Origin of the sequence: Synechococcus sp. 65AY6A5 (assembly GCF_002760415.1) — a bacterium.
Classification (GTDB): domain Bacteria; phylum Cyanobacteriota; class Cyanobacteriia; order Thermostichales; family Thermostichaceae; genus Thermostichus.
Genome location: NZ_AXUW01000001.1, coordinates 347,437 through 392,291 on the forward strand (window position 1 = coordinate 347,437; position 44,855 = coordinate 392,291).

39 protein-coding genes and 1 tRNA gene are annotated in these 44,855 nt (G+C 62.7%); 16 read left to right on the plus strand and 24 right to left on the minus strand.

The window, feature by feature from the left end:
• On the minus strand, positions 1-181 hold a 181-nt coding region (locus tag SYN65AY6A5_RS01605; protein ID WP_143597122.1), incomplete at its 3' end, for a helix-turn-helix domain-containing protein.
• A gap of 112 nt (positions 182-293) precedes the next feature.
• On the opposite strand from SYN65AY6A5_RS01605, the gene SYN65AY6A5_RS01610 reads away from it, so the two are divergent.
• Together SYN65AY6A5_RS01610 and SYN65AY6A5_RS01615 are read left to right on the plus strand one after the other, a co-directional pair.
• The gene (locus SYN65AY6A5_RS01610) at positions 294-830 is read left to right on the plus strand and encodes a hypothetical protein (protein WP_240530960.1); all 537 of its coding nucleotides are present in this window, start codon (positions 294-296) and stop codon (positions 828-830) included.
• A gap of 134 nt (positions 831-964) precedes the next feature.
• On the plus strand, positions 965-2,455 hold the full coding sequence (locus tag SYN65AY6A5_RS01615; RefSeq protein WP_011430817.1) for an Ig-like domain-containing protein: 1,491 nt from the start codon (positions 965-967) through the stop codon (positions 2,453-2,455).
• Positions 2,456-2,522: 67 nt separating this feature from the next.
• On the opposite strand, the gene SYN65AY6A5_RS01620 is transcribed toward SYN65AY6A5_RS01615, so the two are convergent.
• The 7 genes from SYN65AY6A5_RS01620 to SYN65AY6A5_RS01645 all read right to left on the minus strand — a co-directional run bounded on the left by SYN65AY6A5_RS01620 (position 2,523) and on the right by SYN65AY6A5_RS01645 (position 6,227).
• The gene (locus SYN65AY6A5_RS01620) at positions 2,523-2,783 is read right to left on the minus strand and encodes a SemiSWEET transporter (RefSeq protein ID WP_041438445.1); all 261 of its coding nucleotides are present in this window, start codon (positions 2,781-2,783) and stop codon (positions 2,523-2,525) included.
• Positions 2,780-3,955, minus strand: coding sequence for an SAM-dependent methyltransferase (locus tag SYN65AY6A5_RS01625; protein WP_049749829.1), 1,176 nt, complete (start codon positions 3,953-3,955; stop codon positions 2,780-2,782). Before SYN65AY6A5_RS01625 ends, SYN65AY6A5_RS01620 begins: the two co-directional genes overlap by 4 nt.
• A 62-nt stretch (positions 3,956-4,017) precedes the next feature.
• On the minus strand, positions 4,018-4,191 hold the full coding sequence (locus tag SYN65AY6A5_RS13930; RefSeq protein WP_011430814.1) for a hypothetical protein: 174 nt from the start codon (positions 4,189-4,191) through the stop codon (positions 4,018-4,020).
• A gap of 47 nt (positions 4,192-4,238) precedes the next feature.
• Positions 4,239-4,784, minus strand: coding sequence for an NAD(P)H-quinone oxidoreductase subunit J (locus tag SYN65AY6A5_RS01630; RefSeq protein WP_011430813.1), 546 nt, complete (start codon positions 4,782-4,784; stop codon positions 4,239-4,241).
• Between the two features lies 1 nt (position 4,785).
• Positions 4,786-5,520 (minus strand): NADH dehydrogenase subunit K, encoded by a 735-nt coding sequence (locus SYN65AY6A5_RS01635; protein ID WP_011430812.1) that lies wholly within the window; start codon positions 5,518-5,520, stop codon positions 4,786-4,788.
• Positions 5,517-5,879, minus strand: coding sequence for a photosynthetic/respiratory NAD(P)H-quinone oxidoreductase subunit C (gene ndhC, locus SYN65AY6A5_RS01640; RefSeq protein ID WP_011430811.1), 363 nt, complete (start codon positions 5,877-5,879; stop codon positions 5,517-5,519). Before ndhC ends, SYN65AY6A5_RS01635 begins: the two co-directional genes overlap by 4 nt.
• A gap of 84 nt (positions 5,880-5,963) precedes the next feature.
• Positions 5,964-6,227: a hypothetical protein gene (locus tag SYN65AY6A5_RS01645; protein ID WP_041438440.1), complete on the minus strand. Its 264-nt coding sequence runs from the start codon at positions 6,225-6,227 to the stop codon at positions 5,964-5,966.
• 159 nt (positions 6,228-6,386) lie between these two features.
• On the opposite strand from SYN65AY6A5_RS01645, the gene SYN65AY6A5_RS01650 reads away from it, so the two are divergent.
• The 3 genes from SYN65AY6A5_RS01650 (at position 6,387) to SYN65AY6A5_RS01660 (ending at position 8,612) form a co-directional block, all read left to right on the plus strand.
• Entirely contained in the window at positions 6,387-7,043 is a 657-nt protein-coding gene (locus tag SYN65AY6A5_RS01650) for a helix-turn-helix transcriptional regulator (protein ID WP_011430809.1), read from the plus strand.
• Positions 7,044-7,194: 151 nt separating this feature from the next.
• Positions 7,195-8,007: an OmpA family protein gene (locus SYN65AY6A5_RS01655; RefSeq protein ID WP_228375265.1), complete on the plus strand. Its 813-nt coding sequence runs from the start codon at positions 7,195-7,197 to the stop codon at positions 8,005-8,007.
• 119 nt (positions 8,008-8,126) lie between these two features.
• The gene (locus tag SYN65AY6A5_RS01660) at positions 8,127-8,612 is read left to right on the plus strand and encodes an anti-sigma regulatory factor (protein ID WP_011430807.1); all 486 of its coding nucleotides are present in this window, start codon (positions 8,127-8,129) and stop codon (positions 8,610-8,612) included.
• Here the strand turns inward: SYN65AY6A5_RS01660 and SYN65AY6A5_RS01665 are convergent.
• Complete coding sequence (locus SYN65AY6A5_RS01665; protein ID WP_011430806.1) at positions 8,609-9,739, minus strand: geranylgeranyl reductase family protein; 1,131 nt, start codon at positions 9,737-9,739, stop codon at positions 8,609-8,611. The two genes, SYN65AY6A5_RS01660 and SYN65AY6A5_RS01665, sit on opposite strands and share 4 nt — an antisense overlap.
• A 121-nt stretch (positions 9,740-9,860) precedes the next feature.
• Positions 9,861-11,213 (minus strand): UDP-N-acetylglucosamine 1-carboxyvinyltransferase, encoded by a 1,353-nt coding sequence (gene murA / locus SYN65AY6A5_RS01670; protein ID WP_240527895.1) that lies wholly within the window; start codon positions 11,211-11,213, stop codon positions 9,861-9,863.
• 436 nt (positions 11,214-11,649) lie between these two features.
• Between murA and SYN65AY6A5_RS01675 the strand changes: the two genes are divergently transcribed.
• From SYN65AY6A5_RS01675 to SYN65AY6A5_RS01690, 4 genes are all read left to right on the plus strand, one after another.
• Complete coding sequence (locus tag SYN65AY6A5_RS01675) at positions 11,650-12,303, plus strand: DUF3386 domain-containing protein (protein WP_011430804.1); 654 nt, start codon at positions 11,650-11,652, stop codon at positions 12,301-12,303.
• Between the two features lie 119 nt (positions 12,304-12,422).
• The gene (locus SYN65AY6A5_RS01680; protein ID WP_099813028.1) at positions 12,423-13,685 is read left to right on the plus strand and encodes a GNAT family N-acetyltransferase; all 1,263 of its coding nucleotides are present in this window, start codon (positions 12,423-12,425) and stop codon (positions 13,683-13,685) included.
• A gap of 27 nt (positions 13,686-13,712) precedes the next feature.
• Positions 13,713-14,330 carry an Npun_F5749 family FMN-dependent PPOX-type flavoprotein gene (locus SYN65AY6A5_RS01685; RefSeq protein ID WP_011430802.1) on the plus strand — a complete coding sequence of 206 codons (618 nt, stop codon included), beginning with the start codon at positions 13,713-13,715 and terminating at the stop codon, positions 14,328-14,330.
• A gap of 231 nt (positions 14,331-14,561) precedes the next feature.
• Positions 14,562-15,125, plus strand: coding sequence for a hypothetical protein (locus SYN65AY6A5_RS01690; RefSeq protein ID WP_099813029.1), 564 nt, complete (start codon positions 14,562-14,564; stop codon positions 15,123-15,125).
• Between the two features lie 214 nt (positions 15,126-15,339).
• On the opposite strand, the gene mraY is transcribed toward SYN65AY6A5_RS01690, so the two are convergent.
• The 5 genes from mraY to SYN65AY6A5_RS01715 all read right to left on the minus strand — a co-directional run bounded on the left by mraY (position 15,340) and on the right by SYN65AY6A5_RS01715 (position 21,767).
• Positions 15,340-16,428 carry a phospho-N-acetylmuramoyl-pentapeptide-transferase gene (mraY, locus tag SYN65AY6A5_RS01695; protein WP_228375263.1) on the minus strand — a complete coding sequence of 363 codons (1,089 nt, stop codon included), beginning with the start codon at positions 16,426-16,428 and terminating at the stop codon, positions 15,340-15,342.
• A 120-nt stretch (positions 16,429-16,548) separates the two neighbouring features.
• Entirely contained in the window at positions 16,549-18,924 is a 2,376-nt protein-coding gene (locus SYN65AY6A5_RS01700) for a phosphoketolase family protein (protein ID WP_099813030.1), read from the minus strand.
• A gap of 99 nt (positions 18,925-19,023) precedes the next feature.
• Complete coding sequence (locus SYN65AY6A5_RS01705) at positions 19,024-20,139, minus strand: pentapeptide repeat-containing protein (RefSeq protein ID WP_099883765.1); 1,116 nt, start codon at positions 20,137-20,139, stop codon at positions 19,024-19,026.
• Between the two features lie 22 nt (positions 20,140-20,161).
• Positions 20,162-20,536: a DUF1257 domain-containing protein gene (locus tag SYN65AY6A5_RS01710; protein WP_099883767.1), complete on the minus strand. Its 375-nt coding sequence runs from the start codon at positions 20,534-20,536 to the stop codon at positions 20,162-20,164.
• An 88-nt stretch (positions 20,537-20,624) separates the two neighbouring features.
• Positions 20,625-21,767, minus strand: coding sequence for an AI-2E family transporter (locus SYN65AY6A5_RS01715; RefSeq protein ID WP_240530961.1), 1,143 nt, complete (start codon positions 21,765-21,767; stop codon positions 20,625-20,627).
• Between the two features lie 76 nt (positions 21,768-21,843).
• Here SYN65AY6A5_RS01715 and xseA point away from each other — a divergent pair, with 76 nt between their 5' ends.
• The 4 genes from xseA (at position 21,844) to SYN65AY6A5_RS01735 (ending at position 27,255) form a co-directional block, all read left to right on the plus strand.
• A complete protein-coding gene (xseA, locus tag SYN65AY6A5_RS01720) occupies positions 21,844-23,130 on the plus strand; it encodes an exodeoxyribonuclease VII large subunit (RefSeq protein WP_346426057.1) in 1,287 nt (428 codons plus the stop codon).
• Positions 23,111-23,347: an exodeoxyribonuclease VII small subunit gene (xseB, locus tag SYN65AY6A5_RS01725; RefSeq protein ID WP_011430793.1), complete on the plus strand. Its 237-nt coding sequence runs from the start codon at positions 23,111-23,113 to the stop codon at positions 23,345-23,347. The genes xseA and xseB overlap by 20 nt, the downstream gene beginning before the upstream one ends.
• 101 nt (positions 23,348-23,448) lie before the next feature.
• Complete coding sequence (folD, locus tag SYN65AY6A5_RS01730; RefSeq protein ID WP_011430792.1) at positions 23,449-24,318, plus strand: bifunctional methylenetetrahydrofolate dehydrogenase/methenyltetrahydrofolate cyclohydrolase FolD; 870 nt, start codon at positions 23,449-23,451, stop codon at positions 24,316-24,318.
• 330 nt (positions 24,319-24,648) lie between these two features.
• A complete protein-coding gene (locus tag SYN65AY6A5_RS01735) occupies positions 24,649-27,255 on the plus strand; it encodes a DUF3536 domain-containing protein (RefSeq protein WP_099813033.1) in 2,607 nt (868 codons plus the stop codon).
• A 99-nt stretch (positions 27,256-27,354) separates the two neighbouring features.
• Here SYN65AY6A5_RS01735 and SYN65AY6A5_RS01740 read toward each other — a convergent pair.
• Positions 27,355-27,428 (minus strand) — tRNA-Pro (locus tag SYN65AY6A5_RS01740).
• A 115-nt stretch (positions 27,429-27,543) separates the two neighbouring features.
• Here SYN65AY6A5_RS01740 and SYN65AY6A5_RS01745 point away from each other — a divergent pair.
• A complete protein-coding gene (locus SYN65AY6A5_RS01745; RefSeq protein WP_011430790.1) occupies positions 27,544-28,005 on the plus strand; it encodes an HHL1-like protein in 462 nt (153 codons plus the stop codon).
• On the opposite strand, the gene SYN65AY6A5_RS01750 is transcribed toward SYN65AY6A5_RS01745, so the two are convergent.
• The 6 genes from SYN65AY6A5_RS01750 to SYN65AY6A5_RS01775 form a co-directional block, all read right to left on the minus strand.
• Entirely contained in the window at positions 28,002-28,889 is an 888-nt protein-coding gene (locus tag SYN65AY6A5_RS01750; RefSeq protein WP_168173373.1) for an alpha/beta fold hydrolase, read from the minus strand. The genes SYN65AY6A5_RS01745 and SYN65AY6A5_RS01750 overlap by 4 nt on opposite strands.
• A gap of 160 nt (positions 28,890-29,049) precedes the next feature.
• On the minus strand, positions 29,050-30,681 hold the full coding sequence (locus SYN65AY6A5_RS01755) for an alpha-D-glucose phosphate-specific phosphoglucomutase (protein WP_099883769.1): 1,632 nt from the start codon (positions 30,679-30,681) through the stop codon (positions 29,050-29,052).
• Between the two features lie 77 nt (positions 30,682-30,758).
• The gene (locus SYN65AY6A5_RS01760) at positions 30,759-35,492 is read right to left on the minus strand and encodes an MG2 domain-containing protein (protein WP_099883771.1); all 4,734 of its coding nucleotides are present in this window, start codon (positions 35,490-35,492) and stop codon (positions 30,759-30,761) included.
• A gap of 51 nt (positions 35,493-35,543) precedes the next feature.
• Positions 35,544-36,770, minus strand: coding sequence for a type II secretion system F family protein (locus tag SYN65AY6A5_RS01765; RefSeq protein ID WP_011430786.1), 1,227 nt, complete (start codon positions 36,768-36,770; stop codon positions 35,544-35,546).
• A 160-nt stretch (positions 36,771-36,930) separates the two neighbouring features.
• Positions 36,931-38,073, minus strand: a complete 1,143-nt coding sequence (locus tag SYN65AY6A5_RS01770) for a type IV pilus twitching motility protein PilT (protein ID WP_099834829.1) — start codon at positions 38,071-38,073, stop codon at positions 36,931-36,933.
• 160 nt (positions 38,074-38,233) lie between these two features.
• Entirely contained in the window at positions 38,234-40,297 is a 2,064-nt protein-coding gene (locus SYN65AY6A5_RS01775) for a GspE/PulE family protein (protein ID WP_206336842.1), read from the minus strand.
• Between the two features lie 427 nt (positions 40,298-40,724).
• On the opposite strand from SYN65AY6A5_RS01775, the gene SYN65AY6A5_RS01780 reads away from it, so the two are divergent.
• Positions 40,725-41,804: a dipeptide epimerase gene (locus tag SYN65AY6A5_RS01780; protein WP_240530539.1), complete on the plus strand. Its 1,080-nt coding sequence runs from the start codon at positions 40,725-40,727 to the stop codon at positions 41,802-41,804.
• A gap of 4 nt (positions 41,805-41,808) precedes the next feature.
• Positions 41,809-42,870 (plus strand): DUF1611 domain-containing protein, encoded by a 1,062-nt coding sequence (locus SYN65AY6A5_RS01785; protein WP_099883774.1) that lies wholly within the window; start codon positions 41,809-41,811, stop codon positions 42,868-42,870.
• A 2-nt stretch (positions 42,871-42,872) separates the two neighbouring features.
• Here SYN65AY6A5_RS01785 and lpxB read toward each other — a convergent pair whose 3' ends face one another.
• Both lpxB and lpxA read right to left on the minus strand, forming a co-directional pair.
• Positions 42,873-44,063, minus strand: a complete 1,191-nt coding sequence (gene lpxB / locus SYN65AY6A5_RS01790) for a lipid-A-disaccharide synthase (protein ID WP_011430780.1) — start codon at positions 44,061-44,063, stop codon at positions 42,873-42,875.
• Positions 44,060-44,855, minus strand: a 796-nt coding sequence (lpxA, locus tag SYN65AY6A5_RS01795; protein WP_099883776.1) for an acyl-ACP--UDP-N-acetylglucosamine O-acyltransferase, incomplete at its 5' end; no start/stop codon positions are given. The genes lpxB and lpxA, both read right to left, overlap by 4 nt.

Genomic DNA, 44,855 nt, shown 5'->3' on the forward strand with positions numbered 1-44,855 from the left:
ACAAAACGACTCGTTTGGCTTTCTTTGGCGTTCTGATGTAGCTGTCGAGGTCATACCTTCTTGCCCTACCAGATGGAGTACGTATTGCTTTGATCCAGCCTTTCTGTTCCCATCGCCTCAAGGTGTGGAGACACACCCCAAAATAATCCGCCGCTTCTCTCGGTTTTACATACCTAGCCATACCAAGCAGCCATACTGAACATACTGTACATTATTTTCAGTATAGTCCAGCATATCATTGACTAGAGTCATGCTCCAACGACAAGGGATTCACGATCCCCGAGGTGTTTGGCATGTTGCAGCAGGCGGGGTTGGGCTTTTTAAGCCTGGTGGATATGCCCGACTGGTCGCTGGAGTCTCTCTTTAAGCAAGTGCCGGAGTTTGTGCGGCAACGGCTGGAAACCCTCAGCGTCATGGAGCGGCTGCACCTCTACGAGCTGATCCGGCCTGCCCATCGCCTCATCGACTTTTGGGCCGAGCACGCCGGCTCTTCCCTGGTGCTACCTTGGACGGATGCAGATTGGTTGGCGGGATCCGTGCAATTCAACCCCCTGCTGATGGACAACGCTCGCTTCCACCAGGAGTACAACAAGGCCCTGCAAGAGAACTGCACCTACGAAATGCAGTGGACAGGGGCCACCCACGGGCGGATCCGCATCCCTGCCGAGAAGGTGAAATGGCTGGCCCCGCTGCTGCAGGGGCCAACTCCGGTGGCAAAGCTGATTCAGCGGGTCGTCGAGTTGGGATCCCTGACGGAAGAACAGGCAACTGACGAGGTGCTGACCTTCCTGACGGCGTTGGAAGACTTTCTATTCGTCATGCTGCAGTAGAGCCGTTTTCCCGTTCCCGACCAATCCCAACTCCCCTCTCCCTCTGGGAGAGGGGTTGGGGGTGAGGGCAGTGGCGCGGAGTGCCTGGGAAGTGTCTTAATCTGGTTTGAGAGGTCGAAAACTGTACGACTCGGATGTCTGCCTGGCCGGCACGTCGCTTCTATGCAGCTCTGCAGCGAGGGCTGACCCAGCCCCTGGATCGCTGGGTGGCCGGGATCACCCTCTGCAACTTGGCGGTTGGGGTGATCTTATTTTTGCTGGGCAACCACACGGCCCCCTATGTGCGGGACTTTAACTGGCAACAGCAGCGGGTGGGATCCCAGGAACTGCAGATGGTGCTGACCTTCAACCGCCCTATGGATGCGGACAGCGTTGCGGCCAACCTGGAGATCCAGCCGCCTCTGCCGGGCCGGATGCGCAAGCTGGGCCGCCGCTTTTTTTGGACGCTGACAGAGCCGGCCCCCTACGGCCAGACCTACCGGGTGCGCCTGCAGGCAGCCGTGGATGAGCGGGGCCAGCCCATGGCGCGGCCTTTTGAGGGCGAGTTTCGCACGCCGGATCGGCAGTTGTTGGGGATCGGCACGGAAGCAGACCAACGGGGGCGGCTGTTGCTCTTTAACCTGGAGACGGGATCCACCACTTTGCTGACGCCGGCGGGGCTGAAGGTTACCCAGATGCAGCCCAGCGCCGATGGCCGCTTCGTCTACTACTTTGCCACCGCCAGCACCATCCAGCAGCAGGATCTCTACCGCCTGGATCTGGAGGATCTGTCTTCCCGGTTGCTGCTGGACCACCAGGGCTACCAAAACCTGCGCTTCCAGGTCTCGCCGACGGGGGAGCTGGTGGTAGCGGAGCGGATCCCCCTGCAACGGGATCCCCTGGCTCCCGTCCAGACGGAACTGTGGATCCAGAAAAGGAGCCGGGATCCCTTTGAGCGGCTGGATCTGGATACGGCTTTGGGGGGAGACTTTTTCATCAGCCCTGATGAGAGCAGCCTGCTCATCTCCCAGGGGCAGGGGGTGGGGATTGTGCCCTTGCAGCCGCGGGCGGCAGCGGAGAGCTTTTTGGCCCAGTTCGGCCAAACCTTGGCCATCCGTCCCGATGGGGCTTTCGGGGCTTTGCTGCGCTTCAATCCCGACTACACCCGCAGCCTCTTTATCGTCAGCAATACCGGCACCAGCGAGGAGATTTGGGTTACCGAGGGATCCGTAACCAAAGGAGCTTTTTCGCCGAGGGCACCCGTCTTTTACGGCTTGGTCAGCGAGGCCGAGTTTGTTGGTGAGGGCGCGTTGGCATCTCTGGCCTACACCGAGTCCCCCCGCTTGCTGGCAGTGGTGTTCGGCAGCGGCGGCGCGGCCCCGGCGGGCAAGACCGTAGAGGTGGGGCGGGCCGACTATCCCTTTGAGCTGGACTTCAGCCTTTCCCCTGACGGCCGCCTGTTGGCCTACACGCTTTTGGAGCCCTTGCAAGAGGAGATCCCGGATCCCTGGGCCCCCTTTAGCCGCACTGGGCAAGCGATCCGCAGCGGGCAAGTGTGGCTGGTGGACTTGCAAGATGGGCTGCCGATCCCCAACAGCCGTCGCCGCCTGCCGCTGAGCAGCAGCGCACTGGCCTGGATCCCTTAGTCAGGAGGAGTTCTAGGCAAGCAAGGCCTAAAACCCAGGCCAGATGCAGAGCAACTCCCCTCTCCCCCTAGCGAGCCGAGGTTCTCAGTTTGGTTAGGATAATCACTCCCACCAGCGCCAGGGTTACCGTGTTGGCAAGCAGGATGACCGCATCTTGGCGCAACAGGCCGTACAGATCCCACATCAGGATCCCTGCCCCAAACAGCAGCAGGTAGCTCCAAGAAAAATCGTCCGCCTTTTGGCTATGCCAAGTTTTCCAGGCTTGCGGGAAGAAACTGGCAGTGGTCAGAGCAGCAGCCGATAGGCCCACCCAAAAGGTGAGGTTCATAAGTGTAGCTCCGGCTCGACAAAGCCCTGCAGCGGCTGGGCCGCTTCCGCCTCGCTCAAGCCCTTGGCCTGCAGCAACACCCCAAAGCTCCCCAACCCCAGCGGATCCAGCAGAGCGTGAAGGGCATGTCGCCGTTGCAACACCTGGCCCAGATCCCCCCCCTCGTCGCCAACTTGGCCGAGGGCGGCCAGCCTTTCCGCCAATCCCAGGTTCACCAAAAAGCAGCTCTGCTGGGTGAAGCCCAGGCACTTGAGCCCCAGAGACTCCCCCACCTGCTGCAAGGTGGTAAAGTCCACGTGGGCAGTGAGATCTTGGGATCCCACCCAGACATAGGGATCCGCGTAGGTGCCGTGTTGGCGGTAGGCCAGGAGCGTGCCCTGGAAGCGCTGGGGGCTGTAGTAGCGCTGGGCGGTGTGGCCGTAGTCAAGGGTGAGCACGTAGCCCCGCCGCAGCTTGCGGGCCAGAAGCTGGAGCCACTCTAGGGCCTTGAGGTTGACCTCCGTTTGGTAGCCGGAGGGATAGGTGGCAATCGGGATCCCCAGGCGGGCAAAGTACGCTTCCAGCGCGGGCGTAGAGAGATCCCCTAACACTTCTCGGAAGCCCTCCCCCTCCGCCCAATCCACGTAGATTTCTCGCAAGGCCCCCGCCTGCACCTGCACCCGATGGACTGGGAAGGCGTCCACCAGCTCGTTGGAAAAAAAACAGCCGGTTACCGAACCATCTGGGATCTCGTCCCACTCTAGCCAGCGCACCTTCTCGCCATAGCCGGCCAAGCGCTCCTGCTGTAGCCGCCGCAAAAAAGCAGAGCGCTCGAGGATCCCGTACTCCAGGGCTTGCCAGAAGTCGGGCCAATTGGAGCACACATAGGCCAGCCAATCTTCGGCCAGGCGCCCGCTGCCCGCCCCCATCTCAATCACCGCAAAATGGGGAGGGGATCCCAAAATGTGCCAGAACTGGAAGATCTGCTCAGCCAACAGTTGGGCAAAATCCGCCGCCAAGTGAGGGGAGGTGCGATAGTCCCAGCCGAGGGGGAGATGCTCCCGCTCGTAGTAACCCAGACCTGGCTCGTAGAGGGCCCACTCCATGAACTGGGCAAAGGTCACGGGTCCTCGGGCGCGAATGCGGCTGCCGATCAGCTCTGGCAACCTCCGGTCGGCCTGCGAGGGCGACAAGGGCAAATCCGGATTGCCCAAGCCTAAGTCTTGCCTAGAAGGGCTTACCAATGGGGATAGACTCACTTGTTCAAGGGACGACGCCAATTTTGGCGAAACTGGCGGTTGGTCAAGAGCAGCAGTGGCCAGAGGGCCGACACCGCCCACTTTCCAGAGCCTGAGTAGATGCGATCCGCCTTGCGGGCTGAGTACCAAACTCCCCCTGCGTAGATTGCCAAGAGCAAAAAAGGCCACATTTCTCTCACGTCCTGCGAACGCTGCTCAGCCGGTTAAGGGATCCCCCCTAGTAAGCGTCCTGCAACTCATAGAAGTCAGGCGTGATATAGTCCTTGCGCAGCGGCCACCCAATCCAGTCTTCCGGCATCAAGATCCGCTTCAAGTTGGGGTGTCCCTCAAAGATGATGCCGTACATGTCATAGGTCTCCCGCTCCTGCCAGTCCGCCGACTTCCAGATCCAGTACACCGAGGGCACCCGCGGATCTTGGCGGGGCAGCTTCACCTGAACCCGCACCTCCTGCGGCCGATCTGCCCCGTCCGCCAGTTTGATCAGGTGATAGAGGCTGACCAGGGGTTGCCCTGCCCCCAGGTCGTAGCCGCACTGGCACTCCAGGTAATTGAAGCCGTAGGCATAGAGGGCAGTACACACAGGCAAGAGAAAATCCCGCTCCACCTCCAGCAGCTCCACCCCGGCGGCATCTCTGCCCAGGTACTGATGGTCAAAGCCGTTATCGGCGAGGAACTGGGAAACCGGCCCCCGTTCCAGCGTCGCCAACGGCTCTGTCGGCTCGGCTGTCGAGGACGGCTTTTGCTGGGCTTTGTCCTCTGTCATCTCACATCCCTCCCCGCAAAGCTTTGAGCTGCTGTTCCGCCTGCTTGAAGTCGGCAGTCTGCAAGGCCGGAGGCACCGGCAGGCCAATAGCCGCCGCCAGTTCCGGTGGAGGAGCTTGGCGGGTCTCGCTCTCCAGATACTTGCCGGTGATGATCTCCGGCACCGGCTTGAGGTTGTGCTTGACCGTGTAGTAGCGGTGGGTTTGTTGCAGGCGGCCCCGCTCCCGCATGTCTTCGGCGGCGATCTTCTTGCGCAGCTTGACAATAGCATCCATGATCGCCTCCGGACGCGGCGGGCAGCCGGGAATGTACACGTCCACAGGGATCAGCTTGTCCACCCCTCGCACCGCCGTGTAGGAATCGGAGCTGAACATGCCGCCGCTAATGGTACAGGCCCCCATGGCGATCACGTACTTCGGCTCAGCCATTTGTTGGTAGAGCTTGACCAACGCTGGGGCCATTTTCATAGTGACCGTGCCCGCCGTGATGATCAAATCAGCCGTGCGCGGCGAAGAACGGGGCAACAGGCCAAAGCGGTCGAAATCGAAGCGGGAGCCCAGCATGGCTGCAAACTCGATGAAGCAGCAGGCAGTGCCGTAGAGGAGCGGCCAGAGGCTGGACATCTTCGCCCAGTTGTACAGGTCGTTAACCGTGGTGAGAACGACGTTGTTCGAGAGGTCTGTGGTAACTTGCGGGGCAGACGCCGGAAACAAGACTTCCGGCTCCTGAGAGGTCATGACCATTCCAGCGCTCCTTTTCTCCAAGCGTACACAAGGCCCACCACAAGGATGGCGATGAAAATCAGGGCCTCCACAAAGGCCAGCAGTCCCAAGCGATGAAAGGCCACCGCCCAGGGATAGAGGAACACGGTCTCCACGTCGAAGATCACGAAGACCAGGGCGAACATGTAGTAGCGGATGTTGAACTGGATCCAGGCCTGGCCAAACGGCTCCATCCCCGACTCATAGGTGCTGCGGCGCAGGGATCCCCGCCGCTTTGGGGCCAAGAGCGCAGAAGCTCCCAGAGCCAAGACCGGCAGCAGAGCGCAGACGATCAGAAAGACCAGCAAATACTCGTAGCCGGATAAGACAAACACGACGCCAGACCGCCTCAGGTGCTCAACATTTAGATACGTTTTCAGTATAGAGCCAGTCTGCCGCCTCCCGGCGCTGCCCGATCTTTAGTTCTGCTGATGGTCTCGATTGCGGGAGTGGCGTTTCTCCAGCCAACCCCACACCCCACTCAGCAGGGCTCCAGCCATCAGGATCCCCAGTGCCGGCTGGAACAAAGGCAACCACAGCCGCAGCCAAAGTTTGTAGCCCAGCGGGATCCCGATGAAAGCTCCCGTTACCGAGAAGACAAACCAGACAAACCCGGCAAACACCAGAAAGACCAGGGCAATGAGAAAATGATCCAGCCAGCGTTTCCAGTCTGAGACGGTCATAGGGAGCAAGCCAGAGCAGGTGAAGTCTCTCAGATCCTACTACTGGAAACCCTGCCCTCTTCCCTCCAACCCAGCATAAGCCCCTGCCCCTCACGAGGGTTGACTTGTCAACAGGTAGTGGTAGAAATTTAGTTGTACACAACCCGTAGCGTTAAGCCGATGTCCACCTCCTCTGATTCCTCCTTTGCCGACCGTTTGCGACAGGTGATCGGCGATGAGGCCATTTATGCGTTTGGGCGGCGGGCCGGCATTAGCGATACAGCCTTGCGCAGTTACCTCAAGGGATCCGTGCCCGGCATCGACAAGGCCGTGAAAATTGCCCAGGTGGGGGGGGTGAGTCTCAGTTGGCTGATTACGGGGGAGGGATCCCCGCGGCTGGAGGCTGGCGACGCCAAAACGGAGTATGTATACGTGCCTCTGGTGGATGTGGTCGCCTCGGCAGGGGCGGGGGCGCTGGTGCGGGAAGAGTCCATCGAGTCGGTGCTAGCTTTTGAGCGTAACTGGCTACGGGCCCATCTGAAGGGGAACCCGGATGGGCTCAGTTTGATTCGGGTGCAAGGGGACAGCATGTCTCCCACCTTGGAAGATGGCGACTGGATCTTTGTCGAACGGCAAAAAGAGCTGGGGGGTGAGGGCATCTACGTCTTTCAGAGGGATGGCGAGCTGTGGGTCAAACGGCTGCAACGCCTGTCAGGATCCCGAGTAAAAGTTATCAGCGACAACCCTCGCTTCCCGTCTTTTGTGGTCGATTGTGCGGATCCCGTCAACGGCCTGATCCTCATAGGACGCTATCGGGGCCGTCTCAGCTTCGACTAGGCTTTTGCCGAGGATGGCGGGAAGGGGTAGCCTGAGCAGCCCCTAATCCCCTTGGCAAGCTGCGGTCGCCGGATAGGATCGACTCTAGGCGTTGAGTTGAGCCCGGTTTTCGCTCCTCGCCTGCGCCCATCTAGCCAGAGGTTTGCCTGCGATGCCCCGCCCATCGGAACGTGCAACGGTCTTTCTCAATCTCTCGAGTGGGATCCTCCTGGTCGGCAGCGGCATCTGGGCGGGAATGGTGCTCCCGCAGCCGCTTCAGACCCAACCGCTGCCAGTTCCCCAGCCGCAGGCCAACACGCCGCCGCTCCTGCCCACCCTGTCTCCACCCCAGGCCAGTCTCCCAGCGGTGAGCCCAGATGCAGATTCACCAAAGGGGAATCCAAATCACGGCGGCTCCACGGATCTGGAAAGGGAGATTCGAGAACTCCGCCAGCAGGCCATCCAGCTTTTGATCCGCGTTGAAGAACTGGAGTCGCGGCTGCAACGGCTGTCTTCCCCAGCAGCGGCCCCTGAGCCGAGGCGAGAATCGGCCACCACTGCCGAGATCGCCCCGGAGGGAGCAAGCGTCCCTGCCCCCACCGCAACGCCGACCCCTACCTCTTTTCAGGTGGGAACCCGAACCATTAGCCTGCCGGGCGATCTGCTCTTCGACTTCGACAAGGCCGAGATTCGGCCTGAGGCGGCCTCCCTGTTAGCAGAAGTGGCCAAATCTTTGCGGGAAATGCCCGGCGCCCGCGTTCAAGTCAACGGCCACACCGACAACATCGGTTCCTTGAACTATAACCTCGACCTTTCCCTGCGCCGCGCCAACGCTGTGAAAGACTACTTAGCTAACCTGTTGCCGGAAGACCACCCCATCAGCTGGACAACCTCTGGCTTTGGCCCCACCCTGCCGGTGGCCGACAACGATACGGAGGAAGGGAGACAGCGAAACCGCCGCGTGGATCTCATCATCGCCCCCTAGTGGCCCCCCCCAAAGTTGGGGGTTGGCAGGCTTGAACAGCGCCTTAGTCTAGAATCAACTGGTCCGATCCCTGGTGGGGGCGAGGGCCCAGGCAACAGTCTGAGCTTTGGGGTTCGATTTTGAACGCGGCAGGGATCCCGTCGGGGGAAAAGCAGACCTTTGCGCTGAGAGTAGACACAACCCTGGATGCTCTCAGCCAAGTTTTGACGTGGTTTGAGTCTTTCCGCGACGCCGGCATTCCGGGCCCCATCTGGTTGGAATGCCAGTTGGCCTTGGCGGAGGGCTTTACCAACGCCGTTCGCCATGCCCACCGCACTTTGTCTCCCAGTACACCCATCGATATCGAGCTGGTTCTGATGCCCCAGGAGCTGGAGCTGCGCATCTGGGATCAAGGGCAGGAGTTCAACTTGGAGGAATTCTTCCAGAACCGAGCAGCCAGCAGGCCCCCCGACGCCGAGGTCGAATCCGAGGGGGGACGGGGTATTCGGCTGATGAAGGCTCTCTCCACCCACCTGAGCTATACTCGCCAGGCAGATGGCCGCAACTGCCTGCTGATCAGCAGGCGCTTCGACGATCCCGCCCCCCTCTCCCAGCGGCCGGCCTAGGCCAACAGGCCAGCGCTCAACTGGCGAATGGCCGAGCTGGCCACATCGCTGTAGCGCAGCTCACCGGCCAAGATCTGGCCCATGCGCCGAGTGGCTCCCGGTCGCTTGACGCCTACCCTGTAGCCGACGCCCGGAAAGCGGTAGAACAGCGCCGCGATCCGCTTGGCCCAACGCATCTCTGAGCCCCACTCCTGCTGCACGCGGGCGGAGTAGTTCGCCAGGGCTTCGGTATCTCCCGCCAGGGCTTGGTCGATGGCCTGCGCTGCCAGCATGCCAGTGAGGAGGGAGGGGCGGATCCCTTCGGCGGTAAACGGATCGACGACACAGGCAGCATCTCCCACCAGGAGGGCATTTTGGCTGTGCAGGGGTTGATCCCCCTCCCAAAGACAGATGGGATGGCCAAACTGCCTGACCGATTTCAAGTCCACACCAAAGCTTTGGGCATACTCGGCGGCGATTTCCCGCAAGTTTTGTTTTTCGCCACCCCGAAAGGTGCCTGCCCCGATGGAGTAGCCATCGGCTTTGGGGAAGTTCCAAATGTAGCCGTTGCTCACGGCGCCAAAGTCGAAATGGGCGGCTGCGGTTTTTGGCTCTGAGACGGGCACTTCTGCTTCCAGGGCGGCAGCCAGGCGGCGCTGCCGGTTTTGAAAGCCGAGCCACTTGGCCATCGAGCCTTTGGCCCCATCGGCCCCGATCACATACCGACCCCAGACCGGGCCGGTGGCTGTCATCACTTGCCAGCGGTCGCTCTGCCACTCAATGCCGGAGACGGGACATTCCGTCTGGAGTGCTGCCCCCTGCTTTTGCGCCTGCTGGATCAAGTAATGGTCGAAGACCTCCCGCCGCACCATCCATACCGGCTCTTTCAGATCCAGGTCGGCCACGACCGGATCCCCGCCCCGCCAGGTGTAGCGAATTTGCCGGATCTTCAGCGAAATGGCGGGACTGAAATCGAAGTCAAACCAGGCCGCCACCATGGGAGAAACGCCGCCGCCACAGGGTTTGTAGCGGGGCAAAGGATCCTTCTCCAAGACCAGCACTGAGCGCCCCCGCTTGGCCAGGTGATAGGCGGCCGAGCCGCCGGCAGGGCCAGCGCCGACGATGACACAGTCGTACACTTGGGACATGGCTCTCGATCCCCAACCCCTTCTCCCTGAATTTGGGCTGTCGGCTCCTAGCCTACCGCATCCTTTTTCCCTCAAGAAAACAAGGGGGAGGGGGCCGGCGGATCCCCCCAACGGCGTAGGCTCAAGTGGGCCAATTCTGCAATGGGATCCCCTTTCCATCAGCTTGTTCAGGCTGAGGGGTGGCCGGGATCCCTGCCGGGTTGTTACAGCGATACACCTTGGCCCCAACGCTGCGCAGCTTTTCATCGATAGCTTCGTAGCCGCGGTCGATGTAGTGGAGCCCGTGGATAGTAGAGCAGCCCTCAGCCGCCAGGCCAGCCAACACCAGAGCTGCCCCCGCCCGCAAGTCCGTGGCCACCACCGGCGCTCCCGACAGCGACGGCACCCCCCGGACAATGGCCACCCGGTTCTTGAGACGAATATCCGCCCCCATGCGGTTGAGCTCGGGAATGTGGTGCATGCGGTTTTCAAACACCGTCTCCTCGATGGTGCAACTGCCCTCGCTCAGGGCAGCCAAGGCCATGATCGGCGCCTGCACATCGGTGGGAAAACCTGGATAGGGCAAGGTTTGGATATCGGTTGCCTGGCAAAGCCAGCCCGAACTGAGTTGAGCCGGGGCAATGCGCAGCCGGTTGGGGCCTTCTTCCTCCACCCGCAGCCCCATGTCGCGCAGCTTGGCAATCACCGCTCGCAGGTGATCCGGGATAACAGGGCCAACCGTGAGTTCGGAGCGGGTGATGGCCCCGGCAATGAGGTAGGTGCTGGCCTCGATGCGGTCGGGAATGACCGTGTACTCGGTGCCGTGCAGGCGCGGCACCCCTACCACCACAACCGTATTGGTGCCCACGCCACGGATGCGGGCTCCCATCGCCTGACAAAAACGGGCCAAGTCGGCCACCTCCGGCTCTTGGGCAGCATTTTCAATCACCGTTTCCCCTTCGGCCAGCGTAGCGGCCATCATCAGCGTCTCGGTGGCGCCGACGCTGGGATAGTCAAGGTAGATGCGGGTTCCCACCAGCTTGCGGGCATAGGCATGAACCACGCCGTGCTCGATTTGAACCGTTGCCCCCAACGCTTGCAGGCCCCGCACATGCAGATCCACCGGACGCGAGCCGATGGCACAGCCGCCGGGCAGAGGAACTCTGGCCACTCCCAGCCGCGCCAGCAGCGGCCCGATGATGAAGAAGCTGGCCCGCAACTGGCTGACCAACTCGTAGGGCGCCTGGGAAGTTTTGAGGGAGCTGGCGTCCAGGTCAAGGGTATTGCCCACATGGGACACCTTAACCCCCAGGCTGGTCAGGATCTGCCCCATGCGTTCAATGTCCAGCAGGCGCGGCACGTTGTGAATTCGGCAAGCTGCAGGAGCCAAAAGGGATCCCGCCATGAGCGCCAAAGCTGAGTTTTTCGCGCCGCCGATGGGAATGTGGCCGCTCAAGGTCTGCTTGCCGACAATTTTCAGCACTGGCCCCATCATCTCCGGCGGGGCTGCCACTCTGGTCTGGGCCGGCGACAGGTTAGGCGCTAGGGATTCCGTCCTGCCGACGCGATTGTCAAAAAAATCTCTCAATCTTCCTCCTCACCCACCAAAAATAGAAAGGCTCTTTCCAGAGAATACTCCGGGGATCAAAGCAGCAACTAAACTTGCAGGCCAAAACTTAGGGTGACGAAGGAAGAGAAGCTCCAGTGGCTATGCCTCTATCCTACAGCGGCGGATGGGCAATTAGCTATGTCAGCTCTTTGTGGCGCGAAAACCCCTGGCTGATCGCTGTGGGGAAGCAGGCCCTGGGCGTAGAGAGTATGTCAACAAACGCAGGTTCCTGCCGCGGGCGGCTAGGGGGATAGCCTGGCAGCAAGGGGCAGTATGATGGATGGTCATGAGAAGCGCTTGCCAGTAAGACAGGAGACACTCGATGACCGCGACCCAAGTTTCTGCCGAAGAGTTGTTTCGGGCCGCCTACGAAAATCGCTACACCTGGGATCCCGACTTTCCGGGCTACAGCGCCGAGGTCACCTACTGGGATGGGGAGCGCACTTTTGTGGGCCAGGTGCGAGTGGGGGCAGACCTAAAAGCGACGGTTACGGGCGTGGAGGATGAGGAAGCCCGGAAAGCCATTCACAATCAACTTTGGGAGATTGCCGTTCACCGGGTGCGCCGCAGCTTCGCCGAGACCCACGGGAACAACACTTTTCGCTATGGCCAGATCCTACCCGATGGCACCGTGGAGATCCTGGTGGGCGGCAAAGCCGAAGGGGATCGCTACCACGTGCGCGACAACCAAGTTACCATGGTGCATCGGCATATTCACGGTATGGTGGTTACTATTCACACCTTCAGCAGCCACGACACGGGCGAAGGCTACCTCTCCCACCGCTACGACTCCGTCTATCACGACGCCAAGACTGGCGAGCAGAAGGGTGGGCGCAGCCAATTTGAAGATCTCTACACCAAAGTGGGCAAGTACTATATCCTCTCGGAGCGGCGCATTCAAACAGAGACGGAAACCGGCCCTGTGGAAAAGCGCTTTACCTTCCGCAACCTGGCGTTGCTGGATGCGGGGGCCTGATTGGCCAAAGGCCAACGGAAAGCCCGATAATCTCATTTGTGGCAGCAACGCCCCCCTTAGATAGAAGAAGTGGGGGATCCTGAGCTATGCTTTGAGTATTCTCCCGCCCACACTTTGGCATGGACAACCCTGCGGAAAAGCCCAACCCGGATTCCAAAGCTCCTAAGGAGGCTCCCGAACTGATTCTCCGCCCGGCTCAACTGGGTGATCTGGAGGCGGTGGAGGAGATTTTGGCTCAAGCTTTTGATGAAGAGTACAGCGGCCGCTCGGTGGACATTCGTCGCCAGGTGCGGCGGCTGCGCCAGTGGTATGGCCCCCTGAAAACTTTGAGCCTGTTTCCCAACCGTTTTCAGCACATGTTTACGGTGCATGTGGCGGAGCTGGAGGGCAAAATCCAGGGGGTCATTCAAGTTTCTCCCTTTAATCATTCCCGCAGCACCTGGCGGGTGGATCACATTGCTGTGGTGCCCTCCGCCCGGCGGCAGGGAATCGGCTCTAAGTTGCTCAGACACTGCATGGAGCACTTTCGCGAGGCCCGCACCTGGATCTTGGAGGTGAACATCCACAACAAGGGGGCGATGGCCCTCTACCGCCACAACGGCTTCCAACCGCTGGCCCAGATTACCTACTGGTCGATCCGGCCCGAGATTCTGGCCGCCCTCAGCCAGCACGAGCCCATGCTGCCCAACCTGGTGCCGGTGACCAACCGGGATGCCTACGCCATTTACCAACTGGATACGGGATCCATGCCGGCCACCGTGCGCCAGGTATACGACCGCGACGTGAGCGATTTTCGCACCAGCCCGCTGGATTGGCTCCTAGATCAGGCCAAATGCGTCATCAGCCAAACGGAACGGGTGGAGATGTGTGTCTATGAGCCGGAGCGGAAAACCGCTATCGGCTATTTCAACCTGAAGTTGGACCGTACCGGGCAGCAGCCGCATGTGGCCAAGCTTACGGTTCACCCCGCCTACACCTGGCTCTATCCTGAGCTCATGGCCAAGATGGCCCGGCTCACCCAAGCCTATCCGCCGCAGGCTTTGGCTTTGGCCTCCACCGATTACCAGCCGGAACGGGAGGAATTTTTGCTCAAGCTGGGAGCCCGGGACGTGGAGCGGACGCTGTTGATGTCGCGCTCGGTGTGGCACAAGGTGCGAGAAGCTCGCTCCCCATGGTACAGCGAGTATCTCGCTCTGGTGCTCCAGAAATTGCCGGTGAAACAGCCGGTGCCGGAACGCTTCGAGGGGCTGGCAGAGGGCTGTCTGGAGCATCCCTTTCATTCCCTTCACCCAACTGGTCTGGATTCCCATTCCGTTCGGCCGGAATCCTCACTAGGACAGGCCAGGGATCCGCAATCGGAAGCTCCTCCCCCTCCCGGCTAAAGTCTCGGCTGGCACCTGCGCACCCCTATGAACGAGTTGAAGGATAACCCGGCTGGGGATCCCTCTTGGCGGACGTTGCTGCAGGCGGCCTTGCACCGCAACCGCAGCGACGCGGGTGTGCGCTATTTGCAGTTGGCTACGGTGGATCCTTGGGGGCACCCGCGCAACCGCACGGTGGTCTTCCGGGGATTTTTGGGGGATACCGACCGCATTCAGTTGGCGGTGGACAGCCGCAGCGAGAAGATCTGCCAGATCGCCCACTGCCCACTGGCCCAGATCTGCTGGTACTTCTGTAAAACTCGCGAGCAATTTCGCATTGCCGGCACTCTCGAGGCCATCACCGCCGACCACCCGGATCCTCGGGCGCAGCAGCACCGACAACAGTTGTGGCAACAAATCTCGGAAAAAGGACGGCTGCTCTGGTTCTGGCCGGAACCTAAAGGCCCTCTTGCCCCACCCGAGGCTTTTGTTGAAGAGCTGCCCCCCGAAAAGGCATCTTTGCCACCGCCGACATTTGTCCTACTGCTGTTGGATCCAACGGAGGTGGATCACCTCCAGCTCAAGGGAGATGCGATCTATCCCCAGCGACGGACTCTGTATGAGCGCAGCCCGCAAGGGTGGAAATGCCGAGCGGTCAACCCCTAGAAGGATCCCAGCCGACTGCAGGTGGGAGGGGGGAGCGGTTTTCGCCTTCCGAGAGAAGGTTGAATGAATATTGAAGAACAGACAAGGATAGAGGTGTTAGCGTGGCTGAACAACCGTCCTATTCTGAGCGCGACGCCGCCTGCGGGCTGGATCTGCTCACCAATGGCGAGGTCACGGTCGCTCAGCTTCTTTCTCAATCCGGCATGTAGCACTCCTGGTTGCGGTAATCTGATGTCTGTTTCCATCCGCTCATTTCCTGCCTGTATCACCCAAGCTGTTGCCGCTCTTGTTGCCGGCGGGCCGCCGAAAGGGACCTTGCGGGGCAAGCTGCGCCAGAGATCCCTGGGGTTGGCTGCCGCTTTGGTTTGGGGTCTGGCTCTCGTTCGGGGGTTGGCAGCCCAGCCGATGTTAAAATCCCCACAAGGCTCCTTCGAGGGGAATGCAGCTCCTGTCCTGCCCTCAGAGTCTGCCTTCCCCACCTCCACCCGCACAGGAGCCTTTCGAGTCGGCAATCGCACCCCTCACCCGATTCGGCTGGTGATCTTGATGCGCAGCGGTGGACGGCTGCTCAACCCGGAAACGGCCCACTGGGACTTTGCGCCCGGAGAAGGGGGCAGCGAGGGGCTGGTGCTGAGTTTGGGCGAGGAGCCATTGCAGATCGGCCCCGGCGATATTGTGGTGGCTTTTACCCTGGATGGAACCGCTCGCTACTGGGGGCCGAACGTGGTGGGAGAGTCGCTGGCGCCCTTTTGGAATGAAGAGAGCGGCTTTTGGTCGATGATCCTGCAGCCTTAGAGGGCTCTGCGGGCGGCCTAGAAGCCCTTTTCAACCATTTTTGAAATTGCAGCCATTTGGGTTGGGGACAGGATGCTGTACCCATGGACAAATCTCTGCCCAGGGCAAGCCACAACCCTTAAGTCAGTTTAGACCTCCTCCCAACCCCGAAAGCAGCCCCAAGTCCGGCTTCGGCGCTTGGCCCCTGCCGTGGTACCCCTGGATCCTCTGCCTCTCAAGCGCCGGCCCAGTGCCACCAGGCCCAGCCCAGCCCCACCAATAGCGCCGTTAGCCCATAGAAGCACCCCACCACCTGCACCTCCGACCAGCCCCCCAGCTCCAGATGGTGGTGCAAGGGCGACATGCGCAGCAGCCGTTTGCCTTGTCCGGTTTTGCGTTTGGTGTATTGGAAGTAGCCCACCTGCAGGATCACCGACAGGGCCTCTGCCACCAGCACCGCGCCCATCCAGGCCAGGGCCCAGAGCTGATCCCCCAACAGCGCCAGCCCCGCCAGAGCGCCCCCCAACCCCAGGGATCCGGTATCGCCCATAAACAGGCGGGCCCGGTGGTGGTTGTGCACCAGAAAGCCCAGACAGGTGCCGCTCAAGGCAAAAGCCACGAGCGCCAAAACGGGATCCGCTGCCGTCAGCCCCAGCCCTGCCAGGACAAGGGCCACCATCCCTGCCGCCAGGCCGTCCATGCCGTCGGCGAGGTTGACGGCGTTGTTGGTGCCCACCAGCACAAACAAGGCCAAGGGCCAGAACAGCCAGCCCAGGGGGAGGGCGCCTATTCCCGGCAGGGTGAGAACGGTGGGGATCCCTTGCCAGGCCAGGTAGCCACAGAAAACCAGGCCGATCCCAACTTGGAGTAAAAGCTTCGATTTGGCAGACAACCCCTTGTTGGAGCGCTGCCGGATGACCAGCCAATCGTCCAGCCAGCCAACCACGGTGTAAGCCAGGGTCAGTAGGGCCACCGCCAGCCATTGGGGATCCCAGCCGCTCCCGATGCCGGCCACCAGCAGCCCTACGGGCAAAAAGCTAAGGCCACCCATGGTCGGCGTGCCCGCTTTTTTGTGGTGGGACTGGGGCCCCTCCTCGCGGATGACCTGGCCTGCCTTCCAGCGCCGCAAGACCGGGAGAAGTAGGGATCCCAGCAGGGCCGAGCCCAGCACGCTCAATCCAAAGGGGACGGCCACCTGGGGCCGGATCCCGATGACCAGCGCTGAGAGGGCCAGGCCGAGAACTAAGGAGAGGGCCATCCCTCCCCAGTCCGCCTCTTCCAGCCGGGGAAGGGTATCCGCATCCACCCGTTCTGAACCCCTCACATTCTCAACCTCCAGCACAACCGCCCAGAACGCTCCGGCAGGAGAGCCCAAGAAAACTCTACCCTGCCGGCGGCTAGAGGGCCGGCGGCTAGAGGTGAAAGTTGGGGGAAGGGGGATCCACTAGTAGGGCCACTTCCAGTTGCGCACCTCGGGCAGATCCTCGCCGTACTTGCAGATGTACTGCTTGTGCTCCACCAGCTTGTCCCGAATCAACTGCTGGACGTGATCCCGCCGGTATTTGAAGCGCTCCACCCGCTCCAACACGTCGTTGGCCAGGTTGAAGCGATCCACCTGGTTGAGGACGCACATGTCGAAGGGAGTGGTGGTGGTGCCTTCCTCCTTGTAGCCGCGCACGTGTAGGTTGTGGTGGTTGGGGCGGCGGTAGGTGAGGCGGTGAATGAGCCAAGGATAGCCATGGAAGGCAAACACGATGGGCTTATCGGGGGTGAAGATGCTGACAAACTCCTTGTCGCTGATGCCGTGGGGGTGTTCGCTGGGCGGCTGCAACTTCATCAGGTTCACCACGTTCACCACCCGGATCTTGATGTCCGGCAGGTGCTGCCGCAAGAAGTCCGCCGCCGCCAGGGTTTCCATCGTCGGCACATCGCCGCAGCAGGCCATGACCACATCCGGCTCCGAGCCCTGGTCGTTGCTGGCCCACTCCCAGATCCCCAAGCCCTGGGTGCAGTGCTTGATGGCGGCATCCATGTCCAGGTACTGCAGGGCCGGCTGTTTCCCCGCCACGATGACATTGACGTAGTGGCGGCTGCGCAGGCAGTGATCCGCCACCGAGAGCAGGGTGTTGGCATCCGGGGGCAGGTAGACGCGGATAACATCGGCTTTCTTGTTGACCACGTGATCCAGAAAGCCGGGATCCTGGTGGCTGAAGCCGTTGTGATCCTGCCGCCACACGTGGGAGGTGAGCAGGTAGTTGAGAGAGGGGATGGGCCGCCGCCAGGGGATGTGGCGGGTGGTCTTCAGCCACTTGGCGTGCTGGTTGAACATGGAGTCCACCAGGTGGATGAAGGCTTCGTAGCAGGAGAAAAAGCCGTGGCGGCCTGTCAACAGGTAGCCCTCCAGCCAGCCCTGGCAGACGTGCTCGCTCAGGATCTCCATCACCCGCCCATCGGGGGAGAGGTGCTCGTCGTAGTCGTAGATAGGCGCCACCCAGGTGCGGTCACTGGCCTCAAACACGGCGTCCAGGCGATTGGATGCAGTTTCATCGGGGCCAAAGAGGCGGAAGTTGTGGGGGTTGAGCTTCATCACATCTCGCAAGAATTGCCCCAGCACCTTGGTGGCTTCGGCTTCGAGGGTGCCGGGGTGCGGCACGTCCACGGCGTAGCGGCGGAAATCCGGCATTTTCAGCTCCCGCGTCAGCAGGCCGCCGTTGGCATAGGGGGTGGCGCCCATGCGCTTTTCCCCTTTGGGGGCCAGCTCCTGCAGCTCGGGCCGCAGGCGGCCGTTTTCGTCGAAGAGCTCTTCCGGTCTGTAGCTGCGCATCCACTCTTCCAGGATCTTGAGGTGCTCTGGTTTCTTGGCCAGATCCGCCAGCGGCACCTGGTGGGAGCGCCAGAAATCCTCCACCTTTTTGCCGTCCACCTCTTTGGGGCCCGTCCAGCCTTTGGGGGTGCGCAGGATGATCATCGGCCACTGGGGACGGCTGGGATCCCCCTTGGTACGAGCATGCTGCTGGATTTCTTGGATCTCGTGGATTACCGTGTCCAAAGTGGCGGCCATCAACTGGTGCATCTGGGCCGGATCGGAGCCTTCTACGAAGTAAGGCTTGTAGCCATAGCCCACAAACAGGCTCTGCAGCTCTTCACGGCTGAGGCGGCCCAGGATGGTGGGGTTGGCGATCTTGTAGCCGTTGAGGTGGAGAATCGGCAGCACTGCCCCGTCGTGGATGGGGTTGAGGAACTTGTTGGAGTGCCAGGAAGCAGCCAGAGGGCCGGTTTCCGCCTCTCCATCCCCGACTACACAGGCCACCAACAGATCGGGGTTGTCGAAGGCCGCCCCAAAGGCGTGGGCCAGGGCATAGCCTAGCTCTCCCCCCTCATGGATGGAGCCGGGGGTTTCTGGGGCCACGTGGCTGGGCACGCCGCCGGGGAAGGAGAACTGTTTGAAGAGCTTGCGCATCCCGTCGGCATCTTGGCCGATGTTGGGGTACACCTCGCTGTAGGTGCCCTCCAGGTACGTGTTGGCCACCAGAGCGGGGCCGCCATGGCCGGGGCCGGTGATGTAGAGGACGTTGAGGTTTTCCCGCTTGATGATGCGGTTGAGGTGCACGTAAATAAAGTTCAGCCCTGGAGTAGTGCCCCAGTGCCCCAATAGGCGCGGCTTCACGTGTTCTGGCTTCAAGGGCTCCCGCAGCAGCGGGTTGTCCATCAGGTAAATCTGCCCCACCGACAGGTAGTTGGCGGCCCGCCAGTAGGCGTCCATTTTGCGCAGTTCGTCGTCGGTGAGCGGTTTGGTTGAGAGCTGTTCTGCCAAAACCATAGCCGTACCCCCTAGGTATCTCTACTCTCATGCTGCTCCAGGTTGGGGCGGGGGCTTGGGGATCTTGGGATTCCTTTGGATTTGGCAGCGGTGGTCAGCCTACCACCACCAGGGCTTGAGGGGGGTGCCGTCGGGGAAGATGAGGCCGGCAATCTGGGATCCGCTGTGTTTGAGGCCCTCGATCTGGGCGCCTTCCAGGTTGGCCTGAGTCAGGTTGGCGCGGCTGAGGTCAGCCCGGCGCAGGTTGGCCCCCTGCAACTGGGCCTGCCGCAGCTCGGCGCCGCTGAGATCGGCCCCCTCGAGGTCGGCATTTTGCAAGTTGGCCCCCCGCAGATCCGCCCGCTGCAGGTTGGCCCCCCGCAGGTCTGCTCCCTCCAGGTTGGATCCGCGCAGATCCACGCGCTTGAGGTTGGCCCCCCGCAGCCGGATCTGGCGCAGCCCCAGCCCTCTCAAGTCGGCCTTGCTCAGGTCTTGGCCGGAGAAATCTTGCCCTTGTCCCCCCCAGTTTTGCAACTGCCAGATGTGGCGCAGCCGCTCCTCCAGGCGGGTCTCTTCCGAAAGCCGGGATCCCCGCAGGCTGGTGCCGCTGACTTTCGCCCCCCTCAGATCGGCTCCCCGCAGATCCGCCCCCTGGAGGACGGCGCCACTGAGCTTGGCCCCTTGCAAATTGGCTTGGCGCAGATCCGCTTGGCGCAGGTGGGCGCCGTTAAAGTTGCAAAGGCGCAGGTTAGCCTTTCTCAAATTGGCTTCGTAGAAGTTGGCACCCCCCAGCCGCGCCTCTTGCAGATCCACTCCCTCCAAGTCGGCGTAGGCAAAGTTCCGCTCCCCGCGCCGATAGGCCACGATGACCCCCTGGGCACCCCCCACCGGGCGAAAGGGGCTGTAGGTTCGACAGGCTTCCTCTGCCTCCGGCTGCTCGAGCTGGGAGAGCAGCCGCCAGGCCTCTAGGCGCACCGCCCAGGAGGTGTTGCCAGCAAGTGCTTCGATCAGTTCGGCCAGGCCTGCCGGCCCGTACTGCAGCAGCTGGGGCAAGGTGGCCAGACGCACCGCCTCGTCGCCCTGGGTGAGCCGTCGCCGCGCCCCCTCAAGCCCCCCCAAAACTAAGGCGTGGGCCGGGGCACCGCCGGCTGCGGCTCGTCCTCCCAACACCAGATCCCAAGGGCGGGGCCGGGATCCCTCACCTGTGCCCACCAAGGGTCGGGAGTTGCTGAGCATGAGCGGATGCCAATGGGCCCGGCTACACCCAGCGCCCCACCACTACGCGGATGGTGCCATCCTCTAGATGCTCCTCCGCCTCGATGGCGAAGCCCTGTTGCCGGGCAGAGCGCAGCAAGCTCTTGTGGGCGTAGCGCTGCAAAATCGGCTCCAGAAAGGTCTGGAGATCGATGCCCGCCCCCCACAGATCCACCACAAGCTCATAGTGATCCCCGTTGCGGCGAAAGCCGATGTCGAAGCCGTTCTTTTGCCGGATCACCAGATCGGCGCGGGTGCGGTTCCAGAGGTAGCCGCGCAGGCTGGCGTTCCGCTCCACGCTGTAGCCCAATTCCTTCAGGGTTTCTTCCAGCAGCTCGGCATCTTTAATCTGCACTTGCAGGGTGGTGAAGTGGGACATGGCGCTTCCCATCCCAACACGGAAAGGGGGATCCTCACTATAGGAGCGCTTTTGCAGTTCTAGGACAAATGTTAAGGAGCTTGACGCTTTAAACCTCTCGACCCGATGGGGGGAGCAGCCTGGGATCTGTTCTCTCCGGCTGCCGGGAGGGCGAGCTCCCATCCCTTCCCAGCTCAGACAGGAGCAAGGGGCGGGCTCGCGGGCCTCGCCAGGGATCCAGCACATCTCGAATCAGCACCTCCTGGATCCACACCTGCAGGATGGCCGCCAAGGGCACGGCCAAGAATAGGCCCAGCACCCCGAAGAAAAAGGCCGAGGTGATTTGAGCTATCAGCGTCAAGGCGGGCAAAAGCGACACCTGGCGCGACATGACAAGCGGGGTAAAGACGCTGCTTTCAAGCTGCTGGATGAAGATGTACAGCCCTAGCACTGCTAGGGACTTCCAGGGGGCGTCGGTGAGGGCTACCAGCATTGGGGCAACCACGCTCAGGGTGGGGCCGATGTTGGGGATGAAATTAAACAGTCCCGCCAGCACCGCGTTGGCCAGGCTCAGGGGCACACCTAAAATCCAGAGGCCAATGCCGCTTAGCAGCATCACCAAGCTGCTGGTGAACAGGATCCCCACCAGCCACCCTCGCAGCGCCAGCTCGCAGCGCTTGAGGATGTAGCGGACGCGGGGGCGGTAGAAGGCCGGGAAAACCGAGACAAAGGCGCGGCTATAAGCCTGGGGATCCACCAACAACAGGATGGTGAGGATGATCACAAACAACAGATTGAGCAGGGTGGCGAAAAAGGCGGTGAAGGACTCGGAGAAAAAGTCGCGCACCTGGCGCACCAACTCGGTGGCCTGGGGCACCAAGCTATTGGCCAACTCCCGCAGCGTCGGCAGCTCGATATCCGTCGGCAACGAGAGGATGAGGCTCTCGAACAGCCGCTGCGCCTGCACGATCCCGGCGGGCACCCCATCGGTAAACAGCCGCCGCAACTGATCCGCCAAGGGAGGCACCACGATCAGCCCCACCAGAATCGCCCCCACCAGAACCGTCAAACCGGTGATGAGGAGCGAGGGGCCGCGGCGAAAGCCGTAGCGCTGCGGGATCTGGGCTAAGGTATCCAAAGCTACTGCCAAGACGATGGCCGCAAACACCAACAGCAGGATCTGCCGGATCTGCCAGAGCAGAACCAGCAAACCCAGCAATGCTGCCAGCCCCAGCCACTGGGCGAAGGTCACCGCAGCTCGCCTCCTCTCTCGCCCTGTCGTCGCCTATTCTAGATGGGATCCCGAGCATTTCCATGGGGGAGCCCGTATGCGCGATCTGGATCCGCAAGCAATGGCTCTGGCCTTTGATGGCCTCGACTGCGGGACAGAATCCTTTCTTGCCGAGGAAGTCCCCCTGCTCTCGGTGGGGGGAGTGTCCGGCTACTTGAAATCGCTGCTGGCCGGGGATCCCTACCTGGCCAGGCTGTGGGTGGTGGGAGAAGTCTCCAGTTGCCAGCGCAGCCGCAACGGCCACCTGTTCCTGACCCTGGTGGATCCGGAAAGCGGCGACCTCCTCAAGGGGGTTGTGTGGCAAAGTCAGACTGCCCGGCTCAGCTTCTGGCCAGAAGTGGGGCAACGGGTGCTGGCCCTGGGTCAACTTGGCATCTACAGCGGCGGCAGCTACTACCGCCTGGTTATCTGGCAACTGCTGCCGGCGGGCGAGGGGCTGTTGGCGTGGCGGTTTCAGCAGCTTAAGGCCCGCCTTGCCGCCGAAGGCCTGTTCGACAACCAGCGGCCCCTGCCCACCCACCCTCAGTGTATTGCCGTCGTCAGCTCTCCCGACGCCGCTGGCTGGGGCGATATCCGCCGCACCCTCAACCAGCGCTACCCCGGGCTGCGGGTGCTGTTTGCGCCAGCCCAGGTGCAGGGGGAGGCGGCCCCGGAGTCGATTGTGCGGGCCATTCGCCGGGTGGAGCGGGACGGGCGGGCGGAAGTGCTGATCGTGGCCCGGGGGGGCGGATCCGGCGAGGACTTGGCCTGCTTTAACGACGAGCGGGTGGTGCGGGCCATTGCCGAGTGCTCCATTCCGGTGGTGACCGGGATCGGCCACCAGCGGGATGAGACCTTAGCTGACTACGCTGCTGACTATGCGGCGCACACCCCCACAGCGGCCGCCGAGCGAGTTGTGCCCGATCTGCGGGAACTGCAGCGCCAGGCATTCCAGTTGCGCCAGCAGCTTGTCGAGCGCACCCTGCATGCTCTGGAAAAAGCTGAACAGCGTTGGCACCACGCCCAGCGCCGCCTAGCCCAGGTGCATCCGGAGCGGCTGCTGCAGCAGGCCCAGGAGCGCCTAGCCCAACAGCAGCAGCGCCTGGTCCAGGCCGTGCGCCACCGTCTCCAGCAGCAGCAACAGCGCCACCAAGCTCTCCAGCAGCACCTGCAAGCCCTCGATCCTGCCGCCGTTCTCAGGCGGGGCTATGCCCTGGTGCGCGACGAGCGGGGATCCCTGGTCCGCAGCCACCGCCTGCCGCCCCAGACCCGGCTGAGGATACAACTGGCCTCGGGCAGCCTCTGGGCCCGAGTGGAGGAGAGCCATGAGCCGCCGCAAACGTGAGGATCCCTGGCGCTACGAAGCAGCCATCGCCGAAGTGGAAAGTCTGATTGCCCAGATCGAATCGGGAGAGCTGGATCTGGCGGAGGTGGTGGAGCGCTTCCAACAGGCCGCCCAGACCCTGAAGCGCTGCGCCGAGTTTTTGGAGGAAAAGCGGCAGCAGGTGGAGATCCTCATCGAGGAATTGAACCAAGACGACGAAGACTGGCAAGCATTCTAGGGATCCCGCTCTGCCGTCGCCTCTTTGCTGCGCCGAGGCTTGACGGACAATGCTCGACCCGTAACAATCGTCAAGTTGTCAAGATGTCTTCTGGGGCCCCCATGTCTGCCAAGATCCTGGATGGCAAAGCCTTGGCTGGCCGGCTGCAAGCCGAGATGGCCGCTCAGGTACAAGCTTGGCTGCCGCGGGTGGGGCGTCCGCCGGGATTGGCGGTGCTGCGGGTGGGGGAGGATCCCGCCAGTGCTGCCTATGTGCGCGGCAAAGAGCGGGCCTGTGAGCGAGTGGGCATTGCCTCCTTTGGCCGCCATTTTTCCGCCCAAGACTCCCCCGCCCATCTGCTCGACGCCATCGCCCAACTCAACCAGGACGAGCGCGTCGACGGCATCCTCGTGCAACTGCCTCTGCCCCCCGGCTGGGATCCCATCCCGCCCCTTCTGGCCATCGACCCCGCCAAAGACGTGGACGGTCTCCACCCCCTCAACCTGGGCCGGCTAGTGCGCGGCGAGCCCGGCCTGCGCAGTTGTACGCCTCTAGGTGTGATGCGCCTGTTGCAAGCGGAAGGGATCCCCATTGCCGGACGAAAAGCGGTGGTGGTCGGCCGCAGCCTCCTGGTGGGCAAGCCCCTGAGCCTGATGTTGTTGGCCGCCGACGCAACGGTTACCGTGGCCCACTCCCGTACACCCAACCTGGCCGAAGTAACCCGCAGTGCCGACATTGTGGTCATGGCTGTAGGGCGTCCTCGCTTGCTCACGGCAGACATGGTGAAGCCGGGCGCCGTGGTTGTCGATGTAGGCATTAACCGTATCCAAGACCCTGACGGATCTGAGCAGTTGGTGGGAGATGTGGACTACGAAGCGGTCAAAGAGCGGGCCGCTGCCATCACGCCTGTACCAGGCGGCGTGGGGCCGATGACGGTGACGATGCTGCTGGCCAACACCCTGGAAAGCTACAAGCTTCGCAGCCACCTGTAGCCTGGAAGCTGTCCTCAAAATCCATGAACAACTGCCAATGGCCGGCCACCAGGAGGGAGCCTTGGAGACATCAGTGAGGCTTTTTGTATAGCTTGTTACTCCGAGTGGCAGTGAGATCGGGTCATCTTCGGGCTTGCTCAAGAGTCTTCGCTGGGGGAACGCAAGAAGATTGCTAAGCAATAGTTATTCGCCGTCAAATTTTTGTCCAAGTCCTTTACGTTGACAGTCGCAGATCGGGGATCGCTGTAACGTATGGATATGAACTTAGGTTAACTAGCAGCCCGTCTCCCCAGAACTGAAGCTCCGAGGGCGGGCAAGGAGTAGGGTCTCATGCTGCCGAGTGGCTCCAAAAACGCCTCTATGCCGGCGGCCGAATCAGGGCAAGGGGATCCGGCTCCCTTTTTAGCTGATGCTAGCTCTCCGCCTCCGCGAGCTACAACCACCGCTCCCTACGTGGTGCTGCACGGTCATTTCTACCAGCCGCCGCGGGAGGATCCCTGGCTAAACCGCATTGAGCGCCAGCCCAGCGCTGCCCCCTTCCACGACTGGAACGAGCGCATTCTGGCGGAGTGTTATCGTCCCAACGCCTTTGCCCGCATCCTGGACGAGCAGGGGCGGGTGGTGCGCATTGTCAATAACTACGAATTCTTGAGTTTTAACTTTGGCCCCACTCTCCTCTCCTGGTTGGAGGAGCACGATGTTGAAGTGTACCAACGCATCTTGACTGCCGACCGCCTCAGCGCCGAGCGGCTGGAGGGGCATGGCAATGCCATCGCCCAGGTCTACAACCACGTCATCCTGCCCTTGGCCAACGAGCGGGACAAGTACACCCAGATCCGCTGGGGGATTGCCGATTTCCAGCATCGCTTTGGCCGCTTTCCCGAGGGCATGTGGCTGGCGGAAACCGCTATCGATGCAGCAACGGTTAAAGCCTTAGTCGACTGCGGGATCCGCTTTGTCATCTTGGCACCCAGCCAGGCGCAGCGCATTCGCCCTTTGGGTCAAACGGAATGGATCGATGTCAGCCAGGGTCAGATCGATCCCAGCCGGCCCTACCGCTGCTTTACCCCGGATCGCAGCGGCTACCTGGACATTTTCTTTTTTGATGGCCCTATCTCCCGGGATCTTGGCTTTGGCGATATCGTCTACAGCACCCAGTCGCTGGCGGAGCGGATCCGGCTGGCCATCCGCCCTGACAGAAAAGGGGAACCCTATCTGATCAACTGTGCTACCGATGGCGAGACCTTTGGCCACCACAAGCGCAGCGTGGAGCGCACGCTGGCCTACGCCTTTTGCGAAGAGTTTCCCCGGCGGGGGTGGCAGGTGGGCAACTACGGCCACTTCCTCAGCCACCATCCCCCCACCTGGGAGGTGCAACTGAAGCCGGTCACCGCCTGGAGCTGCGCCCACGGGGTAGGACGGTGGTCGCGCGACTGCGGCTGTGGGGCGGTTCCAGGCTGGCACCAGCGCTGGCGGCAACCGCTGCGGGAGGCCCTCAACTGGCTGCGGGATCAGTTGGCCGAGATCTACGAGACGGAGGCCAAGGCCTACCTGCGGGATCCCTGGCTGGCTCGGGATCGCTACATCGAGGTGATCTTGGATCGGGAGCGCTGCGAGGCGTTTTTGCAGGAGCACCAGAGCCACCGCCTCACTGCCGAAGACCGAGTGCAGGTGCTGCGCCTACTGGAGATGCAGCGCTACGGCCAGTTGATGTTTACCAGTTGCGGCTGGTTCTTCGAGGAGCTCTCGCGTCCTGAGGGAGTGCAGATCCTGCGCTACGCGGCGCGGGCCATCGAGCTGGCGGCAGCAGTGGCGGATGTGGATCTGGAAGAAGAGTTTCTGGGCCGCTTGAGCAAGGCTCCCAGTAACCTCGACCTATACAGAGATGGCAAGGGGGTTTACTGGGCTTTGGTGCGCCCCGCTTTGATCAGCCCACAGCGGCTGGTGGCCCAGCACGCCCTGCTTTCCCTGTGCAACGGCATGCCCCGAGCCCCCGGATATATGCTGGAGCCGGTGGATCAGGAGCGCCTGGCTATAGGGGGATCCACACTGCTCGTCGGGCGGGTGAAGCTCGCCTTTCCCAACACCGGCGAAGAGCACGACCTCATCTACGCTCTCCTCCATCTGGGCGGCTGGGACTTTCAGTGTGGGGTTAAGCCGTTTACAGGGCGGCGCAGCTACGAGCAGTTGAAAGCCACCCTGCTATCTGGATCCCGCAGCCGCATCCAGCTAGTCCTAACCCTGCAAGAGCTGTTTGGCCCGGAAACCTTTGACCTCAACGCCCTGATTGAGGAAGACCGGCAGCAGATGCTGCGCTGGCTTACCCAAGACACGTTAGATCGCCTGGCCCAGCTCTATCGCCAAACCTACCTGGAAAATTACGGGGTTTTGATGGCTTTTCGGGCCGATGGCCTGCCGATCCCGGAAGAGCTGTTGGCTGCCGCGCAGATCACTCTCAACCAGCGCCTGTTGAGCAGCTTGCGGGCGATGGAAGTGGAAGGGGGCAAGCAGGATCACCTGCTGGAGTTGCGAGCAATTGCCCGCGAGGCGGAGCAGTTGGGGTGTCAGTTGCGGCGGGAGGAGGCGGCCCGGGTTTTGGATCGGCTCTTGCAGCGGGGGATGTGGCACCTTGCCCACGATTTTGAGCCGGAGAGCTTTGGCGAACAGCTCCACAACCTGGAGGAGTGGCTAAAACTAGCTGACGATCTGCGCCTGCCCATCAACCTGGATCGCCTCCAGGAGCTCTACCTGCTGGGTCTGGAACGGCAGAGAGAACTTCAACTGCATCTGGCTGAAGGGAGCGCGAGCGGCCCAACCCACCTTCGAGAAGAAGGCCAGGAGATCCCTGGCGAAACCTTGCGCCGCCTCTTCCAGCTTGGGCAGCGGCTCCGCGTTAACGTCAACGCCTGGCTGCGTCACCTACAACCCCACCAGTGATCTGAGTGCCGCAGGCTGCGCTTTTGCCCCTCTGCTGCCCAAGGGGAAGAGGGCCTTAGGCTCGAAGGATGGCCGTTGCCCCGCATTTTCCTGAATCTATCGGGATGACAGGATTCGAACCTGCGACCCCTTCGTCCCGAACGAAGTGCGCTACCAAGCTGCGCTACATCCCGAGGAGCAATCCAAATCCAAGGCTTTGTAAGTATAGCATGCCATGCATGGCATCTTCCCGCGGGCGGGAGTCGTTCTGCGCTAAGCTATGGGGATCCACCGTTGCCCTACTGGAGTATGAGTCAGCCCAAGGGTTTCAGCCAATCCAAGCCAGAGAAGAAACCGGCCAAGGCCAACACGGCCAAGCGCAAGGAAGCCGCCAAACGCTACGACGAGCTGAAAGCCAAGGGGATGCCGGAGTTCGCCATTTTTGCCCGGCGCCGCCAAGCTGAGCCCGGCAAACCCAACCCCTGGCTGCCCGTGGGATCCCTGGCGGTCAGTCGCTCCAGCGCCATCCACCAGGCCATCTTCCAAAACGAGGAAGAGCTCAAAAAAGCAGCCGTCCGCCTCTTTCCCCGTCTTAGCAAAGTCAAAGACGAGCTGGAGTTTGGCTTTCGCCTTAAGGACAAAGAGTTTCAAGACGAGCCCATTCAGGTGGCAGTTCGGCCCCAGCCTTCGCCCCTTCAGAGCTGGATAGACAGGGTGCGCAAGTGGCTGGGCCTGGGCAAAAGAACTACCCAAGCCTCCAAGAAAGGCTAAGCCGTGGCAAAGGCTTTGGGTAGCCAGCTCAAAATCAAGGGGTTGACAATCTCTGGGCGCTCGTCGTGGGGGCAATGGCCCGTATCGGGAAGAGGGAAAAATTGGTAGTCGATCCCCTGCACATGGTTTTGAAAGCCGCGACCCCGCTGAATAGGCGTCCAGGGATCCCGTTCCCCCCAAATCACCAGCAGCGGACAGCGCACCTGGGGCAGCAACGCTTCCGGCGTAGGGCCAGGGGGAGCCGTGAGAACAGCGGCAAACACCTGCTGCGCTCCCGGCTCACAGGAAGGGGCGTAGAGGATCTCCACCAGCTCGTCAGTGATGGCGGCAGGGTTGCAGTACACCTGTTTCAGAGTGGCGCGGATCCGCTGCCGCTGCCGCACCCAATCAAACAGAAGGGGCCCCGTGACCGGCGAGGCCACCAGAGCAGTGAAGGTGGCCATGAAAAGGCGGGCCAGCGGGCTGAGCTCGTGGGAGCGGTGGTTGAGACCGCCGGCACAGTTGAGCAGCACGGCTCCAGCAACAAGCTGGGGATAGCGGGCAGCCATGAGCAAGCTGAGCAAGGCGCCGATAGAGTTGCCGATGAACACCGCCGGCTGCCGCACATGCTGCCGCCAAAAATCCGCCAGCAGCTCGGCCCACAGCTCCAGACTGTAGGCAAGGGCCGGCTTGGCCGAGCCGCCAAACCCCAGCAAATCCAAAGCATAGACCCGGTATCCCGCCGCCGCTAGCACAGGGATGTTGTGCCGCCAGTGGCCAATGGAGGCCCCAAAGCCATGCACCAAAATCAGTGGGGAGCCAGATCCCTGGACGACGTAGCGAATGGCGTGACCCCGCCAGCTCCAGGTTTGGGGAGCAAAAGGGGCAATGGGATCGGCTGCCAAACTCGCAGGAGGAGCAGTGAACACAGACAGAAAAAAGATGTGGAGGCGTTGTGGAAGGGTCCCCACCTCCTCATCCTACCGCCACTCTCGAGCGTCTTTCTCTGCCGGCCATTGCCCCTAATCCCTCCCCCCAGAGAGATCTAGCTTCTCGGCAGAACTCTCAGGTGATCACATCCGGCTGCTGCCGACCGGTGCGGGCGCGGATCTGGGCGAAGTGATCCGCCAGTTGGATCAGCTCGGCCAGGGCCACCTGGGGATCCAGGCCGTGCCGGCTGGGATCCGGCTCAAACCGCTCCAAGTACACCCGCAGGGTGGCCCCGTGGGTGCCGGTGCCGGAAAGGCGGTAGACGATGCGGGAGCCGTCCTCAAAGCCGATGCGGATCCCCTGGTTGCGGCTGGTGCTGCCGTCCACGGGATCGGTGTAGCTGAAGTCATCGGCATAGGCTACTGTTTGGGAGCCAAAGCGCTGCCCCACCCAGCTTGCCACGGAGCGCCGCAAGTGCTCCATCAGCTCCTCGGCCACCTCCACCGGTAGCCCCTCGTAGTCGTGGCGGGAGTAGAAGTTGCGCCCGTAGGTGCGCCAGTGGTCTTCCACAATCTGCCGCACCGACTGGCGCCGCACGGCGAGGATGTTGAGCCAAAAGAGGACAGCCCAGAGGCCGTCTTTTTCCCGGATGTGGTGGGAGCCGGTGCCGAAGCTCTCCTCGCCGCAGAGGGTAACTTTGCCGGCATCCAGGAGGTTGCCAAAAAACTTCCAGCCGGTAGGCGTCTCGTAGCAAGGGATCCCCAGCTTGGCCGCCACCCGGTCTGCTGCCTGGCTGGTGGGCATGGAGCGGGCGATCCCCGCCAGCCCCTCCCGGTAGCCGGGCACCCGGTGGGCGTTGGCGGCCAACACCGCCAGGCTGTCGCTGGGGGTCACGTAGAAGCGGCGGCCCAGGATCATGTTGCGATCCCCATCCCCGTCGGAGGCGGCGCCGAAATCCGGCCCATCTTCTCGAAACAGCAGCTCCACCAGGGCGCGGGCATGCACCAGGTTGGGATCCGGGCGGCCGCCGCCAAAGTCCGGCAGCGGCTGGCCGTTGAGGACGCTGCCCTGGGGCGCCCCTAGAGCTCCCTCCAGGATGGCGTGGGCATAGGGGCCGGTGACGGCGTGCATGGCGTCGAAAGCGATGCGAACCCCGGAGGCCAGGTAGTCGCGGATGGCGTCGAAATCAAACAGGCGCTGCATTAGGCCTAGATAGTCGGCCACCGGGTCGATGACGGAAACCGTCAGGGATCCCAGCCGCTGCTCCCCCAGGCGATCCAGGTCCACATCCGGGGCTTGCAGGATGCGGTACTCCCGGATCTGCTGGGTGCGGGCGTAGATGGCCTCGGTCACCTTCTCCGGGGCAGGGCCGCCGTTGCCGATGTTGTACTTGATACCGAAGTCTCCCTGGGGGCCGCCGGGGTTGTGGCTGGCGGAGAGGATGATGCCGCCGTAGGCCCCGTATTTGCGAATTAAGCAGGAAACCGCTGGCGTGGAGAGGATCCCACCCCGGCCCAGCAGTACTCGCCCGATGCCGTTGGCTGCTGCCATCTTGAGCAGGATCTGGATGGCTTCCCGGTTGTAGTAGCGGCCGTCTCCGCCCACCACCAGGGTTTGGCCGGCGGATCCCTCGAGGACGTCAAAGGTGGATTGGATGAAGTTCTCCAGGTAGTGGGGCTGCTGGAACACCTGCACCGGCTTGCGCAGGCCGGAGGTGCCCGGCTTTTGGTCGGGAAAAGGGATGGTGGCCACGGTGCGCAGGATCATAGGCTGCCCAACTCTGCTCGCCCCTCTACTATCTCATCGTTGGGGCCTCTAGGGAGGATCCCTGGGCAGCTTCAAGCTCAGGGCAGGACTTTGAGCGCCTGGCCAGCGCTGCGGCCATAGCGGCTGGGATCGTACATCTCCTCGACAAGGGCAGGGGCCACCTGGAATTGGCCAGGGATCTCGGGACGGAAGAGGTAGACGAACTCGTGGCGGCCCCGCTTGAGCTCGGTGCTGAAGAAGGCCACCCGGTCGTCCCGGTTCTCTTGATGGGCCCAAAACCAGTCCCACCAGTAGTCGGCGGCAAGCCCTCGCGGATCCCGGGAGGTGATCTCGGCGCCGCTGGGCAAGGGATCCTCGATCACCACGTAGTGGCTATCCCGCTCAGCTTCCACCGTCAGCCGGGCCAGGAGCACCTCGCCCGCCCGCACCGCCTCGCCGGGGCGCAGGAGCTGTTCCCGGTAGCGGATCTCGCCATTGGCTTGGGGCTGGGGCTGTAGGCGGAAGTAGCGGCGGCTCACCGTGAAGCCCTGGCTGTCGGGGGGCGGCAGCTCCGGCAGAAAGGCCTCTCCCCGCAGGCTGTAGTAGAGGGGGCCGGGGCCGGATTTTTCCAGGCGCAGGCGGCGCAGGTTACTCACTTCGGCGTCGTCCCAGTCCAGCACCTGGCGAGGATCCTGAGGACCGGCCTGCCACTGGGCCAGTTGCGCCCCGCTTACCCCATCTTGCACCCGCACCTGGCGGGGGCCAGGCTGTTGCTGTTGCTGGGCTTGGTAGTGGGCCACTAGGCCCAGGAGGGCGTCGGCGGTGGCTTTGGTGGTGCGCCAGCGGTTGTCCTGCCGTTGCTGGAGAAGGGCGGTGGCGATCTCCCCGGCGCGGCCATCCTGGAGGCGCACGGCCAGTTGCAGGAGGGGCCCGGCCACCTCCAGGTCGTCGTAGGTGGGGCGTTCCCCGGCTGGCGGAGCGGAGGCGGCAGGAATAAACCAGCGGCCCTGGGGATCCCTTTGTCGCCGTTGCAGACCTTCCTCCAGAGCCGCCTGGGCGAGATCCCGCTGGCCCCGTTGCAGGGCGGCCAGGCCGCGGTAGGCCAGGCCAAAGGTGGAAAGCTGCGGCGGCGGCGGCAGCTCGGCAGTCACCAGCGCCGGATCCCAGAGGGCCAGGCTGTAGGCCACAAAGGCCCGCAGATCGGGGGAGAGGCGTTGGAACGGCTGCCCAGCCAGATACTCCAAAGCCCGCCGCACCCGCCACTCCTTGAGGGCGTAGCCGGCGGCCTGGGCGAGATGATAGCCCTGCAGGATGTAGGCGGTCAGGTAGGGGTTGCTGGTGTCGTAGGCCCACCAGCCCCAGCCGCCGTCGTAGTTCTGGGATTCCTCCAGCCGCTGCAGGCCGGCCCGAACCACCCGCGGCAGCCGCTCCAGGGTGGGCAAGCGCAAGCTGAGGCCCAACTGCTCGCCGGCCTGGGCCACCGCCAAGGCGGGCAAAAAGCGGCTCAAAGTCTGCTCGGTGCAACCGTAGGGGAACTGCACCAGGTAGTCCAAGGGCCCCAACAGCTCCGCTGCGGGGCTGGCGGCCAGTTCCAGATGCAGGTGTCGGGATCCCGGCACCCAGGTGGCCGGCCAATCCAAAGGCAGCTCAAGGCCATCCTCCTGCAGCCGCCCCGTTTGGAAGAAGCGGTGCACTGCCCCTAAGGGCTGACTGGGGATCCGCAGTTGCAGCGCATCCTGCAGCCCCTCCCCTTGTGCCCAAACCCGCAGGGGGGTCTCGCCGGCCCCCAGCACCCGCAGGGGCCATTCCACCCGCTCCGCTCTCTGGGCCGGCACGGTAAGGCGTTGTCGATCCGGGCCTTGCAACGCCAAGTTGGCGGGCACTTCCAGCCCCACCTCCACCGCCTGGGCTTTTGTGGTGCGATTTTGCACAACAGCGGCCAAGGTGAGTTGATCCCCCACCCGGAAAAAGCGGGGAGCTGCCAAGCGCACCAACAGGTCTTTGCTAACCGAGACTGTGGCAAGAGCGGATCCCACCTGGGTGTCGGCGGTGGCGGCGCGGGCAGTCAAGCGCCAGGTGGTCAGGTTATCCGGCCAGCGCACCTCTACCTGGGCCAGGCCATCGGCGTCGGTAACCAGATCCGGGAACCAGGCAGCCGTGTCGCGAAAGTCTTCCCGCACCTGGCCGGCCAGCTTGTCGGCGCCGCCGGGATATTGTTGCGGGAAAGAGGTGGTGGTGGTGACTTGGTTGTCCTGGCGCCCGTAGAAGAAGCGGCGGATATCGGGGGTAAAGTCGGGCCGGAGCAGGTAGAGGGCATTGTCCACGATCCCCAGCCCCACCTCGGCGCTGACCGGCTGCCCTTGGGCATTGCGGGTGCGGATTTGAATTCGGGCCGTCTCCCCCGGCTGGTAGGTGGGCTTATCCGTCTGCAGCTCCACCTGCAAAAAGCGATCCAGCGGCGAGACCCGCAGCAGCGCCTCGTTCTGGTACAGCCGCCGCTCTGGGCCAACGACAGTGGCGGTGACGTAGAGGTTGGGGCGATACTCCTCCCGGATGGGCAGGCGCAGGGTGGCCGTATGCCCCTGCAGGCGCAGCAGTTGTACCTGGTGCAGCCGGGATCCCTCCAGGCCCACCAGCACCGGCAGATCCGGCAGCGGCGAGGCGATCAGGATCTGGGCCTCTTCCCCCACTTCGTAGATCTGGCGATCCGCCACCACCTCCAGGCTGGGCAGGGATCCCCAGCTTTGCAGGGGGCTGCCCGGCTCCACCACCCAGAGATAGTCCACCTCCTGCACCCGTTCGCGCCAGCGGTGCGGAGCACTTTGACGGCGGGGATCCCATGCCGTCAACCGCACCCGGTAGTCTCCCGGCTCCAGGTCGGCGGGCAGGTGGAGGTCGAGGCTGCCTTCCCCGTTGACAATCTGAAAAGGCTGCCGCAGCAGGGTACCTTGCCGTTGGTAGGTGCTGCTCTTGGGATCCCAGCGCCAGCGCTCCAGGCTCAGCTCTCCGGTGGCGCTGACGGGGCGGCCATCGTAATCGCGGGCTTGCAGCCGGTAGGTGAGGGTATCCCCCGGAGCGGGCAGGTGGCGGTTCACTTCCGCAAACAGAGCAAATTCGCCAGCCGTGACCCAGGCCCGCGCCGATCCTGTTACCGTCCGGCGGCTGATATCGGTCACCTCCACCTCGATGCGCAGTTGCTGCACCTCTTGGGGGCCCCAGTAGCTGTCTTCTTCCCAGTTGAGATCCTGCAGCAGGCGATCCAGGCGAAACTCCGCCCGCCCTTGGGCATCCGTCACCCCTTCCCCTTCCGCCACCAACTGGCCGTAGCCGCCGTAGTAGCCCTGCTCCTCTCCCAGGTCATTGGCAAAATAGTCTTCTGCCGCAGAACGGGGCAACAGCCCGTAGCGCAGGCTCCAGTCGGGGCTGCTGTAAACCCGATAGCGCAACTGGGCCTGGGCCACCGGCGCGCCGAAAAGATACTCGGCCTCCACCTGAGCCTTCAGGGATCCCCCCCGCACCAGCCAAGGCCGGTCGGGCACCACCGTCACCTCAAACTCCGGTTTGCGGTAGGCTGCCACCCCAAAGTCGGTGGACTCGCGGCTGGATCCCTGGAACTGCCACTCTAGGCTGTAGCTGCCCAGGGGGGTTTCTTCCGGCAATTGAAACTGCCCGTGGACGCTGCCGAAAGCGTTGGTGGCCAGGGTCTGCTCCTCCAGCACATCGCCGTTGGGAGCGGCGAGGGTTACTTGCAGCGGCTGGCCTGCCGGGGGCGGGGTGAGGCGGCCTTGCTCCCGCACCAGGGCGCGAAAATAGACCGTCTGGCCGGGGCGGTAGAGGGGGCGGTCTGGGTAGGCGTAGATGCGGTACGGCTGGTTCCAGCCGTAGGTGTAGCTGCGGGACAAAACCTGCAACGTGTTGTCGGCGCTGCGGCCATAGACCACCAACGAGGATCTCTCCCCCGCCGGCAAGCTAAACTGGGCCAGCCCCTCCTCGTCGGTGGTGGCCGTCAAGGGATCCCCCCACTCCCCAAAAACTTGGATCTGGATCCCCGGCAGAGGACGCAATTCCTGCAAATGCACCGCCTGCACCACCAACTGGCTGGCATCCTGTTTCTGGATTAGGCCCAGGTCGCTTACCAAAAGCCACTCCTCAGAACGGGGCAAAGGTGCACTCGGGTTCAGCGGCTCCTGTCCTTCCGCCTCCAGCCAGTAGGCCCCCGGCGGCAGGATCCCCAGATCCAAGGTGCGGGTCACCTCTTCTCCCCCCAGCGGCTGCTGCCAACGGCGCAGCAGCTCTCCTCGCAGGGTGGAATACAAATCCGGATCCAGGGATCCGTAGCCGAGGGCCAAATTCCGCAAGCGAGGGGATCCCTCCAGATCGGCCAGGGAAAAGCGGTAAACGGCAAACTGCACCGCCCTCAAGCCACTGGCCCTCCACTCCAGCCGCGCCGGCTCGGCGGTCGTGAACACCTGGCTGGTGCTGTAGAGGTAGAGGCTGGGGGGCAGAAGCTGCGGGCGCAGGAGAGGAGCAGAAGCTACTGACCCTTCCCGCACCTGCACAGGCCTCTCGCTGAAGACGGTTTCCAGGCCGGATCCCCGCACCGTCACCCGGTATTCCCCAACGGGCAATTGATCCAAGCGATACTCGCCCTCCGCAGACGGGCTGACGCTGCGGCTCACCGGGCCGGCGGCAATCACCTGGACGTTCCCCGGCGCCACCCCTGCCGGCAGCTCCACCCGCCCCGTCAGGGATCCCGTCGGCGGCTCCGACAGCAAAACCGCCAGCCCCACGGCCAAGAACACCCCCAGGGCCACCAACCAGCGCCGCAGCATGGGATCCCTTCCTCCTCCCTATGTGTCCTGGTTGCCCTGGGGACGGGGTCGCTACTTCACCAGCTCGAACACGTTGAACATCGGCAGGTACATGGCCACGATGATGCAGCCCACCATCCCCCCCAAGATCACGATCATCAGCGGCTCCAGCAGGCTGGTGAGGGCGCGCACCGCCTCCTCCACCTCCAGCTCGTAGAAGTCCGCCGTCTTCATCAGCATGGCATCCAGCTCCCCCGTCTCTTCGCCCACGCTGATCATCTGGATGGCCATGATCGGGAAGACCTTGGCCTTATCCAGGGCCGGGGCGATCTGGCCCCCTTCCGAGATGGATTGGCGGGCGGCGTCGATGGCGTTGGCCACCACCTGGTTGCCGGAAGTGTCGCGCACAATTTCCAACGAAGTCAGCACCGGCACCCCAGAGCGGGTCAAGGCCCCAAAGGTGCGGCAAAAACGGGCCACCGCCGACTTCTGGATCAGATCCCCGAAAATGGGCAGCTTGAGGGCCAGCGCGTCGATGGTCTCCTTGCCGGCGGGGGTGCGATAAAAGCGGCGGAAGGCAAAGAAGACCGCCACCAGAAAGCCCACCAGGCCCAAGCTGTACTGGGGCGTGCGCAGGAACTTGCTGATGTTGATGAAAAACTGGGTAAAGGCGGGCAGCTCACCCCCCAAGTCGTTGTAGATGCTCTCAAACGTGGGCAAGATAAACAGCACCATGCCCAAAAAGATTAAGACGGCCAAGATGGTCACCACCACCGGGTAGGTCATGGCCGATTTAATTTGCTTCTGCAGGCGATCCATGTCCTCCAGCAGCTTGGCCAGGCGGTTGAGCACCTCGTCGAGCACGCCGCCCACCTCCCCCGCCTGCACCATGCTGCAGTAGAGGCCGTCAAAGGCATCCGGATAGGGGCGGATGGAATCGGACAGGTTTTTCCCCGCCTCCACTTCCGCCCGAATCGCCCGCAGGTATTTTTTGAGCTTGGGGTTGCCGGTTTGCTCCTCCATAATGGTGAGGGAGCGCACCATCGACACGCCGGCGTTGATCAGGGCAGCAAATTGCCGCGAGAACACCGCCTTGTCCCGAATGTCGATGGATCCCAGCATCGAGAAATCAAAAGAGGTCTCCAGCGAGAAAAAGGGCTTTTCTTCCTGAATGTCCTCTGGCTTGGCAAAAACGCCCTCTCGGCGCAGCCGTGCACGCGCCTCGGTCAAGTTGTTGGCCACCACCGTCAGGCGTACCGGCTGACCGGCCTTTAACCCCCGAACCTTGTAGCGCGGCATAGCTTACCCCCGATTCAAACTCATGATGAGAGGGTTCGAGTTGTGGGATCCAGCCCCCGAACTTTGGGCAACTAACTTTCTCAGCTAGAGCTTAGCCACAAATTGAGGCGGCGGCCAGAGATCGGCAAGAAGACCTCACCCCGGGACGCGGCGCTGTGGCTCAACGACGGACGGCAACCCCCGCTGGACGCTGGTGTTGAGCTGCCGCGGCTGGCGAGGGCCCGGCAACGTTGCCCAACAGCCGCTGCAACTCCTCAGGGCGAGAGGTCTTGGACATGGCCGTCTCGAAGTCGATCTTGCCCTGCAGGTAGAGGTTGGCCAGATCCTGCTCCAGGGTCTTCATGCCCTGCTTGCCGCCCGTCTGGATGGCCGAGTAGATCTGGGCGGTCTTGCCCTCCCGAATCAGGTTGGCAATGGCCGGCGTCACCACCATGATCTCTTGCACCAGCACCCGCCCGGGCTCTCCCGGCTTGGGGTTGAGGCGGCGGGCCAAAGTTTGCGAGAAGACGGCCTTGAGGGAGTTGGAGAGCTGCACGCGGATCTGCTGCTGCTGCTCCGGCGGGAACACGTCCACCAGGCGATCCACCGTCTGGGCGGCAGAGCTGGTGTGGACCGTGGCAAAGCAGAGGTGGCCGGTCTCGGCGGCGGTGATGGCCAACTGGATGGTTTCCAGATCCCGCATCTCCCCGATCAGGATCACATCCGGATCTTCCCGCATCGCCGCCCGCAGGGCATTGGCAAAGCTCTTGGTGTCTTCGCCCAACTGCCGCTGGTGGATGATGCTGCGGATGGGAGTGTAGATGTACTCGATGGGATCCTCGATGGTGAGGATGTGCTCGGCCCGCTCGCGGTTGATGAAGTCGATGATAGCGGCCAAAGTGGTGGACTTGCCGGATCCCGTCGGGCCGGTCACCAACACCAGGCCCCGAGGCAGACGGGCCATCTCCTTACACACATCCGGCAGGCCCAGCTTGTCGATGTTGGGGATCTCAGAGGCCAGCGCCCGCATGGCGCAGGCGTAGGTGCCGCGATCCCGGTAGACGTTGACGCGGAAGCGCCCGATCCCGCGCACGCCGTAGGAGCAGTCCAACTCCCAGTTCTGCTCCAGGTGTTTGCGCTGGGTGTTGTTCAACATGCTGAAAATGAGCCGCTGCACCTCCTCAGGGGTGAGGGGCTCGTGCTCGGTTGGCTGGAGTTCGCCATTGATGCGGAAATAGGGGGGCAAACCGGCTGAGATGTGGATGTCAGAACCGCCCCTGCGGACGATTTCTTCCATCAGGTCTTCGATCATGAGTTGTGGCATAGGGCTGGTGTCTCCAATCGGTAAGCTGAGTCAGGCTGGGTTCGACCTAGGAGTTGTCGATGAAAAACCCTTCTAAAGCCGGGCTAGAGGCAACCCTCCAGGACTCGTATAGGACTGTTATAATCAGCACCTTGGCGGCGTCAAGAGCCAGGCGCCTTGCCTAAAACTTCGGCGTCAGGCAGTAGGGGCAATCCATCCAGTCTACCTGCAGGGCGGCGCCACAGTTGCGGCAGGTGCTAAGGGCCTTGGCACGGGCCTTCAGCTCCGTTTCCAAACCCTTGTCGGTGAGGATAACCCGATCTACCTCCTCCAGCGTGGTCAGGCCCTGCTTTACCAGCATCAAGCTGTAGGCGAGCAGGGTTTTCATGCCGCTTTCGACAGCGGCTTCCTTGATGACCTCCGTGGGAGCCCCCTTGTTGATCAACTCGGCCAGGCGGTCGTTCATGCGCATGAACTCGTACACCCCCACGCGGCCTTTGTAGCCCACGCCCCCACATTTCTCGCAGATGGGCTTGCCGGTGGCTTTGCGCTGCTCGATCTCTTTGGGGGAGAGCTTGTTGGCTTTGTAGAAGGTGAGCTGTTCGCCGTCGCCGCTGAGGCTGAGGCCATAGCGGGCCAACTCCTCGGATGTGGGGTGGTACGGGATCCGACACTCGGTACATACCCGACGCATCAAGCGCTGGGCCAGCACCCCCAACAGCGAGCTGGAGATCATGAACGGCTCGATCCCCATCTCCGTCAGACGGGCGATGGCACCGGGGGCATCGTTGGTGTGCAGGGTGGTCAACACCAGGTGGCCGGTGAGGGAGGCTTCGATGGCGGTTTTGGCCGTCTCGTGGTCGCGGGTTTCCCCCACCAGGATCACATCCGGGTCTTGCCGCAAGAAAGCGCGCAGGATCATGGCAAAGTCCATGCCCTTTTCTCGGATCACCTGCACCTGGGTGATCCCCGGCAGGGAGTATTCGATGGGATCCTCGGCGGTGCTGATGTTGATGCCGGGATCGTTCACTTCTGCCAGCGCCGAGTAGAGGGTGGTGGTTTTCCCGGATCCGGTGGGCCCGGTTACCAAGATCAGGCCAAAGGGTCGCCTGACAACCTCCTTGAAGCTGGCCAGGGTCTCTGGGTCGGTGATCAGCTTGTCCAGGCCGAGCTGGGTGGCGGAGTTGTCCAGAATCCGCAGCACGATCTTCTCCCCGTAGCGGGAGGGCAGGGTGCTGACGCGGAAATCCACCTTGCGCCCCTTGAAGACCCGCCGGATCCGCCCATCCTGGGGCATGCGCCGCTCGGCAATGTTCAGGTTGGACATGATCTTGAAGCGAGCGGTGAGGGCGGGGACGATCTTCTTGGGAAAGTTTTCAAAAGCCTGCCGCAACACCCCATCTTTGCGGAAGCGGATGCGCAGGTATTCTTCTTGTGGCTCGATGTGGATGTCCGACGCCCCGTCCTGCAGGGCCTTGACCAGGATCTGGTTGGACAGTTTAATAATCGGGGCATCATCTGCCGATTTGACCTGCTGCTCCAGGGATCCCTCGCCGGCCTCATCGGCAGCCACATCCTCAATAGCATCCAGATCGATTTCGGCAGTGTTGACCACCACCTCTTCTTCTTCTTCCTGTTGGGCAGCAGCCGCGTCGTTGATCCCCTTGATGGCCAGCAGCTCCGCCTGGGCATCCATGTAGCGGTTGATCAGGGCGTCGAAATCCCGCTGGGTGAAGACCCGCCGCTGCAGCTTCAGCCCCTGGATGCGGAAGCGCCGCTGGATGTCGTCCAGCGCCTGCAGGTTGTCCGGCCTGACCATCGCCACCAGCACTTGGTTGTCTTGGCGGCGGATGGGCAAGAACTTGTAGCGGTTGCAGATGTCGAGAGGCAAGAGCGAGTCGATGAGCCCGATCATCTCCGAGATCTCCACCGGCTCCAAATCGATGTCGAGGGGGGGGATCCCGTAGATGATTTTCAGCTCAAAGAGCTGCTGCCGCTTGTAGGCCCGCTCCAGGTCAGGGGTGATCTCTTTGCCGACAATCTCTTTGACCACCAGGGCTAGGGCCTTGCTGCCCCCTTCGCGATCGGCTTTGAGGGCGTTTTGGATGTCCTGGATTTGCTTATCGTCGGCAAAGCCCAGCTCTTTGAGCTTGCGGCCGAAAGGAGTGATGCTGACGTTGGCAATGGCCAGGGCTTTGCTGGCCGCAACGCTGCGACGGGTTAGAGGAGTAGGAAGGTCATTCATGCTGCCGGGCCACCCAGGATGTATTCACATAATGACTGCAGTTAACCGCAGGGATCAACGGTGGGGACATGCAGGCCTGCGCGTCCCAAAGGGCGCTGCCCATGGCCTTACTATGCCCCAACTTGGTTGAAACTTAAATCCCCCTTCCTAGTTCCGGCAGGGTGGTGACGCCTGTCTGGTCAGGCCGGGATCTTCGCCGGATCCACGGGGCCGGTTGGGGGCCTGCTTCCAGAGAGGGATCAGCTTAAGATGGGGAGCAGGCCGGCGGCTTGCGAGCCTTTCCGACGGGAGAAGCCTGCTAACTTGTCCCCTTTCTCGAGACAGCTTCTGCCAATGGCTGAGATCGGTCGAAAATAGGGCGGGCAACGCCAAGCTGATGGGAAATTCGGGGGACAAGCTAAGCTCAAAGGGACGGAGTCGGCCCAACTTGTTCAGGATTACCTCGCTGCAACTGCCCATGCGGCTCTACGTCGAACCCTTTACCGTTCACAAGCGCTATGCCCTCACCCTCAGCCGCGGCACCTATACCGAGGCCACGCTGGCCTGGGTGCGGATCGAAGAGGAGGGGATCGAGGGCTGGGGGGAGGCCTGTCCTTTCTCGGTGAGCGAGGACTGCCACCAGTCTTTGGAGGATATCTTGGTGGGTTTGGAGGTGGCCAAAGGGATCCTACGCCGCCACTCCCCCTGGGAGCGGCAGGCCATTGAGGCGGAACTGCTGCGGGCCGGGATCCCTTCGGCGGCGCGGGCAGCAGTAGACATGGCCCTGCACGATTGGATGGGCAAACGTCTGGGGATGCCCCTGTGGCAGGTGTGGGGACTGGATCGCTCCCGCATCCCGCCCACCACTTTGACCATTGGCATTTCCACCCCTCAGGCGGCCCGCCAGCGTGCCTTGGCCTGGATGGAACAGACCCAAGCGCGGGCCTTCAAGATCAAGCTGGGCAGCGACTTGGGGCTGATGGCGGATCAGAACATGCTGATTGCCGTGCAGGAGGTGATCCCGCTGGGATCCCTGATTACTGTGGACGCCAATGGTGCCTGGACGGTGGAACAGAGCCTGAGCATGAGCAATTGGCTGGCGGGGCAGGGGGTGAGCTACCTGGAGCAGCCCTTGGAGAGGGGACAGGAGGCGAAGCTGATCACCCTCTGGCACGAGTCGAAGCTGCCCATCTTCGTGGATGAGAGTTGTTTCGACAGCCGCGATATTCCCGCCCTGGTGGATCGGGTGCACGGCATCAACATCAAGCTGATGAAGTGCGGCGGCCTTAGCGAAGCCTGGCGCATGATCCACACCGCCAAAGCCTATGGGCTCCAGGTGATGCTGGGCTGCTACAGCAACACCGCCCTGGGCAACACGGCGGCGGCCCACCTAGCGCCGCTGGTGGACTACGTGGACTTAGACAGCCACCTCAATCTCATCGACGATCCCTTTTCCGGAGCTCTGGTGCAGGAGGGTTGTCTTATCCCCACTGACCGACCTGGCTTGGGGGTGGAGTTGCGGGAGTAGCACCATGGGGCAACGGCGATCCCTCTCCAGACAAACTCGCGTGGCCGTCCTGCTCCACGGCGGCCTGTTGGGGGAGCACGGCAAAACAGGGCTGGGGTTGCTTCGGTATGGGCCCTTCCCGGTGGTGGCGGTTATTGACCGGGAGCAGGCGGGGAGATCCCTGGCCCAACTCACGGGCATTGCCAAAGACATTCCCATCGTAGCCTCGGTGCAAGAGGCGCTGGTTTACGGCCCCGAGGTGTTGGTGATTGGGATCGCTCCTTCCGGCGGCCAGTTGCCCCCTGAGTGGCGGGAGGAGCTCTGCCAAGCCCTGCAAGCCGGCTTGTCTTTAGCAAACGGGCTGCACACCCCCCTAGCGGAAGATGCCCAGTTGCGGCAGTGGCTGCAGCCGGGAGCCTGGATCTGGGACATTCGCCGCGAACCCCCTGGTCTGGGAGTAGGGAGGGGCCTAGCTCGCTCTCTCCCCTGTCGGCGGGTACTGACGGTGGGCACCGATATGGCCGTGGGCAAAATGTCCACCAGCCTGGAACTGCACCGGGCCAGCCTGAAGCGCGGCCTGCGCTCCCGCTTTTTGGCCACCGGACAAACCGGGATCCTCATCAGCGGCGATGGGATACCCCTGGATGCGGTGCGGGTGGACTACGCCAGCGGCGCTGTGGAGCAACTGGTGTTGCGCTATGGATTTGACCACGACATCCTGCACATCGAAGGCCAGGGATCCCTGCTCAACCCCGCCTCTACAGCAACCCTGCCCCTGTTGCGGGGATCCCAGCCCACCCACTTGATCTTGGTCCACCGAGCTGGGCAAACCCACATCAAAGGGATGGACTACGTACCCATCCCTCCCCTGCGTAAGGTCATCGAGCTGTACGAACAGGTGGCCAGAGCTGCCGGCGCCTTTGCCCCCGTGCCGGTGGTGGGGGTGGCCCTCAATACCTTCGGTTGGGAGGAGGAAGCCGCCCTGGCCCAGATCCGCCAGGTGGAAGTGGAGACCGGGCGGCCCTGTACCGACGTGGTGCGCTTTGGGGCGGATCCCCTCTTGGATGCCATTCTCTCGACAGGCTAGCCTCAGGGATCTCCCTTAGGGCGAGTTTCGCTGTCGAGCACTTCCAGGATGGCCTTGGCGGCGCGGGCCAAAACTCCCGGCTCCCCCAGCGCTGCCCGCATAGCAGCATAGTCGGCCTGCAGTTGGGTGCGGCGCTCGGGCCGAGTCAGCAGCTCCAAGGCCAGTTGGGCGACTCGCTCTGGCTGGGCCTCCTCCTGGAGGAGTTCCGGCACAATGGGGCGCATCAGCACCAAGTTGGGGGGAGACATAAAGGGCACCGACACCTTCAGCCAATGGCGGGCCAGCCAAAAGGTAATTGGGTTGAGGCGGTAGATCACCACCTGCGGGATCCCCAAAATGGCCGCCTCCAGGTTGACAGTTCCCGACTTGGCCAGCACCAGGTCGGCGGCCGCCAACAGCAGGTGATGCGCCTTCGGAGGCGAAGGGCGAGGCAAGAGAAGGGTGAGATCCTCCAGCCCATAGCGGCGGGCGGCTCGGGCAATCGGGGCGGCAAAGCGGGGCGAGGCCAGCGGCGCCCAAAACCGCACCTGGGGCAGGCGAGCCCGCAACAGCCGCGCTGCCTGGAGCAAGATGGGCAAAACCGAGCGCAGCTCCTGGCGGCGGGAGGCCGGCAGCAGCGCCACCACCATCGCTTCCTCAGGGATCCCTAACTCAGCCCTGGCCTGAGCGCGACCGGGTACACTCGCCAAAATATCCAGCAGGGGGTGGCCCACATAGCAAACCTGGGCACCTGCTGCGGCGTAGTAGCGGGCTTCTTCAGGGAAAATCGCCACCATCAGTCGCATCTGCTGGGCTAGCCGGTAAGTGAGGCGGCTGTTGGGCGACCACACCCATTCTTGGGGGGCAATGTAGTAAACGGCAGGGATGCGTCGCCGCTGCAACAGGCGGGCGATGCGGCTATTGATGCCGATGTAATCCACCAGGATGGCCAAATCAGGCGGGTCTTGCGCCAGGAAGCGGCGGATCTTCCACTCCGTCCATAGGGCAGGGCCGACGAAGGGGAGAGCCTCCAGAATGCCGATAGAGCTGATCTCCGTGGTGCGGTGCAACAGATTGGCCCCCGCAGCGGCCATCTCCTCTCCCCCAACTGCCGTGATGCGTAGGTGCGGGCGTTGGCGCAGCAACTCGCGGATGAGATGGCCGGCCTGCAGATCCCCGGAGACTTCTCCGGTGCAGATAAACAGATGGCTCACAGGTCGTCCTCTTCTCTGCTGCGGCGCAAGGCCGGCAGAGGGCCGCGCCGTTGGGGTTGGGAAAGGGAATCTTCCAAAAATTGCAGCAGATGGAGCAGGGATCCCGTCTCGTCCACCAGCTCTTTCCCCTCTAGGGAAAGGACGCTCTGCCCGTTCTCGGTTCGCAGGCTCTCCCGCAGCGTTTGCAGCGCTTTTTCCAGGGGCAAACCGGAACGGTAGAGCAGCCGGTAGGCCTGGCGCAAGGCCGGCAGGGATCCCTCCATCCCCTTGGCCCGCCGCAGCCCCACCAAGTTAAGGCCCCGGATGCGGGCCGGGTGCCCCTCCACCAACATGTAAGGCGGCACGTCGCGATCCACCCGGCTCATGGCCCCCACCATAGCCAGGCGCCCCACACGGGTAAACTGGTGGAGCCCGACCATGCCGCCGATGCGCGCCTGCGACTCAATGTGAATGTGGCCAGCCAGGGAGACAGCGTTGGTGATCACCACCTGATTTTCGATGACGCAGTTGTGGGCGACGTGGACGTAGGCCATCAGCAGGTTGTGATCGCCGACCACCGTCGCTTCCCCTTCATTGGTGGCTCGGTTGATGGTGACGAACTCGCGGATGCGGTTGCCCTTGCCGATCACCACCTGAGAGGGCGCGCCGCTGTACTTCAGATCCTGAGGCTCCCTGCCCAGCACCGCCCCCGGAAAAATCTGGTTGTCCTCGCCAATATCTGTCCAACCATCGATCACCACGTGGGCCCCCACCACCGTACGGGCGCCAATGCGCACATGCTCGCCGATAACC

Excerpts from the sequence above, each read along its gene's own strand:
- SYN65AY6A5_RS01610 (WP_240530960.1), top strand. The coding sequence starts at position 294 with ATGTTGCAGCAGGCGGGGTTGGGCTTTTTAAGCCTGGTGGATATGCCC.
- SYN65AY6A5_RS01615 (WP_011430817.1), top strand. The coding sequence starts at position 965 with ATGTCTGCCTGGCCGGCACGTCGCTTCTATGCAGCTCTGCAGCGAGGG.
- SYN65AY6A5_RS01620 (WP_041438445.1), bottom strand. The coding sequence starts at position 2,783 with ATGAACCTCACCTTTTGGGTGGGCCTATCGGCTGCTGCTCTGACCACT.
- SYN65AY6A5_RS13930 (WP_011430814.1), bottom strand. The coding sequence starts at position 4,191 with ATGTGGCCTTTTTTGCTCTTGGCAATCTACGCAGGGGGAGTTTGGTAC.
- SYN65AY6A5_RS01630 (WP_011430813.1), bottom strand. The coding sequence starts at position 4,784 with ATGACAGAGGACAAAGCCCAGCAAAAGCCGTCCTCGACAGCCGAGCCG.
- SYN65AY6A5_RS01635 (WP_011430812.1), bottom strand. The coding sequence starts at position 5,520 with ATGACCTCTCAGGAGCCGGAAGTCTTGTTTCCGGCGTCTGCCCCGCAA.
- SYN65AY6A5_RS01645 (WP_041438440.1), bottom strand. The coding sequence starts at position 6,227 with ATGACCGTCTCAGACTGGAAACGCTGGCTGGATCATTTTCTCATTGCC.
- SYN65AY6A5_RS01650 (WP_011430809.1), top strand. The coding sequence starts at position 6,387 with ATGTCCACCTCCTCTGATTCCTCCTTTGCCGACCGTTTGCGACAGGTG.
- SYN65AY6A5_RS01655 (WP_228375265.1), top strand. The coding sequence starts at position 7,195 with ATGCCCCGCCCATCGGAACGTGCAACGGTCTTTCTCAATCTCTCGAGT.
- SYN65AY6A5_RS01665 (WP_011430806.1), bottom strand. The coding sequence starts at position 9,739 with ATGTCCCAAGTGTACGACTGTGTCATCGTCGGCGCTGGCCCTGCCGGC.
- murA (WP_240527895.1), bottom strand. The coding sequence starts at position 11,213 with ATGATGGGGCCAGTGCTGAAAATTGTCGGCAAGCAGACCTTGAGCGGC.
- SYN65AY6A5_RS01675 (WP_011430804.1), top strand. The coding sequence starts at position 11,650 with ATGACCGCGACCCAAGTTTCTGCCGAAGAGTTGTTTCGGGCCGCCTAC.
- SYN65AY6A5_RS01680 (WP_099813028.1), top strand. The coding sequence starts at position 12,423 with ATGGACAACCCTGCGGAAAAGCCCAACCCGGATTCCAAAGCTCCTAAG.
- SYN65AY6A5_RS01685 (WP_011430802.1), top strand. The coding sequence starts at position 13,713 with ATGAACGAGTTGAAGGATAACCCGGCTGGGGATCCCTCTTGGCGGACG.
- SYN65AY6A5_RS01690 (WP_099813029.1), top strand. The coding sequence starts at position 14,562 with ATGTCTGTTTCCATCCGCTCATTTCCTGCCTGTATCACCCAAGCTGTT.
- SYN65AY6A5_RS01700 (WP_099813030.1), bottom strand. The coding sequence starts at position 18,924 with ATGGTTTTGGCAGAACAGCTCTCAACCAAACCGCTCACCGACGACGAA.
- SYN65AY6A5_RS01705 (WP_099883765.1), bottom strand. The coding sequence starts at position 20,139 with ATGCTCAGCAACTCCCGACCCTTGGTGGGCACAGGTGAGGGATCCCGG.
- SYN65AY6A5_RS01710 (WP_099883767.1), bottom strand. The coding sequence starts at position 20,536 with ATGTCCCACTTCACCACCCTGCAAGTGCAGATTAAAGATGCCGAGCTG.
- xseA (WP_346426057.1), top strand. The coding sequence starts at position 21,844 with ATGCGCGATCTGGATCCGCAAGCAATGGCTCTGGCCTTTGATGGCCTC.
- xseB (WP_011430793.1), top strand. The coding sequence starts at position 23,111 with ATGAGCCGCCGCAAACGTGAGGATCCCTGGCGCTACGAAGCAGCCATC.
- folD (WP_011430792.1), top strand. The coding sequence starts at position 23,449 with ATGTCTGCCAAGATCCTGGATGGCAAAGCCTTGGCTGGCCGGCTGCAA.
- SYN65AY6A5_RS01735 (WP_099813033.1), top strand. The coding sequence starts at position 24,649 with ATGCTGCCGAGTGGCTCCAAAAACGCCTCTATGCCGGCGGCCGAATCA.
- SYN65AY6A5_RS01745 (WP_011430790.1), top strand. The coding sequence starts at position 27,544 with ATGAGTCAGCCCAAGGGTTTCAGCCAATCCAAGCCAGAGAAGAAACCG.
- SYN65AY6A5_RS01755 (WP_099883769.1), bottom strand. The coding sequence starts at position 30,681 with ATGATCCTGCGCACCGTGGCCACCATCCCTTTTCCCGACCAAAAGCCG.
- SYN65AY6A5_RS01760 (WP_099883771.1), bottom strand. The coding sequence starts at position 35,492 with ATGCTGCGGCGCTGGTTGGTGGCCCTGGGGGTGTTCTTGGCCGTGGGG.
- SYN65AY6A5_RS01765 (WP_011430786.1), bottom strand. The coding sequence starts at position 36,770 with ATGCCGCGCTACAAGGTTCGGGGGTTAAAGGCCGGTCAGCCGGTACGC.
- SYN65AY6A5_RS01770 (WP_099834829.1), bottom strand. The coding sequence starts at position 38,073 with ATGCCACAACTCATGATCGAAGACCTGATGGAAGAAATCGTCCGCAGG.
- SYN65AY6A5_RS01775 (WP_206336842.1), bottom strand. The coding sequence starts at position 40,297 with ATGAATGACCTTCCTACTCCTCTAACCCGTCGCAGCGTTGCGGCCAGC.
- SYN65AY6A5_RS01785 (WP_099883774.1), top strand. The coding sequence starts at position 41,809 with ATGGGGCAACGGCGATCCCTCTCCAGACAAACTCGCGTGGCCGTCCTG.